At 40.9% G+C, this 55,077-nt stretch carries 47 protein-coding genes, 3 tRNA genes and 1 pseudogene; 28 read left to right on the top strand and 23 right to left on the bottom strand.

The window, feature by feature from the left end:
* The 6 genes and pseudogenes from I6E24_RS02185 to I6E24_RS02160 form a co-directional block, all read right to left on the bottom strand.
* A pseudogene (locus I6E24_RS02185) lies at positions 1-327 on the bottom strand (CPBP family intramembrane glutamic endopeptidase); the annotation flags it as partial.
* A 22-nt stretch (positions 328-349) separates the two neighbouring features.
* Positions 350-1,522 carry a PDZ domain-containing protein gene (locus tag I6E24_RS02180; protein ID WP_235325897.1) on the bottom strand — a complete coding sequence of 391 codons (1,173 nt, stop codon included), beginning with the start codon at positions 1,520-1,522 and terminating at the stop codon, positions 350-352.
* Between the two features lie 83 nt (positions 1,523-1,605).
* On the bottom strand, positions 1,606-2,565 hold the full coding sequence (locus I6E24_RS02175) for a hypothetical protein (RefSeq protein WP_235325895.1): 960 nt from the start codon (positions 2,563-2,565) through the stop codon (positions 1,606-1,608).
* Positions 2,566-2,786: 221 nt separating this feature from the next.
* Positions 2,787-3,443 (bottom strand): ABC transporter ATP-binding protein, encoded by a 657-nt coding sequence (locus I6E24_RS02170; protein ID WP_235325893.1) that lies wholly within the window; start codon positions 3,441-3,443, stop codon positions 2,787-2,789.
* Positions 3,434-4,375, bottom strand: coding sequence for a hypothetical protein (locus tag I6E24_RS02165; protein ID WP_235325891.1), 942 nt, complete (start codon positions 4,373-4,375; stop codon positions 3,434-3,436). The genes I6E24_RS02170 and I6E24_RS02165 overlap by 10 nt, the downstream gene beginning before the upstream one ends.
* A gap of 12 nt (positions 4,376-4,387) precedes the next feature.
* Positions 4,388-4,993 carry a hypothetical protein gene (locus I6E24_RS02160; RefSeq protein WP_235325889.1) on the bottom strand — a complete coding sequence of 202 codons (606 nt, stop codon included), beginning with the start codon at positions 4,991-4,993 and terminating at the stop codon, positions 4,388-4,390.
* Between the two features lie 177 nt (positions 4,994-5,170).
* Between I6E24_RS02160 and I6E24_RS02155 the strand changes: the two genes are divergently transcribed.
* From I6E24_RS02155 to cobC, 8 genes are all read left to right on the top strand, one after another.
* Positions 5,171-6,493: a sensor histidine kinase gene (locus tag I6E24_RS02155; RefSeq protein WP_235325887.1), complete on the top strand. Its 1,323-nt coding sequence runs from the start codon at positions 5,171-5,173 to the stop codon at positions 6,491-6,493.
* Positions 6,494-6,511: 18 nt separating this feature from the next.
* Positions 6,512-7,027 (top strand): PH domain-containing protein, encoded by a 516-nt coding sequence (locus I6E24_RS02150; protein ID WP_235325885.1) that lies wholly within the window; start codon positions 6,512-6,514, stop codon positions 7,025-7,027.
* On the top strand, positions 7,014-8,513 hold the full coding sequence (locus I6E24_RS02145; RefSeq protein ID WP_235325883.1) for a PH domain-containing protein: 1,500 nt from the start codon (positions 7,014-7,016) through the stop codon (positions 8,511-8,513). Before I6E24_RS02150 ends, I6E24_RS02145 begins: the two co-directional genes overlap by 14 nt.
* A 92-nt stretch (positions 8,514-8,605) precedes the next feature.
* Positions 8,606-9,307, top strand: a complete 702-nt coding sequence (locus I6E24_RS02140; protein ID WP_204392035.1) for a response regulator transcription factor — start codon at positions 8,606-8,608, stop codon at positions 9,305-9,307.
* Between the two features lie 19 nt (positions 9,308-9,326).
* Positions 9,327-9,833, top strand: coding sequence for a bifunctional adenosylcobinamide kinase/adenosylcobinamide-phosphate guanylyltransferase (gene cobU / locus I6E24_RS02135; protein WP_235325881.1), 507 nt, complete (start codon positions 9,327-9,329; stop codon positions 9,831-9,833).
* A gap of 14 nt (positions 9,834-9,847) precedes the next feature.
* Complete coding sequence (cobT, locus tag I6E24_RS02130) at positions 9,848-10,888, top strand: nicotinate-nucleotide--dimethylbenzimidazole phosphoribosyltransferase (RefSeq protein WP_235325879.1); 1,041 nt, start codon at positions 9,848-9,850, stop codon at positions 10,886-10,888.
* A 28-nt stretch (positions 10,889-10,916) separates the two neighbouring features.
* Positions 10,917-11,669, top strand: a complete 753-nt coding sequence (locus I6E24_RS02125; protein ID WP_235325877.1) for an adenosylcobinamide-GDP ribazoletransferase — start codon at positions 10,917-10,919, stop codon at positions 11,667-11,669.
* A gap of 13 nt (positions 11,670-11,682) precedes the next feature.
* Complete coding sequence (gene cobC / locus I6E24_RS02120; protein ID WP_235325875.1) at positions 11,683-12,228, top strand: alpha-ribazole phosphatase; 546 nt, start codon at positions 11,683-11,685, stop codon at positions 12,226-12,228.
* An 8-nt stretch (positions 12,229-12,236) separates the two neighbouring features.
* Here cobC and cbiB read toward each other — a convergent pair whose 3' ends face one another.
* Genes cbiB through I6E24_RS02105 form a run of 3 tightly spaced genes read right to left on the bottom strand, consistent with a single transcriptional unit; the run spans position 12,237 to position 15,686 of the window.
* A complete protein-coding gene (cbiB, locus tag I6E24_RS02115) occupies positions 12,237-13,193 on the bottom strand; it encodes an adenosylcobinamide-phosphate synthase CbiB (protein ID WP_235325873.1) in 957 nt (318 codons plus the stop codon).
* Entirely contained in the window at positions 13,175-14,194 is a 1,020-nt protein-coding gene (locus I6E24_RS02110; RefSeq protein WP_235325871.1) for a threonine-phosphate decarboxylase, read from the bottom strand. Before I6E24_RS02110 ends, cbiB begins: the two co-directional genes overlap by 19 nt.
* Positions 14,187-15,686 (bottom strand): cobyric acid synthase, encoded by a 1,500-nt coding sequence (locus tag I6E24_RS02105; protein WP_235325869.1) that lies wholly within the window; start codon positions 15,684-15,686, stop codon positions 14,187-14,189. Before I6E24_RS02105 ends, I6E24_RS02110 begins: the two co-directional genes overlap by 8 nt.
* A 153-nt stretch (positions 15,687-15,839) precedes the next feature.
* Here I6E24_RS02105 and zupT point away from each other — a divergent pair, with 153 nt between their 5' ends.
* From zupT to I6E24_RS02090, 3 genes are all read left to right on the top strand, one after another.
* The gene (zupT, locus tag I6E24_RS02100; RefSeq protein WP_154042915.1) at positions 15,840-16,628 is read left to right on the top strand and encodes a zinc transporter ZupT; all 789 of its coding nucleotides are present in this window, start codon (positions 15,840-15,842) and stop codon (positions 16,626-16,628) included.
* A 107-nt stretch (positions 16,629-16,735) separates the two neighbouring features.
* Entirely contained in the window at positions 16,736-17,419 is a 684-nt protein-coding gene (locus I6E24_RS02095; RefSeq protein WP_235325867.1) for an MIP family channel protein, read from the top strand.
* Between the two features lie 188 nt (positions 17,420-17,607).
* Positions 17,608-18,459 carry a helix-turn-helix domain-containing protein gene (locus tag I6E24_RS02090; protein ID WP_235325865.1) on the top strand — a complete coding sequence of 284 codons (852 nt, stop codon included), beginning with the start codon at positions 17,608-17,610 and terminating at the stop codon, positions 18,457-18,459.
* A 104-nt stretch (positions 18,460-18,563) separates the two neighbouring features.
* On the opposite strand, the gene I6E24_RS02085 is transcribed toward I6E24_RS02090, so the two are convergent.
* Complete coding sequence (locus tag I6E24_RS02085) at positions 18,564-19,145, bottom strand: HdeD family acid-resistance protein (protein ID WP_204507864.1); 582 nt, start codon at positions 19,143-19,145, stop codon at positions 18,564-18,566.
* Positions 19,146-19,345: 200 nt separating this feature from the next.
* On the opposite strand from I6E24_RS02085, the gene I6E24_RS02080 reads away from it, so the two are divergent.
* From I6E24_RS02080 to ccsA, 4 genes are all read left to right on the top strand, one after another.
* Entirely contained in the window at positions 19,346-20,638 is a 1,293-nt protein-coding gene (locus tag I6E24_RS02080) for a hypothetical protein (protein ID WP_204507865.1), read from the top strand.
* A gap of 43 nt (positions 20,639-20,681) precedes the next feature.
* Entirely contained in the window at positions 20,682-21,872 is a 1,191-nt protein-coding gene (locus I6E24_RS02075) for an imelysin family protein (protein WP_235325863.1), read from the top strand.
* Positions 21,873-21,988: 116 nt separating this feature from the next.
* Positions 21,989-23,665, top strand: coding sequence for a di-heme oxidoredictase family protein (locus I6E24_RS02070; protein ID WP_235325861.1), 1,677 nt, complete (start codon positions 21,989-21,991; stop codon positions 23,663-23,665).
* Positions 23,666-23,909: 244 nt separating this feature from the next.
* The gene (ccsA, locus tag I6E24_RS02065; RefSeq protein ID WP_235325859.1) at positions 23,910-26,120 is read left to right on the top strand and encodes a cytochrome c biogenesis protein CcsA; all 2,211 of its coding nucleotides are present in this window, start codon (positions 23,910-23,912) and stop codon (positions 26,118-26,120) included.
* Between the two features lie 168 nt (positions 26,121-26,288).
* On the opposite strand, the gene purT is transcribed toward ccsA, so the two are convergent.
* From purT to I6E24_RS02050, 3 genes are all read right to left on the bottom strand, one after another.
* On the bottom strand, positions 26,289-27,458 hold the full coding sequence (purT, locus tag I6E24_RS02060; protein ID WP_235325857.1) for a formate-dependent phosphoribosylglycinamide formyltransferase: 1,170 nt from the start codon (positions 27,456-27,458) through the stop codon (positions 26,289-26,291).
* An 87-nt stretch (positions 27,459-27,545) separates the two neighbouring features.
* Positions 27,546-28,619, bottom strand: a complete 1,074-nt coding sequence (locus tag I6E24_RS02055; protein WP_235325855.1) for a PspC domain-containing protein — start codon at positions 28,617-28,619, stop codon at positions 27,546-27,548.
* Positions 28,616-28,963 (bottom strand): PadR family transcriptional regulator, encoded by a 348-nt coding sequence (locus I6E24_RS02050; RefSeq protein WP_204392081.1) that lies wholly within the window; start codon positions 28,961-28,963, stop codon positions 28,616-28,618. Before I6E24_RS02050 ends, I6E24_RS02055 begins: the two co-directional genes overlap by 4 nt.
* A gap of 169 nt (positions 28,964-29,132) precedes the next feature.
* Here I6E24_RS02050 and I6E24_RS02045 point away from each other — a divergent pair, with 169 nt between their 5' ends.
* On the top strand, positions 29,133-29,633 hold the full coding sequence (locus I6E24_RS02045) for a GNAT family N-acetyltransferase (RefSeq protein WP_154042925.1): 501 nt from the start codon (positions 29,133-29,135) through the stop codon (positions 29,631-29,633).
* A 70-nt stretch (positions 29,634-29,703) separates the two neighbouring features.
* Here the strand turns inward: I6E24_RS02045 and I6E24_RS02040 are convergent, their stop codons facing one another.
* Positions 29,704-31,224 (bottom strand): DUF4301 family protein, encoded by a 1,521-nt coding sequence (locus tag I6E24_RS02040; protein WP_235325853.1) that lies wholly within the window; start codon positions 31,222-31,224, stop codon positions 29,704-29,706.
* A gap of 129 nt (positions 31,225-31,353) precedes the next feature.
* Here I6E24_RS02040 and I6E24_RS02035 point away from each other — a divergent pair, with 129 nt between their 5' ends.
* Both I6E24_RS02035 and I6E24_RS02030 read left to right on the top strand, forming a co-directional pair.
* Positions 31,354-33,570, top strand: a complete 2,217-nt coding sequence (locus I6E24_RS02035) for a RelA/SpoT family protein (RefSeq protein ID WP_235325899.1) — start codon at positions 31,354-31,356, stop codon at positions 33,568-33,570.
* 103 nt (positions 33,571-33,673) lie between these two features.
* Entirely contained in the window at positions 33,674-34,072 is a 399-nt protein-coding gene (locus tag I6E24_RS02030) for a DUF1573 domain-containing protein (protein ID WP_235325851.1), read from the top strand.
* A 60-nt stretch (positions 34,073-34,132) separates the two neighbouring features.
* Here I6E24_RS02030 and I6E24_RS02025 read toward each other — a convergent pair whose 3' ends face one another.
* The 6 genes from I6E24_RS02025 to tilS all read right to left on the bottom strand — a co-directional run bounded on the left by I6E24_RS02025 (position 34,133) and on the right by tilS (position 43,026).
* Entirely contained in the window at positions 34,133-35,233 is a 1,101-nt protein-coding gene (locus tag I6E24_RS02025) for a TlpA disulfide reductase family protein (protein ID WP_235325849.1), read from the bottom strand.
* A gap of 90 nt (positions 35,234-35,323) precedes the next feature.
* The gene (locus I6E24_RS02020) at positions 35,324-36,028 is read right to left on the bottom strand and encodes an AbgT family transporter (RefSeq protein ID WP_235325847.1); all 705 of its coding nucleotides are present in this window, start codon (positions 36,026-36,028) and stop codon (positions 35,324-35,326) included.
* A complete protein-coding gene (locus tag I6E24_RS02015; protein WP_235325845.1) occupies positions 36,018-36,740 on the bottom strand; it encodes a DUF5932 domain-containing protein in 723 nt (240 codons plus the stop codon). The genes I6E24_RS02020 and I6E24_RS02015 overlap by 11 nt, the downstream gene beginning before the upstream one ends.
* A gap of 29 nt (positions 36,741-36,769) precedes the next feature.
* Positions 36,770-41,206 carry a DUF5113 domain-containing protein gene (locus tag I6E24_RS02010; protein WP_235325843.1) on the bottom strand — a complete coding sequence of 1,479 codons (4,437 nt, stop codon included), beginning with the start codon at positions 41,204-41,206 and terminating at the stop codon, positions 36,770-36,772.
* Positions 41,207-41,356: 150 nt separating this feature from the next.
* Positions 41,357-41,533 carry a histone H1 gene (locus I6E24_RS02005; RefSeq protein ID WP_235325841.1) on the bottom strand — a complete coding sequence of 59 codons (177 nt, stop codon included), beginning with the start codon at positions 41,531-41,533 and terminating at the stop codon, positions 41,357-41,359.
* 209 nt (positions 41,534-41,742) lie between these two features.
* The gene (tilS, locus tag I6E24_RS02000) at positions 41,743-43,026 is read right to left on the bottom strand and encodes a tRNA lysidine(34) synthetase TilS (protein ID WP_235325839.1); all 1,284 of its coding nucleotides are present in this window, start codon (positions 43,024-43,026) and stop codon (positions 41,743-41,745) included.
* A 125-nt stretch (positions 43,027-43,151) separates the two neighbouring features.
* Here tilS and feoB point away from each other — a divergent pair, with 125 nt between their 5' ends.
* The 6 genes from feoB (at position 43,152) to I6E24_RS01975 (ending at position 47,184) form a co-directional block, all read left to right on the top strand.
* A complete protein-coding gene (feoB, locus tag I6E24_RS01995; RefSeq protein ID WP_235325837.1) occupies positions 43,152-45,632 on the top strand; it encodes a ferrous iron transport protein B in 2,481 nt (826 codons plus the stop codon).
* On the top strand, positions 45,633-45,785 hold the full coding sequence (locus I6E24_RS17465; RefSeq protein WP_366946832.1) for a FeoB-associated Cys-rich membrane protein: 153 nt from the start codon (positions 45,633-45,635) through the stop codon (positions 45,783-45,785). It abuts the gene before it with no gap.
* A gap of 91 nt (positions 45,786-45,876) precedes the next feature.
* Positions 45,877-45,951 (top strand) — tRNA-Cys (locus I6E24_RS01990).
* 25 nt (positions 45,952-45,976) lie between these two features.
* Positions 45,977-46,048, top strand: a tRNA-Cys gene (locus tag I6E24_RS01985).
* A 15-nt stretch (positions 46,049-46,063) separates the two neighbouring features.
* Positions 46,064-46,136 (top strand) — tRNA-Lys (locus I6E24_RS01980).
* A 94-nt stretch (positions 46,137-46,230) separates the two neighbouring features.
* Complete coding sequence (locus I6E24_RS01975; protein ID WP_235325835.1) at positions 46,231-47,184, top strand: tetratricopeptide repeat protein; 954 nt, start codon at positions 46,231-46,233, stop codon at positions 47,182-47,184.
* Between the two features lie 153 nt (positions 47,185-47,337).
* On the opposite strand, the gene I6E24_RS01970 is transcribed toward I6E24_RS01975, so the two are convergent.
* Positions 47,338-48,507 (bottom strand): MalY/PatB family protein, encoded by a 1,170-nt coding sequence (locus I6E24_RS01970; protein ID WP_235325833.1) that lies wholly within the window; start codon positions 48,505-48,507, stop codon positions 47,338-47,340.
* A 326-nt stretch (positions 48,508-48,833) separates the two neighbouring features.
* Between I6E24_RS01970 and I6E24_RS01965 the strand changes: the two genes are divergently transcribed.
* Genes I6E24_RS01965 through I6E24_RS01950 form a run of 4 tightly spaced genes read left to right on the top strand, consistent with a single transcriptional unit; the run spans position 48,834 to position 52,726 of the window.
* Positions 48,834-49,676 (top strand): prephenate dehydratase, encoded by an 843-nt coding sequence (locus I6E24_RS01965; RefSeq protein ID WP_154042939.1) that lies wholly within the window; start codon positions 48,834-48,836, stop codon positions 49,674-49,676.
* Entirely contained in the window at positions 49,651-50,835 is a 1,185-nt protein-coding gene (locus I6E24_RS01960) for a pyridoxal phosphate-dependent aminotransferase (protein ID WP_235325831.1), read from the top strand. The genes I6E24_RS01965 and I6E24_RS01960 overlap by 26 nt, the downstream gene beginning before the upstream one ends.
* Positions 50,836-50,872: 37 nt before the next feature.
* Positions 50,873-51,940 (top strand): bifunctional 3-deoxy-7-phosphoheptulonate synthase/chorismate mutase type II, encoded by a 1,068-nt coding sequence (locus tag I6E24_RS01955; protein ID WP_235325829.1) that lies wholly within the window; start codon positions 50,873-50,875, stop codon positions 51,938-51,940.
* Between the two features lie 12 nt (positions 51,941-51,952).
* A complete protein-coding gene (locus I6E24_RS01950; protein WP_235325827.1) occupies positions 51,953-52,726 on the top strand; it encodes a prephenate dehydrogenase in 774 nt (257 codons plus the stop codon).
* A gap of 73 nt (positions 52,727-52,799) precedes the next feature.
* Here I6E24_RS01950 and I6E24_RS01945 read toward each other — a convergent pair whose 3' ends face one another.
* Positions 52,800-53,990, bottom strand: a complete 1,191-nt coding sequence (locus I6E24_RS01945) for an FprA family A-type flavoprotein (protein ID WP_235325825.1) — start codon at positions 53,988-53,990, stop codon at positions 52,800-52,802.
* A gap of 20 nt (positions 53,991-54,010) precedes the next feature.
* Positions 54,011-54,940, bottom strand: coding sequence for a TIGR01212 family radical SAM protein (locus I6E24_RS01940; protein WP_235325824.1), 930 nt, complete (start codon positions 54,938-54,940; stop codon positions 54,011-54,013).
* Positions 54,941-55,077: the final 137 nt, after the last annotated feature.

The following is a 55,077-nucleotide window of genomic DNA, read 5'->3' as shown; positions in this document are numbered from 1 at the left end:
TACTATAACAGTCCACAATATAATAATCTTAGAAAATTTTCTTAACTTATTATAAGAACACAGGCCAAGTTCGCTTAAAGGACGTCTGTCTATGATACAATGCAAAAACAAGACAACCAAAGACACCATTGAACAGGACAGTATAGCAGACAACAAATAATATTGGTCGTTTTCATAACCAGTTGAGCCCAATAAAGACAAAGTGCATTCCTCTGCTATCAAGGCTCCAAAAAAGAAACCCAAAATTAAAAGCAGCAAATCACCCCAAAGAGGTATTCTATTTTTCTTTTCAATATAACACATAAACATAACCTTTTTATCCTCCATTATTTATTCAACCAAAGACAAGTTAGATACTTATCCTTTTCCGCATGATAACAAATATCTTCCTTTCCCCATTACGCTCTATCTCCAAAGTAAGGCTCTTTGCTTGTCGGATATATGATTCTAATCTGCCGCTTGAAACGGACATTATGTCGAATTCGATTGCTCCTTTATCAATAGCAATAACCTTATCACCTAACATTAACCCTGCTTTTTCTGCCGGTCCATTTATTTCCAATGCCGTAACACAAATAGTATTGTTGCGGACATTAAGGCGTAAACCGAGTGAAGGCAGCCCGTCTTTAATGGGCTGAAGTGCCCCATCAGTACGTTTTTTGATATATAGATCTCCATTAGCAAGTATGAAATTGATCTTTCCGGCAAAGATGTTGCCAGCAACATTTCTGTCAATTGATGGTATGTAACTTAACGTACAGTCTGGTATGGCTATCCCATTACAAAACACGGTAATATCATGAAACTCCGCAATGGTATCGGTTAGCCCCTCTCTACGATAGTTGATATACATTCTCGGTGTTTGGCGTTTTCGTAGTGTCTCATAAACGTTCTTGTCTATTATGATGTCATAATTCGAACCTAAATCAAACATCACGTTCAAAGTATCGGTCTGTTCACTATACAGCTGTAAATCATTTACAGATTCCTTTGTAAGAGTGAATCCTTTACTCTCATGTTGCAACAACTGCTCATTGTCAAGTGCGAACATAACCATCTCATTATTATCCATATCAAATTTCCAACCTATGTTTTCCATGATGGCTCGTCCCAATACAGGTCTGTAAAGCGCATTATACATACCATTATCTTTCGGGACTGACGTGAAAATAACTCCTTCCAATTTTCCATTTCCAAGAGTGATATCATTCACTTTATATAGTTTTGAGAAGTAGGCTTGTTTGTAGAAGTTAAACGTTGGCATAGGCTTTCGCTTCCAGTATTCCGCTTCATATCGGTCAAGAACTTCTTGCTTGGCAAGCGAAGTAGATGCTTGTGTATCAAATAAGAGTGTATCAGTATATTGATCGTTTACTGTAGCAACGACTCCAAAACAACCGTTCGGATCACGGATTATCGGGAAGGTCTGGTGTAAATCTACACTTATATTTTCAACAGCTTTGCTTTGTTCTACATTGAAATTTCTAATCCAAAAGATTATGTAAACAAGATATATAAGCACACAAATAAATAGGATTGACAGTATGCGGAATAAATAGCGAAAATATTTTTTTATCATATAATTAGAATTTGTTTTTTGTTCAGTTATTCTCTCACTTTCAGATAGAGATCTTTATTCGGCTTGCCATGTTCATTAAGGGAATGATGTAATACAAAATTGCAATGGTGCATAAATTCGGCTCCGATATAGTTGGCATTCACAATGCGGCTGTTCACAATCTCGCAAGAATCAATCCGTGTTCCGGCAATCGTAACAGGGATCTTGAAAATAGAAAGTGTATCAGTTAATTCTTCTCCGTGCTTCGTGATTTCTTCTTTATAGTGGAAATGCGTTTTAAGCCGATCTGCAAGAGCGTTATTTATTTCTAATACTCCAGCATAACCCATATCGAGTGTAAAGCATACTTTATCATTTATTCCTTCAATATAAATCGGAATGGAATCTTCACGAAGACCTTGAGGATAATAAATCATACCTATAGTTTCCTTTGCCAACAGGTCTTTATTATTGGAATGAAAAAGTGTCATCATTCCAGTTTCTGTATCAAATTTCCATGTGCCGATAGCCAACATTTCAGTTCCGAAAATGCCTTCATCTATTACGTTGTATATTATATTATCCTTACTGATGCTGTTAAACATTGGTTCTTGTATGCATGCATCACCAAAAGAAATAGAAGTAAATGTATACAACTCAGGCGAATCTTTTTTCTGATAAGCATTGGTACTTTTAATAGGCAGATTTCCCCAGTATTCGCCACTATACGCATGGATGGAATCTTCTCGCATGAGACTCGTTGCTTGCGTGTCGATGCGGAGAGGTACTTTATATTTGCCGTTAATGACACAATCAATCAAAAACCACCCCTCTTCACTGTATTGAATTGGATATTGATAGCAAGCATTTTCCGGTAGAGTTGAACGGTAAGCAAGTGTATGTGAACTATAACGGACGAACGGATAAGCAAGCCAAGCAATTATTGCACTGATTAATACTATTAATATCGCCGTGATAATCAAATTACGTTTTGTCTTTTTCTTCATTGCTTTATTTTTTTATATAAATTCATTGAAAAGAATTATCTTTAAGTTGAGTAAACAGGGTAATTTGTCAATATATATTTTACAACAAATTCGCTATATTCACTATAATATGTTGCTACATAAAATCTATATTACATATAAGTTTTGCAAGATTAATGACTTATACTGCAAAGGTATGCGCTAGGAACAACAGTTTATGTTATCAATACGTTATCTTTAGGTTAATGTTTCCTGTTAAGAATATCCTGCTCAATCTCATCAATTGATGCCTGAATATATCTTTTCCGGATGGTATGATTATCCAGGAAATCAATCTCATCACACAGTTCGTGTAAGGTATTGATAAGATGCGATGATATTATGACAGTCTTCCCTTTGTCCTTCAGTTCGCGTATGATTCTTTTAAGTTGGATACATCCGTAAAGATCTACCCCGTTGAAAGGTTCGTCAAGGATGTACAGGTCATTATCCTGAAGGAGCAGGGACATAAGTGCAAGTTTCTTCTTCATCCCGGTGGAATAGTCTGAAGCGAATCTTTCCAATGGCAGTTGAAAGACTTTATTCAAGGAATCTATGGCTTTAGCGTCCATCTTCTTCCCTTTTGCCTTAACACAGAACTCAAGATACTCCTTTCCTGTGATAAGGGAGTAGAAGAAGCTTTCAGCCGGCATATAGCCAACGGCCATATTGGATGACTTCCTTATTTCACCGTCGTAATCGATTACTCCCATAATGCAATTGAAGAGTGTAGTTTTCCCGGCTCCGTTTTCTCCCACCAGTCCGTAGATTTTCCCGGATTCGTAAGAGACGGAAAGGTTGTCAAGCACTCTCGTCTTACCGTATGCCTTGCTCAAATCTTTTATATATATCAGTTCCATATATGTTTATATTTTTTCTTTACAGAAAGTGTAAGGCCTATATTCAAAGCTAAATAAAGTATCAGTACGACTGGGGTTATAATCGAAACTAAAAACAACGGCAACGGGAATAGCAGCCAATATATTCCCATTACTGTTTGTGTCTCAAAGGAGAATCTTGCCATGCCCATATTCAACTGGTATAACAATGTCGAAGAAAACAATACAAGACAGAAAAGTATAGCTTCTGTATCGTGTATCAGCACAAGAATAAGTACAATGAACGGGAACATGGTTATAAAGATATTCCTCAGCCCTGATTTGACCAGTATCAGCTGATACATTCCGAAACTGTTATAGACAGAGAGTTCATGCTTCGGTGGCGTCACCATATAAGCAGTTCCCTGAATAGCTCCCCACAGTATCAGGCATACTTTACAGAGATTGATATTGTCATGCAGTACTCCCATGAAAGACAGAAAGAGCAATACCGCATACGGTAGTACTTGTTTCCGGAACATCCTTCTATACAACAAATCCCCACAGTATAATAAGGGCATAGGCAGAATTATAGAATGAAACCTTACAGGGTGAATCCACGGCATAACTACCGCAATCAGTATGATAAGCGGTAAAGAAATGTAATTTGCAGCAATTATCCCCGAAGTAATAAACGGTAAACCGAGCAATAAATATTCTGCCGTAAACAATCTTTTGATTCCATGCATCTGTAAAGACAGAAACTCCTTGTCTTTTCTATTGTTATGATACAGCCAGAGCATAAGCAGATAACATACTGGCAATACCCATACACTCGTTACTTTCGTAAAAGCATAAAACAGTATGGCAGCAATACCGATAAGAAACAGACACCGGAACGGTCCGATACCTGCAAATAGACGCACAATCTGTTTTGAGCGTAGATTCATATAGAGTAATAAACCTTCTGTCATAATCTCGGATAGTTATTCTCTATCTGACTTATACCTGCACAAAGCCTGTCCGCTGTAACGGCGCAGTCTCCATACAAGACTGGTTTCATCAAAGAAGAAGACGATTGACAAAAGACCAAAGTAACATATAGAAATATCACCTATTATAAAACCTAACAGCAAAGGGATATATCCGCATACACAATGTGCAAGGATATTAGCTATACGGAAATGAATTATCCTCACATCTCCTTTATAAAAGAAACGTATGGTATGGTTTCGCTTATTATGTATTACTGCAAATTTACTATATGACCGAGGATTGATTATAATATAAACGATGGCCTGAATTAACCAGTTCAATAAAATACCACAAAGCACACTGGAAAATACGACATACCTGCCTTTACTGAAATAATTCTCTGAAGTTACATTCAGACTTTCAGTTCCATAAATGGCAGAAAACAGCCACATCATAACCGGCAGGATAATAATGAATGCCACTATTGCTTTTAGATTTATTCTTTTAGGTTCTGTGATGTCTATCATCACTTCCTCCCCTTCAGAGCCTCTTCCGTACAAAATCAATGTTCCTTTTCCGGATGACTGTCCGCTAAAATATTTTTTAAGTGCTTTCATGTCTATTGCATTTTTTCATTTTATTCTTTATCACACTGCAAATATAATGTGATACAATCAAATCATTCGTTATCCTTATGTTATCTTTAGGTTAATACTTCAATTTATGGTTTATATTAGCAATCATAATATTATATTTGCACTGAAAAACCATTAAAAAGTCATATAATATCATATATGGAGACTTCAAAACGTAAGAAAAACATATTATTCATCACCATACTGTCTGTCGTAGGACTTGTCGGGGCTATGGCTTTGCAGATGATATGGATATACAATTCGTATGAACTGATAAAAAACGACATTCTGAATGAAGGTTATGCTACCATTGAAAAAGCCTTGGAGGAAGAAGGAAATATGAGATTCGGACAAACTCCCAAAGGAACAAAAATCATGAGCGGACCTACAAACGACACCATTCCTCCAATGACATATTTTTATGAACGGCTTTCAGACATGGGATATCCGATGTCGTTGCACAATCTTGATTCCATTACTGCCGAATTATTAACCCAAAACGGATTAGGGAACCAATATTATATTGACATTATAAATTTAAAGACGGGAGAAAAGATAAACGGTATCGGCACCCAAAAAGAACCGTCCTTTATGGCTGTCAAACCCAAATACTTTCCTATCCGATCGGATTATACACAGGTTGTCCAGCTCATCATCACCAATCCTAATAAGACTTTTTTAGAGCGTATGGGCCTGATGCTTGCCGGTACATTCATCATCATGCTACTCGTAATCGTCTGCATCAGCTATCAGGTAAGATTCATTTCACGCTTCGAAAAGATTTTCCAGATTCGCGAAGACTTCTCATACGCCATGATACACGACATGAAAACTCCGCTTACTTCCATCATCATGGCGCTGAATTTCCTCAGAAGCGGAAAGCTTGACAACAGGCAGGAAATGAAGGACAAATATTTCGACATTGCCGAAAACGAGGCAGACCATCTGCTTGCCCTTACAAATAAAGTGCTGACAATCTCCAAGCTGGAAAACCATAAACTGGAGATGAACAGAACAGAAGTTGAGCTTATTCCTATAATAGAGAAACTGACCGAGAAGTTCAAGGCGAAATCGCAAAAGACAGTGAATTTCATTACAGAAATAAAAGCCGAAACTGCCTATGCCGACGCTGAATATCTGGAAGAGGTACTGAGCAACCTGATAGACAATTCCATAAAATATTCGGATGAAAGCGTGGAGATAAGAATAAGCACTGCTCAGGACGACAGATACACTATGCTGAAGATACGCGACAACGGATTCGGTATCTCAGAAAAAGACATTCATCTGATATTCCAGAAGTTTGAACGCGCGTCCGCAATAAAGCGTAGCCGCAAAAACGGCGCATCGGGCTTCGGACTCGGACTGAGCTTTGTCGATCAGGTGGTAAAGGCACATCACGGGAAGATATTTGTTAACAGCATTGAGGGTGAGTTTACCGAATTTATAATATATTTGCCTCTGACAGACAGTGAGGAATAAACCAAAATCAATAATAATATGACAAACAGACAATTGAACTTTGATAACATAGACAAGGTGGAGAACCTCATTTATACTCCGCTGGAAAAGAAATACCTGAAAGTACAGATAGTAAAAACAGTATTGGTTTATATCATCTTTATGGGACTCACACTTCTGCTCCTTCTGGCAGAGGAGTTCACCTGTCGTGTGGCAATGACAATCGGCATAGAATGTGTTTTCCTGACAGCTATGATTGTAAATCTTTTTCTACTTCCCAAGGCCTATGCCTACAAAGGATTCGCCATCCGCGAGCATGACATCACATACCGTTCAGGAATCATATTCCCTTCCGTAATTACGATTCCTTTCTGTAAGATACAGCAGGTCAGCGTACGCCAGAACCCGATAACACGCATTTTCGGGCTTTATGCCATTGACATCGTAAACGGTGCGCAGATGCTTGAAGCTACCAGCATTCCGGGACTGACTGAAGAGAAAGCAAACGATATTAAGGCACTTATAACAGAAAGCATAAGAAATGAAAATAAATGATTTCTCAATACCGCGCAGGATGAGCAAAAGCGCTTTCGTGATTTTCTTCGTGAAGGCTCTGAGAAGCTATGCAAGTCTTATCCTGATACTTTTCACTGTCAGGATATTCGATTCGTCCGATGAAACTTCTGTCATGGAATACATAATAATGCTTCTGTCCTATCTGGCAGGATTCATTGCCTTATCGCTGATAACCGCATTCCTAAGCTTCTATTTCAAGAAATATTACGTCGAGGACGGTAATCTGATTTTTATCCATGGTGTAATACAGCATGAAAGGACAAGCATCCCTCTGAATAAGATTCAGTCTTTACGTACCAAGAGCGGTCTCATCTATCGTATGCTTGATATGAAAGGCATCTCGTTCGACACGCTTGCATCGCGGACTGAAGAGATAGAACTCATCCTTGACGATGACGACTGGGATGCTCTGTTAAGCCGTGTGGAGATTCAGGAGAATACACAGGAGGAAGTGAAAGAGACAGTAGCTACGGAACAAGTGGCTACAGCAAACAGCAAGACCGTGAAACTGGAGGTAAGCAACCTGAATCTGATTAAAGGTGCTCTCTGCCAGAATCACCTGAAAGGCATGGCTGTGCTGTTCGGTGTGCTTGCCACGCTGTACAATCAGATAACTTCCGTCAACGATAAGGCTGCAAATTATTTCATTGACTATGTAGAGACACATGCCGATTCTTCAGCATTCTCTGTTACAGCTGTATTAACGGTCATCGTGATATTGTACTTAGTAATACTGATCTTGTGGATGGGAAAGGTTTTCCTGCAATACTTCAATATGGATATACGTATGGGCGAAAAACAGCTTTTCTTCGAAAGCGGACTGATTACGCGCAACAGCAGCCGGTTCTCATTCGACAAGGTATGTACACTTTACGTGAAAAGGAATATCATTGAAAACTGGTTGGGATGCTGCACTATAATGGTCAGGCAGGCACTGAATGCCACAGACGAAAAGAAAGGTGCCGACGTAAAGATTTACGGTTCGTCGCATGACGGAAACTTCCTGAGCTGGTGGCTTGGGAAAGACTATACATCCTCGCCCATTGTCATTTCTGCCCGCTCCGGTTATGGGTTGCTTGGCTACACCATAAGATTCGACATTCTGATTTCGCTGGCAGTAGCCATAGTCTTGTGCTATTACGGACAGTACATCTGGCTTTTTGCTCCCATAGCTTATATGCTGGTTTCGCTTGCCAAGGGATTTCTTGCTGTACGCAGAAGCCATATCACCCTCAAAGAGGACTATATGGAAATAAGCAACGGAAAGTTTGCCGAGATTTATAATTATGTGAAGTATGACAATATAGAGGTAGTACGTATGGGTTCCACTCCTTTCACACCATATTATCACAGGGTGAAACTGGTGATTTCCACCAATGGAACATCGTTCATCATAATGAATCTGAAAGAGCAGGAGGCAAAGGAGATATATGAGCTGTTGTTACTCAAGAGTCATAATGATTAAATCATATTTTCAGCTCTATTCAATTTTTATTTTACAAATAAACAGACAATACGATATTTTAAATATCTTTGTGTAGAAAAATCAGAAGAACAATGATAAAACTGTTATTAGTAGAAGACGACAAGAATCTTTCATACATAGTCCAAAGCGGACTACAGGATATAATTGGCGGATATGAGGTAATCACCGCTTTCAATGGCAAGGAAGGCTTGCAGGCATGGGAGGAGCATCATCCTGACATCATCATATCGGATATAGACATGCCGGTAATGGATGGTTTCGAAATGGTACGCCATATCAGGGAGACTGACGGCGACACCCCTATTCTTTTTGCCTCTGCACTTACATCGCCAAAGGACGTCAGAAAAGGTTATGACATTGGTGTGAACAACTACGTGAAGAAACCGTTCATCCCTGACGAGCTGGATGCCCATCTGCACGCTATACTGAAAATGAAGGAAGGCTCGAAAACACGCGATGAAAGCGGAATGTGCAAGTTCGGGAAATATACTCTTGATGCAGGACACGCTACGCTGCACAACAATGAATCTGGCAATAACACTACACTGACTGCAAGAGAGGCACAGGTTCTGCAACTGCTTGCCGAAAACAAAGACGAAGTGGTAAGAAGAGAGGTTATCCTGAACCGTTGCTGGGACAAGAATGATGATTATTTCGCTTCGAGAAGTCTTGATGTGTTCATCACAAAATTGCGAAAGCTGTTCGAAAACGACCCTCAGGTAGAGATCAAGACAGTAAGAGGTGTTGGACTTATGCTTACTGTAGGGCAGTAAGTATTATTTACAGAAAGCTATGAAAAAAATTATTCTAATAACCGGAGGACAACGCTCCGGCAAGAGTACATACGCTGAAAAGCTTGCACATCAGCTAACGGACAGGCCTGTCTATCTTGCCACAGCAAAGATATGGGATGAGGAGTTCCGCCAGCGCGTATTGCGCCATCAGCAAAATCGTGGTCCGGAATGGACTAATATAGAGGAAGAAATGGAACTAAGCAAGTACAATCTGGAAGGAAGGGTTATCGTGATAGACTGTATCACACTTTGGTGCACTAATTTCTTCTTCAAGCATCATGATGTCCAGAAAACACTGGACTCAATAAAAGCAGAGTTCGACAAATTTACCGTTCAGGACGCGACATTCATTTTCGTGACAAACGAGATAGGTCTTGGAGGAGTATCAGAGAATGAGATACAGCGCAAATTCACAGATGTCCAAGGATTTGCAAACCAGTATGTAGCTTCGAAAGCCGATGAAGTGATTTTCATGGTTTGTGGTATTCCAATGAAGATAAAATAAAAAATAATCAGAAAATGAAAGAGTTTAATATCAAACCAATACACGATCCGCAGTTTGAACTGGAAGTAATCGACAAAATAGACAATCTTACAAAACCAAAAGGTTCTTTGGGCCGACTAGAAGAGCTTGCCAAACAGATTTGCATGATCCAGCATACACTTTCTCCACGTTTAAGCAATCCATACAACATTCTGTTTGCCAGCGACCACGGTATAGTGGAAGAAGGAGTTAGCGTCTCTCCAAAAGAAATAACATGGCAGCAACTATATAATTTCCTGGATGGTGGTGCTGGAATAAACTTCCTGTGCCGACAGCATGGATTTGAACTGATGCTGGTAGATGCCGGAGTAGATTATGACCTGCCTTATGACCGTGGAATAATCAACATGAAGGTAAGAAAGAGTACCCGCAATTATCTTCATGAGGCGGCAATGACCAAAGAAGAAATGGAACTGTGCATAGAGAGAGGAGCTGAATGCGTGGAAATGGCCCATAACAAAGGATGCAACATAGTAAGCTTCGGCGAGATGGGTATAGCAAACACGTCAGCCTCATCGCTCTGGATGTCATCTTTCGCGAATATACCATTGAGGCAATGTATCGGTGCCGGAGCAGGACTGCATGCCAAAGGCATTGAGCACAAATATCAGGTCCTGAAACAGGCACAGGACAATTTCAAGGGAGAGCATACTGCCGAAGAAATCATTTGCCGGTTTGGAGGATACGAAATGGTAATGGCTGTAGGAGGAATGCTTAAAGCCGCCGAACTCAGGATGATTATTCTTGTTGACGGATTCATTATGAGTAACTGCATACTGGCAGCATCAAAACTTTATCCTGAAGTTTTGCAATACGCCATTTTCTGTCATCAGGGTGATGAAGCCGGTCACCGTATTCTGCTGGAACATCTCAAAGCATCACCGCTGCTTCATCTCAATCTTCGTCTGGGCGAAGGAAGCGGAGCCGTCTGCGCCTACCCTATAGTAGATTCTGCAGTCAGAATGCTGAATGAGATGGACTCATTCAAAAAAGCGTCTATAACAAAATACTTTTAAACTCTAAAGACTAAAAAAGACTATCGGAATGAATCAGATTCTTGCTGCTTTTATATTCTTCACCCGTCTGCCGTTCTGGAAAATCAAAAGCGTACCGGACGAATGTTTCAAACATGTAGTCAGCTATTGGAGTTTCAGCGGATGGCTCACGGGCGGTATCATGGCGATATGTTTCTGGGGTGTCAGCCAGATACTTCCGGTCTCAATAGCGGTAATAGCGGCGCTTACAGTCCGTCTTCTCATAACCGGAGCATTGCATGAAGACGGACTTGCCGATTTCTTCGACGGCTTTGGAGGCGGAAGAGACAGGGAGAGCACTCTCAGAATTATGAAAGACTCCCATATCGGTACATACGGTGTCCTGGGATTAATCATATACTATCTTCTGGGGTACCAGCTCCTGAGTTCCATAAATCCGTCATACACTCCGTTTATACTGCTATGCTGCGATTCTTACTGTAAATTCGTATGCAGTCATATACTATGGCTGCTGCCTTACGCCCGTAAAGAAGAAGAAGAAAGCAAAGCAAAGGTTATATACTCAAGACAAAACTATAAGGAAGAAACAGCATCAGCCATCGGAGGACTGCTTCCGCTTGTATTCATGCCTCACAGTTTCTTCATAACACTGCCGGTTCCGATACTGGTATTTATCTATATACAACACCTGTTGCGAAAACGATTGGGTGGATATACAGGCGATTGTTGCGGAGCGTCATTTCTGATATGTGAACTGTCAATGTGGTTCTCCATTGCAATAGTTTCAGGATTGATCCGATAAAAACCTAAATACGATGAGTACAGGAAAAAAGAAGAAAATAGTATGGGTGAGACATACCGCCCCGGATGTAATCCCGGGAACATGTTACGGCCAGACTGATGTACCGTTAAAAGCTTCATTTGAAGAAGAGGCATTAAGATGCGCCGGACAGCTAAAGAAATACTCATTCCAGAAAGCATATACCAGTCCACTCTCACGCTGCACACGGCTTGCCGGGTTCTGCGGCTTCAAGGAAGCTGTCCATGACCCGCGGCTTATGGAGATGAATTTCGGCAACTGGGAGATGAAGCGTTATGACGAGATAGACGATCCATATCTGTCCCGGTGGTTAGACGACTACCTCCATCTTCCCGCACCTAACGGCGAATCTCTGGAGATGCAATATTCCAGGATATCATCCTTTATTGATGACATTCTTAAAAAGGAAGAAAACGAAATCGTAGTTTTCTCCCACGGCGGAAGCATAGTATGTGCTATGATTTATGCCGGTATGGCAACATTCGAGAACGGATTCAGCAAACAGCCCTCTTACGGTGAAATCGTAGAAACGGAGTTCTGATACCCAGACTACGATACAGGAAGAACCCCTGACGACATATAAATCACGGCGGCAACTATGATAATCATAAAAACTTCCGAAATCCTGTTTATACGGATAGCCACATCGACATCCTCACGTACAAACTGACGATTGTTACTGCCGATAAATGGTTTATACACCAATTCCCCGAAATAATTGTGAGGACCTCCAAAACGGCAATTCAAGATACCGGCAAGCGCTGCCTCCGGATAACCTGAATTAGGACTTGCGTGTTCATGCCCGTAACGAAGCACAAATCTCAACAGCGACGGACGTCCGGAAGCCATTACCATCAGAAAAGCAGTGATACGTGCCGGTATAAAATTGGCGATATCATCAATCTTTGCCGCACAATATCCGAACAGACGATAACGTTCGTTCTTGTACCCTATCATCGAATCAAGAGTATTTATCATCTTGTACGTCAGCATGCCCGGTACCCCCAGCAGCATGAACCAGAATAACGGAGCAATCACCCCATCACTCAGATTTTCGGCCAGAGTTTCCAATGCAGCGGCACGTACTTCCTGACCGTCAAGTTCGTTTGTATCCCTACCCACAATACGTGCAACCTGATTCCTGCCTTTTTCAAGCGACACTTCCATGGCATCGAACACCATCCTGACCTCGTCTATCAATGTTTTTCCTGCCAGACAATAGAACACCGCGACTGACGAAAGAAGCACACTAGCCCAGTTACTACATGAAGAAACATATTTCAGGAGAAAATAGGACGCTGTAAAAACAACTGCAATAAGCAGCAACGCCGTAAACGCTCCATTGATACGGCGGAAACGTCCACTATTCAGTCTATGTTCGAAAAAGCGAATCATATTTCCAAAACCTACCACAGGATGAGGCAGCCAAAGAGGGTCACCCAACAACTTGTCCAACACTACTCCCACAAGCAACGGCAACAATACATTCAACGTATGCAAATCCATTCTTTAATACAATTAATCAGTTCATCATTTTCTTCAGGCATCTGTACGGCAATCCTGAAGAAGCGTTCATCAAGTCCATCAAAATTCGAAGCGTCACGAATCAATATTCCTTTTTCCTCTGCCAGGAAAGTTTTCAGTTCCGAAGCCTTACCTTTTTTCAGGCACACAAGCATATAGTGAGTGTCAGATTTCATGACATCCATCTCCCCTGTCATTTCCAGAGCAGAAGCCACACGGTCTTTCTCACGGAGCAACGCAGGCAAATCAATTTCAAACTCATCATGATGAGTCAGCAGATAATGGCCCGCCGATATAGCCAGAGAATTGACAGACCACGGCATCTTGCACTTCTTCAAGCGGTTTATCAGTTCCGGATTTCCGGTAACTCCACCCAATCTGAGCCCCGGAATGGCAAAATGCTTCGTCATGGAATGTAGCAACAGCACATTCGGTAACATAACAGTTTCCTTGGCCGATAATAATGAAACAGCTGTAAACGCCTCGTACGACTGGTCTATTACAAACAGACATCCCGAATTATTGACTATCATCTTACGGAGCTCATCCACATCCACAGCTCTCCCCGTAGGATTGTTAGGATTACATATCCAGCAGATATCGCAACCGGAAATATCCATCCGCTCAAAAGAATAAGCCTTTATGATATCATGCGAATGCAACCTGCACGCATCGGCATATTCGCTGAATGTAGGCATCAGAATTACCGAACGGCTTTCCCTGAAAGACTGGGCTATAAGATAAATAGCCTCGGTAGCTCCGTTTGTGACACAAATCGAAGCATCCACAATATCCAGTTGCTCCGCCCACAATCTTTCCAGGGAATATGGTTCCGGTTCAGGATAAGAACGTATGCATGATATCACACTGCACAAATAGGCATTAAGCCCGTCATGAGAAACATTTCCATAAACATTCGAGCTGAAATTCATACGGATTCCATTCCTGTACTGAAAAATATCATCACCGTGTCCTTTAATCATTATCTGAAAGTATTTTATACAACAATGGCATATTTATGTGCGAACGAACATGAGCGGCAAGCCTGTCATACTGCTCTTCCTTAAATGATAGATAATCGGATATATTCCCTTTTTCTAAGTTTGTATAAGGCGCCAACAGATAATTGACAACAGCTTCATTATCCAATATACCATGCATATACGTACCAAAACATTTCTCTCCCACTCTCCATCCTTCGGCTGTTCCATCCTGCAGATAATTCAAAGGAACTGCATCACTGTCAGCCGATAAAATGCTTTGTCCCATGTGAATCTCATACCCTTTGCAGATATCTCCGTCCGGGGCCTGAAATCTGAATTCAGTCTGACGGGTAACCTTTTCCGAATGCATGACAGTAGAAACAGGCAACAATCCAAGTCCCGGCAAACGGTTTATTCCTCCTTCCACACCGTCCGGATCTTCTACATACAGTCCCATCATCTGATAACCTCCACAGATACCGAAAACGGTTGCTCCGTTTCGTGCCGCCCTGACTACAGCCTCGGCCACCCCGTTCCGGCGCAGCTCCAGCAAATCATCCAGAGTACTTTTTGTTCCGGGCAATATCACTATGTCAGCTTTGCTTATCTCCTCGGTATTATTGGTATAATACAGATTGACACGCTCGTCCCGCTCCAAACGGTTGAAATCAGTAAAGTTTGACAAATGACGCAACAGGACGACCGCAATGTTAACCTTTCCGCTTACTGCCGCACGCTGTTTCTGCTGCAATTCCAGAGAATCCTCCTCTTCTATATAGATATCCTTATAATAAGGAATCACGCCAAGCACCGGCACACCGCAAGTCTCCTCCATCATTTTCACACCTGATTCAAACAGGCGCAAATCGCCACGGAACTTGTTTACTATTATTCCCTTTATGCGCTTGCGGTCTTCCGGCAACTGTAGTGCAATAGAGCCGTAAGCACTGGCAAACACACCGCCACGGTCGATATCCGCCACCAGAATTACATCCGCACCGGCATACCTTGCCATCGGCATATTGACAAGATCCGTATCCCTAAGATTAATTTCAGAGATACTTCCCGCGCCTTCCATCACTATAGGATTATAACGTGCCGCCAGCCTGTCGAAAGCGGCACATACCTCACGGCGCAGCTCGTCCCTTCCCTCCTTGCGAAAATATTCGTATGCACTGCGGTTACCTATAGGTTTTCCGTTCAATACCACTTGCGACGTATGGTCCGAACTCGGTTTCAGCAGCAGAGGATTCATATCCGTATGACACGGCACTCCAGCAGCTTCAGCCTGTACAGCCTGCGCCCTGCCTATTTCCAGCCCTTCGGGAGTGGCATACGAATTGAGAGCCATATTCTGTGCCTTGAAAGGAGCCGGACGATAACCGTCCTGCAAGAAAATCCTGCACAATGCCGTTGCCAGAACACTCTTACCAACATCACTGCCTGTGCCCGCCAGCATCAAAGGGTGTAATCGTTTGATATGTATAGTCATTATTTTTTATTCATTTATTAAACGGTCGCAAAAGTACGAATAAACCAATTAAGTAAATATATAGTCTGACGTAAAAAAATATTATTTCACCAAACTTTTTTCTGATATTTATGGTTATTATATTTGCAGGATATAATTAAACACCAAATAAAGATGATAACCAACAACGACATGCTGTTGGCCTTCGGGCTTACACTTATAGCAGGACTGTCAACCGGCATAGGCAGCCTTATAGCATTGCTGTCGAAAAAGACAGACACACGGTTTCTGTCGGCGTCACTGGGACTGTCGGCAGGAGTAATGATTTATGTATCATTCATGGAACTTATGCCGGAATCCGTACATCTGCTCAGCGGAATATACAGCGAACGCGAAGCTTCGGTATATATGCTCCTGGCCTTTTTCATAGGTATAGGGCTTATAGCACTTATAGACTTTCTGGTTCCTGAAGATGAGAATCCGCATGAGATACATTCGTCGCAAGGCAATGACAAGAAGCTGAAGCGGACGGGAGTAATGATGGCACTTGCCATAGGAATACATAATTTCCCGGAAGGACTTGCAACATTTACATCGGCACTTACCGACCTTGAAATAGCCATACCTATTGTGTTTGCAATAGCCATACATAACATACCTGAGGGCGTGGCTGTGTCTGTTCCTATCTATCACTCCACAGGAAGCCGCAGGAAGGCATTCTGGTATTCATTCCTGTCGGGAATGGCTGAACCTATCGGCGCACTGATAGGAATACTTTTCCTCATCCCCTTTTGGACTCCTTCAATCAATGCGCTGCTTCTGGCTCTGGTTTCAGGAATCATGGTATATATATCATTCGATGAGCTGCTGCCAAGCACAGAAAAGTACGGACATCACCATTGGGGAATTACCGGTGTAATCTCCGGTATGGCAATAATGGCGGTAAGCTTGTTGCTGATATAACATAAAGAAAGCAAATACCTGATTTTGTGTTAAAACAGGCTTTTAATTTCTATTTTCAAAGAAAAATATGTACATTTATAGACATAAACCTATAAAACCTTATGTTTATGAGAAAGTACATTGCAGAACTATTAGGCACTATGGTCCTTGTATTGCTGGGATGTGGTAGTGCAGTATTTGCCGGCGGTACAGCCGACATAGTAGGTGCAGGAACAGGAACTATCGGAGTTGCGTTAGCTTTCGGTTTATCAGTAGTAGCCATGGCGTATTGTATTGGAAACATTTCCGGATGCCACATAAACCCTGCCATCACTTTCGGAGCATGGATAAGTGGCAGGATTGATACCAAAGACGCCTTTATGTACATAGTGTTCCAGATTGTAGGAGCTATCATAGGGGCTATGATATTGTCGATACTGGTTGGAACCGGCGGACACGCAGGACCTACAATGACAGGAGCCAACACTTTCGACAACGGAGAAACAGCACAGGCATTCATCGCCGAAGCGGTATTTACTTTCATATTCGTACTAGTGGTATTGGGTGCGACTGACGAGAAGAAAGGCGCAGGAAACATGGCAGGACTGGCAATCGGACTGACACTGGCACTGATACACATTGTATGTATCCCTATTACAGGAACATCTGTAAATCCGGCAAGAAGTATAGGTCCGGCCATCATGGAAGGCGGACAGACACTCAGCCAGCTCTGGCTGTTCATCGTAGCGCCGCTGGTTGGTGCGGCATTCAGCTCACTAGTATGGAAATTCATAGGCGGAGGCAAACGTTAAAAGTCCGGCAAGTTATTATCACATAAACCTTGTATTTGAACAAAAACATAGTTCCAGTACAAGGTTTTTTGTTTTGTCAAATACATTTATGATAAAATAAAAGGGCAAAAACAAAGAAAAATGGGTCTTTTTTTGGGATTTAATATATAATCAAGTAATTTTGCTTGACATAGAAACAAGCATAAAATATGACACATTTAGAAAAACTGGATTATATACCTCAAAACATAGGCCTGATGGCAGGAATGGATATTACAGGAAATATCAAACATCTGTTCAAGACTCCGTCAAAGGTTCCGGGATATATGTTTCTGTTATGTTTCAAGGGAACATGTTCAATAACAGTACATCTCACACAATACACAATGAAAAAAGGGACATTGCTTATATTGCTGCCGGACCTTTATTTTCAGGTATTGGAACAAAGTGATGACTGTAAATTCATTTTTGCCGGATTTGCCACAGAGCTTGTGAGGAGCTCGTCACTATTCTCAAAATCAATAGAATACACCCCTTTTATTTTCGAAAAGCCTGTTTTGCAACTTGACAAAAAAGCATTTGACCTCATGTACAGCTATATGAGGATAATTATCAAAGCAAAAAACATATCAGTCAATATTATCACACAGGAGCAGGCAGCACTGACTTTCACACAGCTGATTTTGGGACTTGGAAATCTGATTAAGAACGGAAAGAGTGTAAACCAGCAATATAACAGAAACCAGGAAATAGTGAAAGAACTTGTCAGAACTGTGGTAATGAACTATCATACGGAAAGAAACGTAAGTTTTTATGCTGACAAGATGCATCTGTCGCCACAGCACCTTAGCACTACAATAAAGAAGATTACGGGAAAGACCCTGACAGACATCATATCTTCATTCATTATAAATGATGCGAAAGCAAAACTGAAATCTACGGAAATGACGATTCAGGAGATAGCCTACTCGCTGAACTTCCCTGACATCTCTTTCTTCGGAAAATATTTCAAAAGATATACAGGCATGTCGCCTAAACAATACAGAAACACTGAATTATAAAAAAAGATTCGTAATAACTTAAACAGCGTTTAAACGGTAATTAAGTACTGTTTAAACGCTGTTTAATGTTATAAGAGATTGAAAAAATTACCTGATTCCAGATTTTAATCCTTGATTTCTTCAATCGGAGTTATATCTACTATGTTTTCCTCTTCTTTCATTACTTTTTTCTTAAAACGTATCAGCCTTATCAGGTCAGTAAGAGAATAGACTATAGCGGAAACACCAAGTATGGTAAAAGGAAGTGTTGCAGCCTGGAACGGATTTGCCAAAACCACTATACCAGCCAATAATACCAATACAGGAACTACATACATCAGAAACGGCACTTTGGTGATACTGCGTACCGATATGAAATTAAACAATTGAGAAAGTCCTGCCAGCACCAATAATACACCAAGTACATACATCAAAGTGGTAATGAAAAAGTCAGGCATAATCATAAGCCAGAATCCCAACAAAGCACTACCTACCGCAGCAACCGGAAATACAGATTTTATGCCGGCCTCTTGCCTACGCTTTGCAGTTGCCAGATATCCAAACACACCTATAAGCCCGGGTAGCATGAACAGTACTCCAATTGTTATAACAAGATAGCGTACTGCTTCGCCTGGCCATACCACTAACAGAATGCCTATTATAAGAGCACATATACTGCTCAACGCATAGTAATTAAAGTTTCTCATAACCAAAATTTTGTTTTTATTGTCAACACGAATTTAAGTATATATTGCATAAATAACAAAAAAATCTCCAATTTGATTACGTCATATACCTACTTATAGGTATTTTTAAGTATAATTTTACCAATTTATAGGTATTGACGTAACGTATAAAAGCCGATATCTTTGCCATGACTTAAAAAACTATAAAAGGACATAAAATCATGGCAACAGGAAGAATCTTATTTACGGCCGTGTTCTCGGCCCTTACACTCAATGCCGCATTTGCCGACAACAGTGCAGAAAACAAGAAAGAGGAAAAGAAAGAAAGCAGACTTACATTCGGAGGATATGGCGAGGCTGCATACAGCAGAAACTTCTTCAGCGACAACTATCTCAGATATACAGACGCGAAGAACTATAAGGGTGAAAGCCACGGCAGATTTGACCTTCCGCATGTGGTATTCTACGTAGGTTACGACTTCGGCAAAGGATGGTCGCTGGGAAGTGAAATCGAGTTCGAGCACGGAGGAACTGAAAGTGCCGTTGAAATAGAAGAGGAAGAAGCCGGCGAATACGAGAGCGAAATAGAACGCGGAGGCGAAGTGGCACTCGAACAGTTCTGGATTCAGAAATCTTTCTGTAAGGAATTCAATATCAAGATGGGACATATCATAGTACCTGTGGGAGGGACAAACCAGCATCATATGCCAACCGAATTCTTCGGAGTCTACCGTCCGGAGGGTGAAAACACTATTATGCCTTGTACATGGCACGAAACAGGAATCAGTCTTTGGGGACAGGCAGGAAAATGGAGATACGAGGCCATGTTACTGCCGGGACTTGATTCCGATCGTTTCAACCGTATGAACTGGATTCAAGGCGGAGCAGGAAGCCCATATGAATTCAAGATTGCAAACGCCATGGCTGGAGCTTTCAGAGTGGATAATTATTCTATTAAAGGACTTCGACTTTCAGTGAGCGGATATGTAGGCAACTCGTTCAGCAACACTCTGAGCAGAAGCAAAAAGGAGAAGTTCAAGAATGTAAAAGGTACAGTAGCTATCGGAGCATTCGACTTCGGATATAACGGTCATAACTGGATAGTGAGAGGTAACTTCGACTATGGCCATCTGTCCGACGCTCAGCTGATAAGCGAATACAATATGGGAATGAGCAGCAACTCCCCTTCTCCCAAACAGGCAGTAGCATCTGACGCCATTGCCGCCGGAATAGAGGCCGGATATGACCTTTTCTCACAGTTTGAAAAAACAAGAGCCAAAGACCAGAAATTCTACATCTTCGGGAGATATGATTATTATGACTCAATGCACAAAACCAGCGGACTGAAATACGAATACTGCGGAAGAAACCGCATAGCTGCAGGTATCAACTATTTCCCAATGAAACAGATTGTCATCAAGGGGGAATATTCCATAGGACTTCTGAAAGATATTTACAATAACGAGCCTGCCGTATCGCTTGGCATAGCCTACGCAGGATTCTTCACAAGATAATCCACAAAAAACAAACATGTATAACTTTAATTCAACAACTAAAATGAAAAGTATTTTAAAGACTTCTGCCTTTATAGCAATGAGTGCTATCATGGCAACATCAATGACATCGTGCGATGAAAACAATGGTGAAAACCCAAGCGAATTGTCTGCAAAGGAGCAGACACTGAAAGATGCTGTTACTCCCTACGTGAACAACACCGTAATCACAACCTACAAGAGTATGGCTGATGCGGCCATCAAACTGATGAATGCCTGCAATGAAGCGAAAGACAAATTTGACGGCGACAAGAGCGGTGCCCAGGAAAAGATTACAGAAGCAGGCAACTACTGGAAGGAATCAAGAAAATACTGGGAACTGAGCGAAGCATTTCTTTTCGGCGCAGCAGCCGATTATAACATCGACCCGCATATCGACTCATGGCCTCTTGACAAGGTGGCTTTGGAACAGCTGCTCAACAACCAGGGCATGATGAACGCTATCGGTGAAGGAGGTGGAGCATACGTAAGCGCAAACCTGGGATACGGTCTGCTTGGTTTCCATGCCATTGAGTATATGCTCTTCCAGCTCAACGCATCAGGCGACAAGTCATCGGCAAGAGACGTAAATTCACTAAACAAAAACCAGATGATTTACATGGCAGCTGTGGCTGAAGACCTGTGCTTCCAGTGTGTACGCCTCGAAGCTTCATGGGCAGGCATGGACAATGTATCATCCGAAAAACAGACAATACTTACCGACAACGAACTTGAACCGACATTCAATTACGGAGAAAGCATGCTAAATGCAGGTCAAGGCGGTAGCAAATACGTCAATTACACTGATGCCGCTCAGGAAATCCTTCAAGGCTGCATCGACATTGCCGACGAAGTGGCTGAACAGAAAATGGGACGTCCTGCCAACGGAAGTAGCGAAGAGGATAAGAACTATATCGAATCGCCATACAGTCTCAACTCTATTGTTGACTTTGCAGATAATATCCGAAGCATCAAAAATGCATACGAAGGCAGCAACGACGGAGACAAGTCCGTGAGCGACTTCATCGCATCGGTAAATGCCGAAAAAGATAAAGCTGTAAAAGACGCTATAGCAGCCGCAATAACATCTATAGAGAAAATTCCTGAACCATTCGCAAAGAATGCTACAAGCCAGACTACCAAAGATGCCATAGCAGCAGTGGCTAAAGTATCAAATACACTTAGTGAAGCAGCAAACGTATTGAATGAAAATTAATAATAAATATTTACAGTTACAGTGTAAAGTGTGTAACCATAGTGTTATACACCTTTCACTGTTTAACAAAACATAGACATGTATTAAACATCCTTTAAATGTAAAATAACTAACTTATGAAGAAATTTTATTTACTTGCAAGTACAGCGTTATTTGCCGGACTGACTGCATGCCAGGACAATACCGGCGACACACCGGATAACGGCAACCAGCCAGGTGAGCTTCCTGAATGGTACTACACAGGCGGTGAATTAGGCACAGCTTTTCTGGCAACCTCTAATGCCTTAGAACAACCAACTCCGGCAGTAGAACAGGCCGGCATGGACAGCCAGTTCAAGAACGGAGAAGCACTATTTGAAAAACCTTTCATGAGTAATCATGACGGAGTGAGAAACGGACTAGGTCCTGTGTACATACGAACATCGTGTATACACTGCCACCCAGGATACGGACACGGGAAGAGACTTCCTGCCGGAACATTCGAAACAAACAGCATAGGAAACGGATGTCTGCTGGTAGTTTATAATCCACAGACAGACGCATACGTAAGCTGGCTTGCAGGTATGCCACAGACACATGCGGTGGAACCATTCAAGGCTCCTCTGGACGAAAGCAAGATAACTGTGGAATGGAAAAACCATACAGACCAGTGGAACAACACATTCCCCGACGGAGAGAAATACGAACTGCAATATCCCGAGGTTAAAATACCTAAAGAAGCAATTTATGTAGTCAATCAGGGATATACCCTGCCCGAAGACTATGATGTGAGGATAGAATCAACTATTGGTATCTATGGAACAGGACTTCTTGATGCCATCTCCGGTGAGGACCTGAAAGCCGAATATGCCAAACAAGAAGCCGACGGACTTTTGCCAAACGGAATAAACCCGGCATTCTTCAAGAACGGAGAGTGGGTGAAACAGTACAGCAACTCAAAGCCGACAGATGTTCTTCCAGGAACAGTGAAAGAAGAGCATCCATTCAAGTTCACATACGCCCTTAGCCGCGGACCTTTGCAGGACGCCGCAGGATCAAACGCTTTGTGGAATATCACAAACGTGACAAGAACAAACAGAAGATACCACTACCTTGACGCAGCAGGAACATACGCCAAATATTCTGCAAAAGACCCTGAAGTACAGGCCGGATATAAGGATTATATAGAGCAGGCAGACCCGGAAAAGAACCATCCTACATGGCACCCCGCTAGTGATAATCCGGCAGACATTGAAGCTGCCATTTATGCTTATCTCACCTCGAAAGAACTTGACGTGGAAATGAGTGATGATGACTATGTGGACTTCATGGTATGGCACAGAGGCCTTGCAGTGCCGGCAGCAAGAAATGTTGACGACCCGGATGTACTGAAGGGTAAAGAACTCTTCGAACAGATAGGCTGCACATACTGCCACAAACCGTCATGGACTACTGGCGACGACAATTTCTACGACCCTAACGGCGTTTTCAGCAAAGGCGACAACCGCCTTCCTAAATATCCTAACCAGAAGATATGGCCTTACTCGGACATGATTCAGCACAAGCTATACATGGTGAACGACATACGCACAGGATGGTGCAGGACAACTCCGCTTTGGGGAAGAGGATTGCACCAGAGATGTACAGGCTCGCCTACGGCCGACAGACTTCATGACAACCGTGCGCGCAACGTAATAGAAGCAATCATGTGGCATGGCAACGAAAAGAGTGATGCATACTATACCGTGCAGAAATTCAGGGAGTTATCAAAAGAAGACAGAGACGCAATAGTAAAGTTTATCGATTCAATTTAATTTCCTGTGAATGATAATCAATATTAAGGAAGGGTTATTCAAATCTCCGGTTATATTTACTACTGAAATCACTATCGTTTGACACGTGTCAAACAATCGTCTGACAGCTGTCAGTCAATCGTCCGACACGTGTCAGACGATTGACCGACACGTGTCGGACAAGACAAACTCTTAATTTTAAAATTATGACTGTCCCCCTATCAACACATCGGAGGACAGTCTTTCAAACAGACATTCGCTATATATGATTAACAAGCTGCTGAAAATCTCCAAAAGCACTACCATCATCACAATGTCACTGCTGATAATAATAATGGTGTCAGCTACAATAACAGAAAAGACATACGGCACATCATTTGTCAACCAATATTTCTATTCCAATCCACTTTTCATAGCATTATGGTTCGTAGCCGCTGCATCAGGCATAATCTATATTCTACAGCGGAAACTTCACAGACGGATAATCACTCTCTGTATGCATGCCTCCTTCATCATTATACTGGCTGGTGCATTAATAACCCATACTTCAGGACTGCAAGGTAGCATACATCTCAGAATGGACGAAAATCCGAGACAGAGTTTCAAGACGACAGACGAAACCGAACATGAACTACCTTTTTGTATTTCGCTTAAGGAATTCCGAACAGAATACTATTCAGGCACGACAACACCAATGGATTATGTAAGCACAATCTCAATACACGACGGTTCGGATACGGAAGGAACAGTTTCGATGAACCGTATATTCAAGCATAAAGGCTACCGTTTCTACCAGTCGGGATATGATGCCGACGGGAAGGGAAGCACACTTTACGTAAGCCACGACCCGATTGGCATTGCCGTCACTTACACGGGATATTTACTCCTCTTTCTTTCAATGATACTGTTCTTCTTTGAAAAGAAATCCGCTTTTAAGAAAAGGATTTCTGCAGTGTTCATATTACTCATCATACCATTTGCGTCATTGTTTGCCGAAAACAAACTGCCACCTACTCTCCCTGCCGGTACAGCTGAAATCTTCGGAAACATACGCGTAAATTATAACGGCCGGATAGCCCCACTGCAAACCCTTGCCATTGATTTCACAAAGAAGATATACGGAGAGAAAAGCTACGAAGATCTGTCGGCAGAACAAGTACTGACGGGATGTTTCTTCTATTACGACTACTGGAAAGAAGAGCCATTTATCCGCATAAAAAGTAAATATGTTCAGAAAGTACTGGGCGTAGAAAGCAAGTATGCCAAACTGACGGACTTTATAGGGACAGACGGATTTAAAATAGACAATAAGCTGAAAACCGAGAAAGACAGAAAGCGCATCCGCGAACTGGAAGAGGCAGCGGAGAAATTCAGTCTGATAAGCTCATTATGTACCGGAAATCTTCTGAAGATATATCCGGTATTCGACAATGAGAAAGGTGCATATACATGGTACTCAATTCCCGACAATCTGCCATCGGACATTGAGCGCGACAAATGGCTGTTCATAAGATACAGCATGAACTATATCGCAGAGAAAGTGGCAATGAAAGATTTTGACGGAACGGAAAAACTGACAGACAAAATCATAAAGTTTCAGGAAAAGGAAGCCGGGAACTCGCTGCCATCGGACACAGAATTTAAGGCAGAGAGGATATACAATTCATTTGCCAATCTGAAACTGCTCGCCATGTTCTGTCTCACAATAGGCATATTCGGCTACATATTCCAGATTTATAATGTGGTAAAGGGAAAGAGAAAGAGAAAGAGCGGAACAAACCGCTGCCTGTTTATACTGCTGTTCCCTACCCTAGGATACGTGTTTGGAATTATTGCGTTGAGATGGATAATAAGCGGACACATACCTGTTTCAAACGGTTTTGAAACGATGCTGATAATGTCAGTAGTTTCAATTCTGTTCAGCATTATTTTCTACAGACGCATGAACAATTCCGTATCGGTAGGCTATATGATTTCCGGACTCGCACTGCTGGTCGCAATGATGGGCGACAGCAATCCTGCCATAACACCGCTTATGCCGGTTCTGTCATCGCCTCTCCTGAGCATACACGTTATGTCCATCATGATTTCTTACTCCCTGTTTGCCATCATGATGCTGAACGGAATCTCTGCCGAAATTCTTCACAGAAGCGGAAACAGGAGCAATGAGGTCTGCAATCTGGAAAACAACAGCCGCATAATCCTTTATCCGGCAGTATTCCTGCTAGTGTTCGGGATTTTTATCGGAGCAATATGGGCAAACGTGTCGTGGGGAAGATATTGGGGCTGGGATCCTAAAGAGGTATGGGCACTCATAACGATGCTGATTTACTCTTCGGCACTGCATACCGAATCAATCCGTTTTTTCAAAAGCCCGATGTTCTTCCACCGTTTCTGCATACTGGCTTTCATATCGGTGCTGATTACTTATTTCGGAGTAAACTTTATACTTGGAGGTATGCACAGTTATGCATGAGTGAACATGTAGTCTATGGTATTCTAACAGAAACTAAACGGTTTCTAAATGCTACCTAAAACAATAACGCCCGCCGTACACCGGGTTCATCTAGTGTTCAGCGGGCGTTTGTCTAACATTCTGCGTTTAGCACGCATTTAATTTCCGTTTATTTTCTATTTAGACGTATCAATATACTTCTACCTTATCAGCCAGTGACTTACATTTGTCACGCAGTACATCAAGATTACCTCCTACCTTGTCATAGCAAACTACTACTCCCATACGACGGTTAAGTTTTGTATATGGCTTGCCGAATATACGCAAGTATGTGTCAGGCTGGGAACATACATTCTCTATACCCTTATAGCGAGGAGCGTCCTTGCTTGCTATCGGTGAAAGAATTACCGCACTTGCACCTATATGTTCCTGAGTAATTCCCGGTATAGGCAATCCAAGAATAGCATACAGATGAAGTTCGAATTCGTTGAGGTTCTGTGTATTTGCCAATGTCACCATACCTGTGTCATGAGGACGTGGTGAAAGTTCTGAGAAATAAACACCATTGTCATGGCTCAAGAAGAATTCCACTCCCCAAAGTCCGTAACCGGTAAGGGCTTCAGTTACTTTTGCAGCCATCTGCTGTGCCTCAGCCAAATGTTCAGGAGCGATACGTGCTGGCTGGAAGCTTTCGCGATAGTCGCCTCCCTTCTGTACGTGTCCTATAGGAGGACAGAACAATGTAGGACCGTTTTTCTGAGTTACTGTAAGAAGTGTTATCTCGCTGTCGAACTTGATGAACTCTTCTACAATTAGCTCTTTGATGTCGCCACGGCTTCCGCTGCATCCATAATCCCATGAATACTGCAAGTCCTCAGGGCCTTTGGCTACAGACTGTCCCTTACCGGAAGAAGACATCAATGGTTTGATAACACAAGGATAACCTATCTTCTCGGCAGCCTCTTTAAGTTCTTCGTATGATTTGGCATAGAAATATTTGGCAGTCTTAAGTCCAAGTTCTTTTGCAGCAAGGTCACGTATCTCCTTACGGTTCATAGTAAAGTTCACGGCTCTTGCACTTGGAACAACCTGAATACCTTCTTTCTCCAGATGGAAAAGACGTTCTGTACGAATAGCCTCAATTTCAGGTACAATAATGTCAGGGCGATATTTTGCTACAACCTTGTCAAGCGCATCGCCATCAAGCATACTGAACACCTCACACGCGTCGGCAACCTGCATTGCGGGTGCACCGGCATAAGAATCACATGCAATCACATACTGTCCCAATCTCTTGGCGGCAATTACAAACTCCTTTCCCAATTCTCCGGAGCCAAGCAAAAGTATTTTTTTAGTCATAATTATAAAATTTTTTGTCTATATATCTGCAAAGATAACATTATGTCTGCAAAGATAACATTTTTCCGAAAATATTATACTTATGAATTACAATATTCTGTGGAACAGAAGATGAGTCGGGTGAATAATGAACGGTGCCTGCGAAACCAACACTATACTTACAGAAGCCGCGACTATCCACAACAAGATCAAAACAACTTTCATGGAAATGGACATAGGCTCTTTCTTCCCGGTAATGTGAAGTATAAGATGGATAATTCCAACTACAGGTATTCCTATCAGCAACAATCCGCAAACAACCATAGTGACAGCAAGTCCCGCAGATGTTCCAACCATATCCCAGTTGATGTAAGGCAAAGCCTCATAGAAGAATGCTGGAACACTGACCAAAACTCCGGTAGCGGCCATCAGCAAAGCAAAAAGCACAATCAAGCCTACTATCACCACAGGAGCACAACATATAGCCAATATGACAAATGCCAGCTTTACGATGAAACCAAGTACCGAGAAAAATATATTTCCCAATTTCTCAACAAACGAACGCGGTTTGTCTGAATGGACATAGTCGTTCATCTTTTCAAAACCGTCGGTCACAGTCTTCCCTATATTTTCCATATTAACAGGTTCACCTTTCATCTGAAGTTTCTCGGTTGCAGTACGTGCCATAGGAATTATAATCCAAGCTATGATATATGCCAATATAAACCCATGCAGGAATATGCCGCAAACCAGTACAGCGATACGTGTCCATGCCACGTCCCATCCGAAATATGCGGCAAGCCCAGATACCACACCGCCAAGAATCTTGTCGTCAGGATTTCTGAACAGACGACGTTTAGACGACCCGCCGTTATCCGACGCTCTGTACGATTCATCGGCATTATCGTTTGAGTCGCTTTCCGAATTGATTTCCTCAGGCTTACCCATGCGCGCTATAACTTCTTCCACATTTTCTATAGTGATGACCTGCTGGCCATGAGAGATATATTCCGAAAACAGTTCCGCTATACGGTTCTCCATATCCCTGACTATTTCATCGGCATCGGGCTCTGTGCGGAAATGATATTTCAGATTGTTCAGATAGTTATCCAACAATACATATGCATCTTCATCTATGTGATAAACAGTGCCGCCTAAATTAACTGTCAATGTCTTTTTCATTTTGATTCAATTGTTAAAAGTTCGTTCCTTAAATGATTTACCGTATTGGAGAGCTCGTCCCACGCTGTTTCCAGTTCGGACAATACCCCTTCTCCATCAGAGGTCAGTTTGTAGTATTTACGTGGTGGTCCTTGAGTTGACTCAACCCACTCATACGAAAGGAGACCATCATTCTTCAGTCTGGTAAGTAAGGGATAAAGCGTACCCTCCACTACTATAAGCTTTGCATCTTTCAGTTTTTGGATTATATCCGATGCATAAGACGGTTCTCTGTGCAACAACAGGAGAATGCAGTACTCAAGCATACCCTTTCGCATCTGAGATTTTACATTATCTACATTCATGATTTTATTATTACTTTGTTTGTATGGCACAAATATATGTATAATTAGATTACCTTGTATTACAAAGTACTTGATATTTTACTATTTTTAATACAATTAACTAAAGTCCGGCTACAATCAGCCCGATAAAAACGTATTTTTGCGAGAGTACAACTAAAAACAAGAATATATGACTGACATTAGAAAAGCTACTACAGAGGATATCAAGCTGATAAACGAGTTGGCATGGATAGCATTTCCCGCAACTTACAAGGATATCCTGACAAAAGAACAGATTGACTACATGATGGACTGGATGTATTCGCCTGAAAATCTTTTAAAACAGATGACGGAAGAAGGACATATCTACTATCTGGCATACTCGGACAACAGGCCTGCCGGATATGTGTCAATACAGAAGGAAGGCGAAGACCTGTTTCATCTGCAGAAAATCTACGTCTTGCCTGAATTTCAAAAAGAGCATATAGGAAAACAACTGTTCTGCAAAGCCAAGGAAGCAGTAAAAGAAATAAACAGGAAACCATGCAGAATGGAGCTGAACGTGAACCGCCACAATCCGGCTTTGGGGTTTTATCTTCACATGGGAATGAAAAAAGTTTCGGAGGGTGATTTCGACATTGGAGGAGGTTACTATATGAATGATTATATAATGGCGATTGATGTGGAATAAAAAAATATGCATGCAGACAGTGGGAAATGCCACTCTGCATGCATATTTTATTTATTATAATTCCTCAAAATTACTGGTGCTGTTCTCTCAGCAAGTCATTTACAGTCTTAACCGGATTGAATGTGCTCAAAGGAACTTCAACGAAGATAGTGTTCCAGTCACTCATTGAGCCATTCCACAATCCCGGAAGTTCAAGTGCCTTAAGTTCCTTGCCGCCTTTTGATTTATATGAAATAAATCCTGTAGCCTTGTCAACATAATTCACAAGATTGAACTTGTTGCCCTTATAGTCGCGAACGGCACAAACCAGGTCAACCGGATTGAAGTGTGTACCTTTTTCGAACATTGCTTTCTTTTCAGGATCGTTCATGTCAATCTGTGAACTTTCCAAAATCTGCAATGAAACTGTTCCGTCAGGATTATAAGCAAGGAACGGACCACCACCAGGTTCGCCCACATTCTTAACCATACCGCAGACACGCATAGGACGGTTAAGTTTCTTACGCAGGTAAATTACCAGGTCGGCATCTTCCATATCCTTTATATCATCCTTGCGGCAGTGGAGCTGCTGCTGTACGAAACGGATGATATTTTCCAATTCATCATGACGATAATGACCGCTGTCAAGCAGCTGAAGATATTCGAAAGCCTGTTTCTGAAGTGTTACAAGAACTCCGGCAAGCAACTTCTTATAAGTTACTGTATCACCCTTCAGTCTGTCAGGAACTACATTATCTATATTCTTGATAAATACTATATCTGCATCAAGGTCATTCAGGTTTTCTATCAATGCGCCGTGACCGCCCGGACGGAACAAAAGTTTGCCGTTATCACGGAATGGTTTGTTCTCCATATCTGCAGCAACTGTATCTGTGCTTGGTTTCTGTTCAGAGAAGCTGATGTTGTATTTTACACCATATTTAGCAGCGTACTGAGCAACCTTTTCATCTACAAGTTTTGCAAACAGTTCACGATGTTCTGTAGATACAGTGAAATGTACATTCACTTCCCCACTCTTTCCGGCAGCATACAAAGCTCCTTCTACAAGATGCTCTTCGAGCGGAGTACGAACGCCGTCTTCATATTTATGGAATTTAAGCAAACCTTTTGGCAATGCTCCGTAGTTCAAGCCGGCAGATTCCAGAAGATTAGCAACAACAGCTTTATAGTTGCCTTCTGAAATCAAAGCCTCAATACCTTTACCGTTGTTCTTTACGCAAGCAGCATCAAGGTCGGCATAAAAAGCAAAATTCTTGATATTGTTAAAGAATTTCTTTTCGAAATCGGTTGTAGGAACATCATAATCTGCGCCAAGGAATTCGAACATATTCTTGAACATACGGCTGGCAGCACCAGACGCAGGTACAAATTTGACTATTTTCTTATCGTCTTGCTTATATGCATCCCAAGCTGCAAGATATGTTTTCTGTGCTTCTTCACCCGCAAGCATTATACCACGGTTCTCTACTGATGCAGCTGCAAATAATTTTAGAAAAGGGAAACCTTTTTCGAAACAAGCTAACTGTTCGGCAATCTGTTGTTCGGAAATGCCTTTCTTAGCCAATAAATCTTTGTCTTCTTGTGTTAACATATTGTATAAATTAAGTAATGAATTCGTTCAATAGTATAGAAATCTGCTCAAAATTATAAAAAAGGACGAAATATAACTAATATAATGAAGAAAAAAACTACCTTTACACACAAGAAAAAGGATAAAGTCATGGAAGAAACAGCTTTTTTTAACAGCGATGAAAAAGAATTACTCTTTACATTATATAAAAAACTACTAAGGCTATCAAAAGATACTCTACAAAAGGACGATTGCAGAAAGATAAAATCGCATCTTATAAAGGTGATGAAAAACGGGGGTATTCCGAGAAATGCATTTGGAATGAATCCTATAATAAAAGACATGCAGACAGCCGTCATTGTGGCCGAAGAGATAGGTATGCGCCGTGCCTCCATACTGGGTATAATGCTTCACGAATCTGTGAAATACAATCTTTGCACTCTTGATGAAGTAAAAAACGAATATGGGGAAGATGTAGCCGGAATAATCAAAGGTCTTGTAAAAATCAATGAACTTTATGCAAAAAGTCCGACTATAGAATCGGAAAACTTCAGAAACCTTCTGCTATCGTTTGCAGAAGACATGAGAGTCATTCTCATCATAATTGCCGACAGGGTGAACCTGATGCGACAGATAAAGGACTCAGAGAATGATGAAGCCAGAATCATGGTTTCTAATGAAGCTGCATATCTGTATGCCCCACTGGCGCACAAGCTGGGTTTATATAAATTAAAGTCAGAACTTGAGGATCTCTCTCTGAAATATACACAGCATGACATTTATTATCATATCAAGGATAAACTGAACGCTACAAAACAGGCGCGCGACAGATATATAGACGCTTTTATCGAGCCTATAAAGAAGAAACTGGAGGAAGCCGGACTGAAATTCCATATGAAGGGAAGAACCAAGTCCATCCACTCCATATATCAAAAAATGAAAAAACAAGGCTGTCCGTTCGAAGGTGTTTACGACCTGTTTGCCATAAGAATAATCCTGGACTCTGAACTGGAAAAGGAGAAACAGGAATGCTGGCAGGCGTATTCGATTGTGACAGACATGTATCTGCCTAACCCTAAACGTCTGCGCGACTGGCTGTCCGTGCCTAAAAGCAACGGGTACGAATCGCTACACATCACCGTTATGGGTCCTGAAGGAAAATGGGTGGAGGTACAGATACGTACGGAAAGAATGGACGAAATAGCCGAGAAAGGTCTTGCCGCACACTGGAGATATAAAGGTATAAAAGGCGAGACAGGACTTGACGAATGGCTAAACTCCATACGCGAGACTCTGGAAAATGCAGACAGCGACATAGAGGCCATGGATCAGTTCAAACTCGACCTGTACAAGGATGAGGTATTCGTATTTACTCCAAAAGGCGACCTCTACAAACTTCCTCAGGGAGCCACGGTACTCGACTTTGCTTTTACAATTCATACAAACCTGGGAAGCAAGTGTATAGGTGCAAGGGTAAACGGAAAGAATGTCCAGCTGAAACAAGTCCTTAACAGCGGAGACCAGGTGGAGATTATGACCTCTAACACTCAGGCTCCAAAACAAGACTGGCTGAATTTTGTCACCACATCGAAAGCCAGAACAAAAATACGACAGGCGCTGAAAGAAATTGCAGCACGACAGACACAGTTTGCCAAAGAAACTCTGGAGCGTAAGTTCAAGAACAAAAAGATTGAATACGACGAATCCATACTGATGAGACTAATCAAGAAAATGGGATTCAAGAGCGTTACCGATTTTTATAAGAGTATATCCGATGAAAGCAGTGATATAAACAGTATAATAGACAAATATCTGGAGATGCAGAAACGCGAGACTGAACAGCGTGAGGAAGTAATCTACAGAAGTGCTGAAGGATACAACCTGCAGCAGACAGCCGACACTAAGGACTATTTCAAAGATGATGTGCTGGTAATAGACCAGAATCTGAAAGGAATAGACTTCAATCTTGCAAAATGCTGCAATCCTATTTATGGTGATGATGTATTCGGTTTCGTGACCATATCAGGAGGAATCAAGATTCACCGCTGCGACTGTCCTAACGCTCCGGAAATGAAGGCGCGCTTCCCATACCGTATAGTACGGGCAAGATGGGCAGGAAAGAGTCAGGGCAAACAATACCCTATCACGCTTCGCATCGTAGGTCATGATGATATCGGAATTGTGACAAACATCACTTCTATCATCAACAAAGAAAACAACATTCTGCTGAGATCAATAAGTGTGGATTCTCACGACGGACTGTTCTCCGGTATGCTTACGGTAATGGTGGACGATATTTCCAAACTGGAGGCTCTTATAAAGAAACTCAGAACAGTGAAAGGCGTAAAACAAGTAAACCGAGGTTAAATTGAACAATATAGGGACTTGTTCTGTTAATTTAAGTGATTAAAAACATTTACAGATTGAATTATAAACTAAATTCGCAACGATTAATATAAAATAGAAGTATATGAGGAAGTTTATTCTTACCACTTTAATGCTCTTTATGGGTATAATAATGGTAATGGCTGCCGGAACGGCAGAAATAAAATTTGAGAAAACGACACATGATTTCGGCAGTTTTTCCGAGAGCAGTCCGAAAGTGACATGTACATTCAAATTCACCAATGTAGGCGACGGTCCTCTAGTTATTCACCAGGCTATAGCGACTTGTGGATGTACAGTTCCGCAGTATCCTAAAGAACCTATCAAACCAGGCGAAAGCGGTGAGATAATTGTTACTTATAACGGTGCAGGCAAGTTTCCAGGAAGATTCCAGAAAACCATTACACTGCGCACTAACGGTAAGTCCGAGATTACACGCCTTATTGTCAAAGGCGATATGATGCCGGCGGCTGACGTAAAATAATAAAAAAACGAAGAGACTGAAAAAGTCTCTTCGTTTTTTTATTGCTCATGGTATCCGAAATTATTTCAACAGTTCTTCCAATTTAGCAGCAATATCTTCGCCACGCAAATCTCTGGCAACAATGTTTCCTTCCTGATCAACAAGAACTGTAGCAGGGATAGCACGTACACCATACAACTTAGCACCTTCACACTGCCATGCCTTAAGGTCAGACATCTGTGGCCATGTAATGTTCAAATCCTTGATAGCCTGTTTCCATTTGTCAGCATCTTTATCCAAAGACACACCTACTATACCGAAACCTTTAGACTTGAACTGTTTGTATGCATCTACCACGTTAGGCATTTCCTGACGGCAAGGTCCGCACCAGCTAGCCCAGAAATCAATAAGAGTATATTTGTTCTTACCTACAAAGTCAGAAAGTTTTACAGTTTCACCTTCAGGAGTATTCATTGTAAAATCAATATATTTCTTTCCAACAACTGTATTCATTGCATTGTCAACATGTTCTTTCAAACGTGTCATTGCCGAAGATGCAAGGAACTTCTGAGGCAACTTTTCAAGCAAGGCATTTGCCTGTTCCACTTCGAATGAAAGTCCATTAGACTGTAACATATAGGCACCTACAGCATTGTTGATGTTTGCTTCTGTCTGTGCATAAACATAATCCATGCATTCTTCAGATACTTTATCGTAAGCTTCAACCAATGAATCTTTCTGTACATCTGTAAGAGTAGTATCTGTACGGAAAGTAGTAGCAATAGCAGTCATCTGATTTTCAAAACCTGAATATTTCTCTATAAATGCAGCAAAAGCATCGTTTGATGGAGTTCCTGAAACTTTAGAATTTCCTTCAGCCATATCAACATTGATTGTACCATCTTCAACAAAAACTGTTGCATTGATATTCTGATCTTCATTACCGTATATTATGAACTTTGGGGCAAAGACCGAATCAGGCATTCCCTTGAACTCAAACTTACCGTTCTTTACTATGGCAGAATCCAATGTGAAAGCTTCTCTTCCATCGTAATAACGCATATAAACATATTCGCCATCCTTAGCTCCGGCGATAGTACCGTTGATGGTATAACCACCTTTTTCCTGACATGCAGCCAATGCCATCACACCAACTGCAGCAAATAGTAATCCTTTTTTCATTTCTGTTTTAAATATAAAATTATTGTTTGCAAATTTATATCATTAGAATTTAATATCGGAAATATTAATGTCATTTTAATTATATTTAATTCAAGTCTGTTTATAATAAGCCCATAATAAAGGGACAATACAACATATCCAATAAACTAAATCAAGCGCTACATCTGTTATTCCCATACATACAGGCAAACCACTGTAACTGAATACAACCATAAACTGTATAACGAAAAACAATGAAACAAGATATGACGGAAGACGGGAAAACAAATATGACATACCATTTACAATATCCGTATCATTCCTATATCGGTCTGAAGAATATCCGTAAACCATTGAAGTAATACCTATACCTATTGACAATATGCAGAATGCCCCATCGTGCAGAGGAGAATCAACATATCTTCCTGTTACACCACGCACGATATTCCATGGTCCCCATGCCAAGATTGCATATAAAATAAAATAGGCAATAGCAACAATAGCAGATGCCACCAACGATTTTTTTTCTTTACCGGACAGCTTACGATCATGCTTAAAAATACGCAAAAACACATCACTCATGCCGGAATGTACAAACAGTCCGAATGACATAAAAAAAATTATAACGAGATAAAGCGCAGGCGAGGACATCAGATTTTCTTCCGTATACCTGAGGAACCACCTCAATGCTTCAGTACTGATTATATTTCTTACACCTTCCCATGCATAGACGCTGCCTATCCATGACAATAATGCCACTAGCCACCAAAGCAGAAAAAAGACAGTGGCAGGATGTATAATATTTTTATTCCTCATCAGGTTCAAGATTGTCTATATCAAGAATTCTAAGCTCGAAAGCACGTGTCACAAGCCTACAAGCATTTACTCCTATCCTTTCATCAGAACGGAACAATCTGTTTATCAATTCATTCTGCCGTTTTTCTATAGATTTCACCCCGAAAGGCATAGCCTTGAGATTAGTAATCATTTCCTTGGTATAACCTAATGCCAGATGACGAAGCAAACGCTCATCGTACTCATCAATATCGTAATTAATAATTGCCTCCTGACGTCTTTGCTCGGCAGCCACACTCTGTTTGAAACGTGCAACAATCTTCTCCAATATAGGATAATTGAAGACAAGTTTCTTGCCTTCCATAACAGCCTGTACGTCAACAGCCGTAAGCAGTTCTCCTGTCTTTAGGATTATACCATCGGCTCCCGCATTAAGAGCATCAACCCATAACTTCTCATTCAGCACCTCGCCCGTAAATATCAGAACCTTTATTTCAGGTCTTTCCTTATGGAGTCTGGCACATATTTCCACACCTATAGTGGTGGACCCTCCCAATCCCAAATCAAGCAACACCATATCCGGAGTCTTTGTCTCCATCAATGTCCAAAATTCAGCTTCTGTCATGGCAGTGCCTATAACTTCCGCATTTGGTATCTCATGACGGAATATCTCTTCTGTTCCTTTTAATTCCAGTTTTACGTCTTCTACTATTATTACTTTAAATTTTTCCATAAATATATCTTTTATCCAATATAAACTTTTTATCTACTACTCAATGGAATGGTAAACCACACACAGAATCCTATACCATCATCAGCTACTTTGGCATTGATACGGCATCCTCTTCTTCCTGCAAACTCATCATGATCTCTTATAATCTGCTTGCATATCAGATACTCTGCTCCGGAAAGAGTATCACCATATTCAGACACTTTAACTTTTGCACTGTCAGGATAAAACAACAGATTCAGTTCCTCCTGTTTAAAGTTACGTCGCCTGTCAGTAAATTCAAATCTGGCAAAACATCCATCCTTACTTACAGAAAGAATTATTTCACCATCAGAATTATACCGCAATGCCTCATCCAAAAGATTCTCCAATATAAAACGAAGCAAAATTTCATCACCTGATATTACGCATTCACATTCCATATCAATCTTCAAAGAAGGATAAACAGTCATACGCCTTACCAACTTCCTATAATACTTATCCGCATAAGCTATAAGGTCTGAAACATTTATCAATGAACGTCTAAATGTAACTCCGTCCAACATACGTGATGCATTCGACGACAAAAGTGTAAATATTTCTTTATAATAAGACACGAGTTCTTCCATATCCTGAAGACTTTTATCCATTTCTTTACCATCAGAGTTTGAAGAATATTCAGCTCTCACCTGCTCTACAATCTTCCTCAGACGTCCCGGATAATATATTGTTTCGTGTTTGATAGTTGAAAGACAATTATCAAGAACAAGATTTTGGACATGAAGCGTGTTTTCTTCATGTTCAGCTCTGGCTGCTTCATCTTTAGCCAGTTCTATATCCTGGAATCTCCTCTCCACCTGAACTATCGTATGATATAATGCCACACCAAGATATTCGCTCACAAGTTCAAGTAAAATACGGTCTTCCTCACGAACGGATTTATCAATACATTTCAGTCCTATCACTCCTATGTAATTTGCTCCTGAAGCAGAATCCACACGCAAAGGTAAAACCATCCATTGTTTTTCCTCGTCATAAATTACACTTTTGCTAATATACGACTTATTAAGTTTTTCAAAAAGGATTTCATCATCACAATCAGAATACCATGAAAAAAACAGTTTATTCTCAGATTCATCAAATATCCCAATCACTAGATTATCAATAGTTATAAGTTCATTTACATCACGAAACAAAGAACTGACGGTCCGAGTACATATCTCAGACGTGTTCTCTAGTGTATCACCCGAAGCAGAAACCGAAAAAACAGTCTGATTTATGGTAAGAACCTGTTCCATATTATATCGGTAATGGAGCATGCGCCTCAAATAGATAACATAATATGCCACAAGACCAACAACTATCAATACAGCAAAAAGCATTATAGCTACAATTTTGTTATTGGCAGATTTCTGCATTTTCTGACAATACTGTTCCAAAGATTTATCCTCGCTTATCTGCTTATAAAGTGTAGTATAAGCCTTGTTGTTATAATAATATTTTGAGAAATTTTTCACTGCAAGGCTCGCTACGGCTACCTCATTCCTTACATCAAGGATAATATAATAGTCTGTGTCAAACTTTTCATTTAGCCATACCAGCTCAGGGGCCTCTTCCTGACTGTTCGTATCAAGCAAAGGGCCTTTCTTGCCGGAATACTTTTGATAGTGCATATTCATATAATAGAAGGCACTATCGGCCAGGACAAGAGCCTTATCATAATCAGCCCTTACATTGCTTTCGTAAACCATATTGGCAAAAGCATTCGCTATGGAAAGAAGACTGTCGTAGCCTGTCACGATATATGCTTCATCTGTAATAGGTGCTTTATCCTTAAAGACAAAAGTATCTGTCGATTCAGCAAATACATGTGTGAATGAAATAAGAAAAATGATGACTGATAATATCTTCTTTACTCCCTTAGGAAGACGGAAATAGAAACGGCTTCCTTTGCCTGGTTCACTTTCAATCCCGAACTTACATACCCCAAATACAGGACTTGTCTTTTTATATTTTTCTATTATGCCCTTGCAATTCATAAGACCAAATCCATGTCCTTTCTGTTTTGCAAGTTCCTCCATATCACATGCAGTATCTATACCAATTTTACCGGAATCATATACTTTTTCATTCAATATATGCTCCACATCAGATTTCGACAACCCCGGACCATTATCTTTTACAGAAACTTCCACATAATCATCGCCTTCACTAGCCGACACTATTACTTCCCCACCATACGGAGTATATTTACGTGCATTTTCAGTAAGAGTATTTATCATAAACAAAGTCAGAGACTTATCAGCTTTCACCACAAGATCAGACTTTTCAATATCAAGACGCTGTTTCTTAACCTCAAACGAATGTTTTCCTTTTTCAATAACATCAAACAAACTGTCAAGCGAAAAATTCTCTATATTCAGACTTATATCGCCTTGCTTCATTTTTATCCATACAGCCAATATGTCATTATAATCATTGATTTTTGACAACAGTTCTTCTATATATTGCAACTTACCGTTTCTTATATCATTATCTCTTGCGAATGATGCATTCCTAAGTTTTGCGACTTCGTTTATCACTCTGTCTATATATGGGACTATACCATTAACAATGGCTACACATGCTTTTTTAGTTTCATTCTGCCTTTTGTTATCTTCTATATGTAAACGGTGTATATATTCCTCCTGTTCCAAGCGTATTCTGGTATCGGCTAACATCATAAGATTAAGTCCGTTTTCTATAGTCCATGCCATATAAGGCGTTATAAGCCTCATCATCGACATTTCATCACGTCTTAATTTACCATTTTTCTTGAGCCACATTTTTCCTACCGGTATATCCTTACCAGGAGCTATCAATTCAAAAACTGGAAGTTTTCCTGAAACAATCCATTCCGGTCTATCGTCTGTATCTGCAGAAGAAACAAGTTCAATCCACAAATCATCTGATGCAGTAATACTCAAGACATCAGGTCTTACAGCGTTTTCGACCATCTTTACGACTTCTTCCGAATCCGAAGCCTCTTCCGGAATGGCAGCTGTAGTATTGCGACAGACAAGCAGAACCTTATTCAGTTTATCAATATACAGATTGTTGCGAATACGCCAAAACCTGTTCAACATTATCAGTACTATAGCCAAAATAAAGAAACCAAGTATAACCATTATCAAAAGGACATTAAGCAGATACGATTCCCTGTCCAATGCAGTATACCTGCTTTCCAGTTCCTTATCCTGACGTGTGTAGTCAAGAATATCAAGGTATATGTTTCTGTTATAATCAGATTCAGGTTTCATCCCCATAGCCGAATAAGTACGGCTAAGCTGTTCTCTCAATCTGGCAATCCACTCAGGAACAGTCATTATCCCATCATTGTTAATCCATTTCAGCTCCAATGAGTATGGAAAATACCTGTCATATGTTTTAAGCCTGTCAGTCGTATCTGTACATGCATAATACTTCTCATGATGTTTGTTTACATATTGCAATGCGGTGTCAAGTAATGGCAATGCCCTTTCTGGGCTTCCTATATAATTATAATAAGTAGCCATAGTCCTGTAAGCACCTGAAATCTGATACCAATCACCATAGTCCTTAAACAATTCCAAAGCACGTTCAGACATATTCAACGGCAAGCTGTCTATAGGACAATCATCTTCATTTACAACTTCAAGCCATCCTTTACGTCTCTCTGAGATTAAAGTTCTGTTAGATCTGAAATTCAGAATTTCAGCCATAGCCTGCAAAGCATTGGCTTCAAAATACTTATATCCTTGTTCATGAGATATTCTCAGACAATCCATTAGATAGCCGAACTCGCCTATGACAACATCTTCAGGTGTGGAAGCTGAATACATACCTCCTGAACCTCGCATGTACATATAATTAAGAAACTGTGCTGTGTCAGACTCTATCTTATCAATATCTATTGCATCAATTTCGGCTAATGACTCTTTTTCCTGCTGCAAATAATAAAAATAAACACCGGAAGTAATATGAAACTCGGACAAAGCATAATTAAACCGTGCAGAAAGAGTAGAATCCGTCTCAATCACTCTATCCTGCATAATTCGCTTTATACGCCTTTGAGCACGGTTTCTATAATCATAAAATTCTTTATTGGAAGATGTCCTCTGACATATCTTCATCAATCCGACATCAGCCACCAAACATTCTATCTCATTATCAGAAACACTGATAACATTTGAAAACAATTCCATGGATTTCACAAAATCCATATTCATATATGCACAAAATGCCAGATTGTTCAACACCTCCGGATAGTTTGAACAGTCTGAAGAAACCATATTATAGGCTTTCTCTGCTAGATATGCTGATTCGGTAAGATTCTTATAGCGCATACGATACGAAAGATTATTCAAAGAATCAACTTTAGAGACTAAATCATATTTCACTACATATCTATGACATGAAGCGAAAAAAACAATAATAAACAAAGTTATAAACCCACCGAAAAATCTTTTCATTCCGACCTCCTATATAAAACCTGAAATTGCAGAGTCAATATCTCAACCTATATTACAGATTCAAACATCTATAATACATTAAACAAAAAGGTTGTATCACTCCCACTAGACCGAAGTAATACAACCCCTAAATAAAGCGTTGCCCAAACATTATTTTTTAGATTCTTCCAAAGAAGCTTTTCTAAATTCTTTCAACACTTTTTCCAAATCCAAAGAAGCCTTACGTGCACGTGTTCCGGCTGCTTTGTTACCTTTTTCAGCTTGCTGAGTAGCATCAGCAATTAGAGCTTCGCTCAATTCCTGAATCTTTACAATTAATTCGTTCATAAATTATAATTTATTAAATTTTTAATTACCAAAACCGTTTATAATAAACCGCTTAGTATCTTCAAAGTAAATATAAAAACTTGGAATTACATCATCGTCATCGTCCTAATTTACATCATTTAACTAAAAAGTATATAGTCTTATATCTTATTATCTATTGCCTGGTTTCTTTTTTACATTAAGATAAAAAAATACGACAATCAATATCATTATTTGACCGGCAACACTTGAATCTCCAACACGTTATCTGTCTTACTGTCAACACGAAAACGGTTATCAGTCCTTTCATTCACTACCCATACTATCTCTTCGCCGGAAGTAACAACCATAATATTCTCTTTCTCAAACAATGATATCTTTCTGTCCCGCAAATAATCACGTACTTTCTTAAAGCCCTTCATTCCAAACGGAACAAACTTGTCTCCCGAGTGCCATTTTCTAAGCCTCAAATCACCACACAATTTCCCTGCATCCAAATATGCTACATCATTACGCCTGGGAACCTTAAACCCAGAATCAACACTAATAAGTCTGGTTCTAAGTTCATATACATCCTCGACCATATTTTTGGATTTTAGCAGAAGAAAGTCCCTGTCCCTTAACAAAATCCAGTCTGGAGAATTAAAAATTTTACCCGAAGTTGACTTCAAACTTCTCTCTATATCTTTAATTTGTGCAGAATTAAAACCCAACGGTGAAAGCCATTCAAACAAAATTGCCTGCGGAGCGATCTCCCTCATTAGTTTTTCAATAGAGACTGAATACTGTGATTCCATGACACGTTCCAAAGCATCTGTTATCGCTCCTTTATATATCGCTGCAACATCCGCCAGACGAGACGCAGTTTCCACAAGTGAATCACAAAATGAAGGATTTATCTGTTGGAATAATGGTATTATGTCGAGCCTTATCTTGTTACGTGTATATATATTTTCCAGATTCGTGCTATCAGTAACATAGTCCTGCCTTAAATATTGCAGATAGTCTAAAATATCTCCCCTACCCACATCAAGCAAAGGACGGACTACAAAACCATTCTTAGGCATTATACCTTTCAGTCCGTTTATACCTGTACCACGCGAGAGATTTAGAAGGAATGTTTCCACACTATCATCCCTGTGATGTGCCACAGCAATATAAGATGCTCCATACTTCTTTCTAATATCTTCAAACCATCCATATCTCAACTCGCGAGCAGCCATCTCAATAGACAATCCATTTTCTGTAGCATAAACGACCGTCTGAAAATGTACAACTTCGAGAGGGACTGAAAGCTCTGCGCACAGTTTTCTTACAAAAGCTTCATCTCTGTCCGACTCTTGTCCACGCAAATGGAAGTTACAATGTGCTGCTACACAATTGTATCCCAGCGACAAAAGTATTCTAAGCAATGCTACAGAATCTGCACCGCCACTTAGAGCCACAATCAACTTGTCATTAAAACCGAATAGCTCCTTTTCGTTTATATATTTTTCTACTTTACGTTTTAACATAGTGCAAATGTAGCATTTTTACATCTACAATACAAATCAAACCAGAGAGTTTATTATTTAAAAACAATCTAAATAGCTTGCATATACAATTACTATCCTGTATCTTTGCCGAAAAATGTAAAAGCATGAAATTATCGGAACTCAAAACAGGAGAAAAAGGAGTCATAGTAAAGGTATTGGGACACGGAGGTTTCCGCAGAAGAATAATAGAAATGGGATTCATAAAAGGAAAAACCGTAGAAGTTATACTAAATGCTCCTCTCAAAGACCCTATTAAATATAAGATAATGGGATATGAAATATCATTACGCCGACAGGAAGCGGAAATGATTGAGATTATCAGTGAAGAAGAAGCACGTAAAACAAACTCTGACATATCGCTGTATGACCCAATATCGGAAAACATTCCTGTAACTGAAGAACAGATGAAAGCCCTTGCACAGGGGAAAAGACGAACAATAAACGTAGCATTGGTGGGAAATCCAAACTGCGGAAAGACATCGCTTTTCAACATAGCATCAGGCTCACACGAACATGTAGGTAATTATAGTGGAGTTACTGTAGACGCCAAAGAAGGTTTTTTCGATTTCCAGGGATACCATTTCAAACTAATAGATTTACCAGGGACATATTCCCTGTCTGCATATAGCCCTGAAGAACTTTACGTCCGAAAACATATTATAGAAGAAACTCCGGACGTGATAATTAACGTTATAGACTCAGGCAATATAGAACGTAATCTATACCTCACAACGCAGCTGATTGACATGAACGTAAGAATGGTAATAGCACTAAACATGTATGACGCGTTGCAGAGTAGCGGCAACACACTTGATATAAAGAAATTAAGCCAGCTGCTTGGTGTTCCTGCTGTGCCAACAATAAGTCGTACAGGTGAAGGTATTGATGAATTGTTCCATGTAATCATCGGACTATACGAAGGTGCCGACTTTATGGGCCAGAAGGAAGAAATACAGAATGAAGCTCTTCAAGAATACCGCAAATGGCACGACGCATACGTACCCGACCATAAATACGGAAGTCACAAGGAAGAGGAAAATGACTTTACACCAAAAAACTTCATACGCCATATACACATCAACCACGGTCCTGAACTAGAAAGGAGTATTGAAGCCGTAAAAAAGGAAATAGGCAAAATAGAGAATATCAGACATAAATACTCTACGCGTTTCCTGGCTATAAAAATGCTGGAGAACGACAAGGATATAGAGCGCCGTATAATATCCGACATGCCTAATGCTGACACAATAATCGACATTAGAAACAAAGAAGCAGAAAGGATTAAAACTGTACTTAATGAAGACAGCGAACAAGCCATCACGGATGCCAAATATGGATTCATCTCTGGTGCCCTGAAAGAAACATACACAGACAACAACCAAAACACTGAAATGTTCACCCGAATAGTGGACAGCATAGTAACCCACAGGATATGGGGGTTCCCTATATTCTTCGTATTCCTGTACATAATGTTTGAAGGTACATTTGTAATAGGTGATTACCCCATGCAAGCCATAGAATGGCTGGTAGGCATGATAGCTCAGACCGCCGAATCGTTCATACCTGCCGGACCACTGAAAGACTTGGTAATAGACGGCATCATAGGAGGTGTAGGAGGAGTAATAGTGTTCCTGCCTAACATACTCATATTATATACTTTCATATCAATTATGGAAGATTCAGGATATATGGCACGCGCAGCATTTATCATGGACAAGATAATGCATAAAATGGGGCTGCACGGAAAATCATTTATCCCTCTTATTATGGGATTCGGATGTAACGTACCTGCCATAATGGGTTCCCGCATCATTGAAAGCCGCAAGTCAAGACTGGTAACAATGCTCATCACTCCACTTATGTCATGCAGTGCACGTTTGCCGATATACCTTATTTTGATTGGAGCATTCTTTCCAAGCCATGCCAGCCTTGTCCTGCTAGGCATTTACAGTATAGGTATCTTGTTAGCTATTATCATGGCAAGAGTACTTAGCAAATTTATCGTAAAAGGTGACGACACTCCATTCGTAATGGAACTTCCTCCTTACAGAATGCCTACAGCCAAATCAGTATTAAGACACACATGGGAGAAAGGTGTTCAGTATCTCAAAAAGATGGGAGGAATAATAATGGTGGCATCCATCATTATATGGTTTTTGGGATATTATCCCAACCATGAACAATACTCTACCCAAGCAGAGCAACAGGAAAACTCATACATCGGACAAATAGGTAAAGCCATAGAACCGGTGATTGAACCTCTTGGTTTCGACTGGAAGATGGGTATCGGAATCTTATCTGGAGTGGGTGCAAAGGAACTTGTGGTAAGTACACTTGGAGTGCTATATGCAGACGATGAGGAAGTGGACAGTGCCAATCTTGCCGAGCGTCTCAACATCACTCCTCTAGTGGCCTTCTGTTATATGCTTTTCACTCTGATATACTTCCCTTGTGTTGCTACGATAGTAGCTATAAAACAAGAATCCGGTAGTTGGAAATGGGCACTATTTGCCGCCACTTATACCACTGTATTGGCATGGATTGTTTCATTCCTGGTATTTCAAATTGGAAAAATCTTCTTATAAATGGACATACAGACTATAATCATATATATAATAATAACTATATGCGTAGCATTCATTGGGCTACGCATATATAAATTATTATCAGGCAAAGGTAAGCCAGAATGCGGTTCATGTACAGGATGTACATTAAAAGACACATGCAAGAAGAAATAAAAATGAATATTTTTTAGGCAAAGTATTGCATATTTAAAAAAAAGCAGTACCTTTGCATCGCATTTGAGAAAAACAACATCAAATGTCTTCCGGTTCCTTGGATGAGTGGCTTAGTCAGCGGTCTGCAAAACCGTGTACGGCGGTTCGAATCCGCCAGGAACCTCCACTTTACTGAAAAAATTGATTGCTACGGTTCCTTGGATGAGTGGCTTAGTCAGCGGTCTGCAAAACCGTGTACGGCGGTTCGAATCCGCCAGGAACCTCAAACAACAGGCAATGCACTCTTAGCTCAGTTGGTAGAGCAACTGACTCTTAATCAGTGGGTCCAGGGTTCGAATCCCTGAGGGTGTACAAAAAGAGAATGTCTAACATGGCATTCTCTTTTTTTTGTATTCATAATTGAATTTTGTACTTTTGCAGACACTAACAAATAAATGTATTAATTATGAGTCTATTATCATCCCTGTTCGGAGGAAACAAGAAAAATGAAAGCAACGAACAGGAGAAACAGGAAAAGAAAAATTTCGAAATTCTAAAATACGACGGTATCAGAGCACGCAATATCAGACAATTGCCGTATGCCATCAAATGCTTTGAAGAAGCTACAGCATTAAAAGAAGACGAGGAAACTATGGAACTTCTTGCTGCATCCTACCTTCAGACAGGTAAAACTGATGAAGCAAGAAAAGTGTATAACAGACTGACAGAAATTGCACCTGACAATACCAAAAATCTTCTTTCGCTGGCAAGTGTATGCTTCATTCAGGAAGATTATCCGGCAATGAAGGAAGCCTGTGAAAAAGCAATCGCACTTGACGACAAGAACAAAACAGCATTCTACATGGCTGCCAGAGCTGAAAAGGGAACAAAGGATTATATTCAAGCCATAGTAATGCTTACAAAAGCTATTACCATAGATGAAGACTTCAAAGAAGCATATCAGCTGAGAGCTGAAATTTTATGGGATATGCGCCAGGCCAAAGAAGCGTCAGAGGATCTCGATACTATTCTATCAAAAGACAGTGACGACGAAGACGCATTGGTCCTGAAAGGTGAAATCTGTGCAGCAACAGGAAATACGGAAGAAGGAATATCATACCTTGATAAAGTTCTTTCTCTAAATCCTTTCAATGAAAAGGCTTATATAATAAAAGGTACAGCTCTATTGGAAAACAAAGAATTCGATCAGGCTATTGCCGTATACGACGAAGCTCTGGAACTATCACCAGAGAATGCAAGACTGTATCAGGAAAGAGGTCGTGTCAAATTATTGAAAGGAGACAAGAATGGTTCGGTTGAGGATTTAAAGAAGGCTATCGAACTCAACCCAGAAAGCGAAAATATGATAAATGGAAATTTCAATAATTTCTCTCAGGAAAACAAAGTAGGTATTTACTAATAACACCATTTAAATGGTATTTAAACACCTCTTAAATACTGTTTAAACACTATTCCGAATACTCAGAGTAGCACAGATATAAACAATCAAAAGCCGGAAATGCATGAAAACAAATTCTGCATTTCCGGCTTTTGTATATCTTTACAAGTCAGATCATAAAGTTTTATAAGCCTCAGCCAATTGATTCATCGCAAGCTCTACTACCGAACGCTGCGTACCAACATTCATTCTCATAAATCCGGCACCCTCACGACCAAACATTTCTCCATCATTCAGAGCAAGTCCCGCCTTATCAACAAAGAATGAATTCAATTCTTCATGGTTCAACCCAAGTTCACGACAGTCAAGCCATATCAGATACGAAGCCATAGGGCGTATAGCCTTTATTTTAGGAGCATTTTCTTTCAGGAAAGAGTCAACATAATCTATATTTCCCTGAATATAATCCAGGCACTGGTCGAGCCACTCAGTCCCGTTGGAATACGCAGCCTCAACAGCTGGAAAGGCAAACACATGTCCCGCATTCAACTCACCTGCTTCAAGGTAAGTCTCAAATTTTCCACGCAAGGCATCATTATATATTATGGTATGCGATGCTGCAACACCGGGCATATTGAATGTCTTACTTGGAGCCATAAATGTTACCGAATTCTTTTTCGCTTTCTCTGATACCATTGCAAAAGGAAGATGCTTATGTGGAGGAAGCGTCAAGTCGGCATGTATCTCATCAGAAAACACCAAAATATTATCCTCAGCACAAATCTCAGCCAGTTCTTCAAGTTCCTCCCTTTTCCATACTACCCCACCCGGATTGTGAGGATTACAGAGAATAAGTACCCTCACTCCTTTCTTTATGCTTCTAAGAAGTTCGAGATTCATTCGGTACTCACCATTCTCAAATATCATAGGACACTCCACCAACTGCCTGTTATTTCTCTTAGTGAGCCATGCAAAAGGATGATAAACGGGCGGCATTATAATAACCTTATCGCCAGGAGAGGTGAAACAATTCAATGCCATTCCCAAACCGGCAACTATACCGGGAACGTAATTGATGTGTTTTTTCTCAATCTCCATACCATAACGAGCCTTAACCCAGTTTATGATAGAGTTATAATAACCGTCCGACTTTGCCGTGTATCCGAATACAGGATGTTCGCAACGTTTCTTTACAGCATCAACCACAAAATCGGGTGTAGCAAAATCCATATCGGCTACCCACATCGGGATAAGATCATTCCTATCCCATATATCTTTCATTTCGTCAATCTTGACAGCGTTTGTATTTCTTCTGTCAATCAATTCATCAAAATTATACTTCATAATGATTATTCAATGTGTTATAAATATTAAACCAGCATTACAAAATAAGGTAATAATGCTCTAAAATTAAAAATTTTGAAGAAAATTTTCATGATATTCTTGTTTTTTCAAGAAAAGTATTACATTTGCACTGGAAACGATAACAAAAAGTATTATATGACAACATTCGCTACATATTTCTTCTTTTTCTTTTATTACTTTTACTTTAGCAATGAAGTGAAGCGGGAAGTCGTATGTGCCAGATACGTAAGATAATCAATACAAAATAAAATAACGAAATCCCGCTTCTGTATGAGGCGGGATTTTTTTTAATGGTATAAATAAAGATGAGAAAGATAGCAATTCAAGGAGTAAAGGGCTCGTATCACGACATAGCTGCCCACAAATATTTTAAAGATGAAGAGATAGAACTTATTTGTTGCAACACATTTGAGGAAGTGTTTGCACAGATGAAGAAGGACAGCGACGTGATAGGCGTGATTGCAATAGAAAACACAATAGCGGGAAGCTTGTTGCACAACTATGAGCTGCTTCGTGAAAGTGGTGCTACTATCATAGGAGAACACAAACTCAGAATAAGCCACAGCATCATGTGTTTGCCGGAGGATAACTGGGAAGACCTCACAGAAGTAAACTCACACCCGGTTGCTTTGGCTCAGTGCCGCGACTTCCTGCACAACCATCCGGAACTGAAAGTAGTAGAAACGGAAGATACAGCAGGTAGTGCAGAAAATATCAGAAAAAACAATCTGAGAGGACATGCAGCCATCTGTTCCAAATACGCTGCCGGACTTTATGACATGAAAATCCTGGAAGAAGGAATAGAAACAAACAAGCACAACTTCACACGTTTCCTCGTCATCAGCAACCCATGGCTGGCCGACGAACTGAAAGACCGCTCTAAAGTGAACAAGGCAAACATAGTATTCTCGCTCCCACACAGCGAAGGAAGCCTCTCACAGGTATTGTCAATCTTCTCATTCTATAAGATAAACCTCACAAAGATACAGTCACTGCCGATCATCGGACGAGAATGGGAATATATGTTCTACGTTGACGTAATGTTCAATGATTATTTAAGATACAAACAGTCTATAGACGCTGTTACACCACTTACAAAAGCACTTAAAATTTTAGGAGAATATGCAGAAGGAGAATCAACAATATAAGATACAGCCGGCCGACAGACTGGCAAATGTCAGCGAATACTATTTCAGCAGAAAACTGAAGGAAGTGGCACAGATGAATGCCGAAGGTAAAAACGTGATAAGCCTCGGAATAGGCAGCCCTGACATGCCGCCATCAGAAGAAACGATCAATGTCCTTTGCGAAAATGCCAAGAAACCTGATGCTCACGGCTACCAGCCTACAGTGGGAATACCTGAACTGAGAAAAGCCATGGCAGACTGGTATAAAAGATGGTATAATGTAGATCTCGACCCAGCCACAGAGATACAGCCTCTTATCGGTTCAAAGGAAGGTATTCTGCACGTGACACTGGCCTTGGTTAATCCGGGCGACAAGGTTCTGGTTCCAAATCCAGGCTACCCTACCTATACATCGCTGAACAAAATACTTGGAAGCGAAATAATCAACTACAACCTTCGCGAGGACAACAACTGGCAGCCTGATTTCGACGAACTGGAGAAGATGGATCTTACAGGAGTGAAAATCATGTGGACCAACTATCCTAATATGCCTACAGGGGCAAATGCCACAATGGAACTTTACGAAAAGATTGTTGATTTCGCACGCCGACACAACATCGTAGTAGTGAACGACAACCCATACAGCTTCATACTCAATAAAAAACCGATAAGCATACTCAATGTTCCGGGAGCAAAAGAATGCTGTATAGAATTCAACTCCATGAGTAAGAGCCACAACATGCCAGGCTGGCGTGTGGGAATGCTGGCTACTAACGCCACTTTCGTACAGTGGATTCTGAAAATCAAGAGTAATATTGACTCCGGAACTTTCCGTCCATTGCAGCTCGCAGCGGCACAAGCATATAACAACAGTGCCGAATGGCATGAAGAAGCCAACTTCAATGTTTACAGCCGTCGCAGAAAGCTTGCCGAAGAAATAATGAACGAACTGGGATGTACATTCGACCATAATCAGGTGGGAATGTTCCTCTGGGGCAAGATACCTGAATCATACAACGATGTAGAGGAACTGACAGAAAAAGTTCTGCACCAGGCAAGAGTATTCATCACACCGGGATTCATCTTCGGAAGCAACGGAAAGAGATATATCCGCATTTCGCTTTGCGCCAAAGAAGAAAAGCTGGCAGAAGCACTTGAGAGAATAAAGAATATGAAATAAAAAAACAAATACAAATAACTACTAAAAGATTACAACTATGGCACTCGAATTAGAACCTATCAGACTGGAAGGCGTATCAGAAGAACGTCCTTTGATAATTGCAGGACCTTGCAGCGCAGAAACAGAAGAACAGGTAATGAGCACAGCAAAGCAGCTGGCTAACAACGGCACAAAAATTTTCCGCGCCGGAATATGGAAACCACGTACCAAACCGGGAGGCTTCGAAGGTGTTGGAGTTGACGGTCTGGCATGGCTTAAAGAAGTGAAGAAAGAGACCGGCATGTATGTTTCTACAGAGGTTGCAACAGCAAAGCATGTTTACGAATGCCTTAAAGCCGGTATAGATATATTGTGGATAGGTGCGCGTACCACAGCCAATCCGTTTGCTGTACAGGAGATTGCAGACGCCCTGAAGGGAGTTGACATTCCTGTATATGTAAAAAATCCGGTAAACCCTGATCTGGAACTATGGATCGGAGCGATGGAGAGAATCAACAATGCAGGTATCAAACGCCTCGGAGCAATCCACCGCGGCTTCTCATCATACGACAAGAAAATTTACCGCAATCTTCCACAATGGCATATCCCTATCGAACTGAGAAGACGCATTCCTAACCTCCCTATCCTGTGCGACCCAAGCCATATCGGCGGAAAGCGTGAACTCATCGCATCACTCTGCCAGCAGGCTATGGACCTAGGTTTCGACGGACTGATAGTAGAATCACACTGCAACCCTGATTGTGCATGGAGCGACGCGTCACAGCAGGTAACTCCTGACGTTCTCGACTATATCCTGAATCTGCTGGTTATCCGTAAAGAACACCAGACTACAGAAAGCCTTAGCGAGTTGAGACGTCAGATTGATGAATGCGACAACGAACTGATGGAGATTATGGCAAAACGTATGCGCGTATGCCGCGAAATCGGAACATTCAAGAAAGAACACAATATGACAATCCTCCAGACAGGACGTTACAATGAAATTCTCGACAAGCGCGGAGCACAAGGCTCATTATGCGGAATGGATTCTGAATTTGTAAAACATGTATTCGAAGCCATACACGAAGAAAGTGTACGTCAGCAGATGGAAATAATAAACAAATAAAAATATCAGACGATGCGTATATTAATATTGGGAGCCGGAAAAATGGGCTCCTTCTTTACCGATGTATTAAGTTTCGACCACGAAGTAGCAGTTTACGATGTAAAACCCCAGAACCTGCGCTTCATGTACAACTGCCAGCGCTTTACATCTCTTGATGAGATTAAAGAGTTCAGACCAGAGCTCGTAATAAATGCAGCTACAGTGAAATACACACTCGACGCGTTCCATCAGGTACTGCCGGTAATTCCGCAGGACTGTATCATAAGCGACATTGCATCAGTAAAGACCGGTCTTCAGGAATTCTACGACAACAGCGGTTTCAGATATGTATCAACCCACCCTATGTTCGGTCCTACATTTGCCAACCTCGACCAGCTGAGTACAGAGAATGCCATAATAATAAAGGAAGGCGACTGTCTGGGCAAAGTGTTCTTCAAGGACCTTTACCAAAGACTTGGACTCAACATTTTCGAATATACATTCGATGAGCATGACGATACTGTAGCATATTCACTGTCAATACCGTTCGTTTCTACATTCGTGTTTGCTGCAGTAATGAAACATCAGGACGCCCCCGGTACAACATTCAAACGCCACATGGCAATAGCGAAGGGAGTACTCAACGAAGACGATTATCTGCTTCAGGAAATCCTGTTCAACCCACGTACCCCGAAACAGGTGGAAGGAATACGTACCGAACTGAATGAGCTTCTTGACATAATAAGCCGTAAGGATGCCGAGGGCATGCATGCCTATCTTAGCAAGATTCGAAACAATATAAAATAATAAATTAACAGGCTGTTACATGTACCAAAACTCACGTAACAGCCTGCTTACTTATTATATCAATAAAGCCCGATTACTTTCTGTCAGCTTTCAGACGGTCAGCCATAGCCTTTGCAAGTTCTTTTGCCTGAGCATAGTTGTCCTGCTTCATAGCCTGCTTCATTTCTACAGGGTTGCCTACAACCTCGAACTTCAGCTTTTCAGTGTATTCGCCAATCTTCTTCACTGCTGCACTTGCCCAAGTATATGAACCGAAGTAGCCCATCACACGGTTCTTCACTTCGCGGGCAGCTATCTTGCTCAACAGCGATTCCATTTCAGGATAAAGGTTCATGTTGTATGTAGTACATCCCACAATAAGACCTTTGTACTTGAACACGTCAGCCAGGATGTATGAATGATGAGTGTGAGATACGTTGTGCATGATGATATTCTTGATACCCTGACGGCTCAGTTCTTCAGCAATTGCCTCAGCCAGTTCCTCTGTATTGCCGTACATAGTTCCGTATGCTATCACAACACCTTCTTCAGCTTCGTAACGGCTCATCTTGTCGTACATATCGATAACCTGAGGAATCTTTTCTTCCCAAACAGGTCCATGAGTAGAACAGATAGTGTTGATAGTCAATCCGCCAAGTTTCTGCAAAGCCTTCTGTACAGGATTTCCGAACTTACCAACGATGTTAGCATAGTAACGGCGCATTTCGTTCCAATAGATATCTGTATTGATATTCCTGTCGATGCATCCACCGTTCAAAGCTCCGAAACATCCGAAAGCATCTCCAGCAAACAGGATTCCGTCAGTCTCATCGTATGTAACCATTGTTTCAGGCCAGTGAACCATAGGAACCAGATAGAAACGGAGGTTATGATAACCAAGTTTCAGGAAGTCACCGTCATTTACCACATAGCGGTCGCCAGTCACACCATAATATCCTTCCACCATTTCGAAAGTCTTCTTGTTTCCTACAAGAACGATTTCAGGATAATACTGTTTGATAAGAGCGATAGAGCCTGAGTGGTCAGGTTCCATGTGGTTTATAATAAGATAATTGATTTTACGGTCGCCGATAATGCTGCGGATTTTCTTCAGATATACTTCGAAGAATGCAACATCAACTGTATCCACCAATGCCACCATCTCATCATCTGCTATCAGATAAGAGTTGTATGACACGCCGTATGGCAACGGCCAAAGATTTTCGAACAATGCTTTGGTGCGGTCGTTCACACCTACGTAATGTACTTTACCTTTAATTTCCATTTTTATTATGAATTTGTTATTTATATGTTGACTAATTTTTTCCCTTGATACGAATCACTCTCAATCATCCTCTTCTTCAGCTTCGCAGTGAATTCATGGTTCTTCAGTCCCCAATCAGGAGCAATAAGCAAATTGCGCGGCGACTGCGATATAAACCTTTCCAATACCAGGTCGGGACGCAAATGCTCAATATAATCCAATACAAGATCGATATACTCGTCGGCAGTATATAGATGAAAGTCTTCAGGACATTCATCATACTCGTGCGCCATTCTTGTTCCCTTTATCAGCTGCAGCTGATGCATCTTCAGCGTAGTGAGCGGCAGTGACGATATATCTTCAGCCTGACGTATAATCATGTCTTTGTCCTCGCCGGGTAGTCCCAATATAACGTGTCCTCCTGTCATTATACCTCTTGAAACAGTACGTCTCACAGCATCGGCAGTACATGCAAAATCATGTCCGCGGTTTATGCGTTTCAGCGTGACATCATTAGTGCTTTCTATGCCATACTCAACCAAAAGGAAAGTCCTGCCGTTTATCTCTTCCAGATAATCCAATAGAGAATCCGGCATACAGTCCGGACGTGTACCAATAACCAGCCCCACTACTCCATCTACAGAAAGTGCTTCCTCATACATCGCCTTGAGTTTTTCCAACTCAGCATACGTATTGGTATAAGCCTGGAAATAAGCAAGATATTTCATTTCGGGATACTTTCTTGAGAAAAACTCCTTTCCCTCTTCAAGTTGCTGTCTCACAGACTTCTCAGTCCGGCAATATTCCGGATTGAATGTCTGGTTGTTACAATAAGTACATCCCCCATATCCCTTACTACCATCACGGTTAGGACATGTAAAGCCTGCGTTGACTGAAATTTTCTGAACTTTAAACGGAAAGTGTTTCGCCAGAAAACATCCGAAATCATTATATCTTATTTTATTATCCATCTGACTAAAAATACTCAGCAAAGATAATATTTTTCCGCCGAAACAACAATAAATGAAAAAACAGATTTTTACATGTTATTTAATGAGATATGTTGTTTATTCCTGCTCAAAAAGAAAACTTTGGCACATAATATATG

The sequence above is a fragment of the Bacteroides caecigallinarum genome (assembly GCF_021530995.1).
GTDB classification, from domain to species: Bacteria; Bacteroidota; Bacteroidia; order Bacteroidales; family Bacteroidaceae; genus Phocaeicola; species Phocaeicola faecigallinarum.
Note: the sequence above shows the minus strand (reverse complement) of the source record. Positions and strands in the feature narration are given on the sequence as shown.

Coding starts and splice junctions, on each gene's coding strand:
- I6E24_RS02175 (WP_235325895.1), bottom strand. CDS start 2,565: ATGAAGAAAAAGACAAAACGTAATTTGATTATCACGGCGATATTAATA.
- I6E24_RS02170 (WP_235325893.1), bottom strand. CDS start 3,443: ATGGAACTGATATATATAAAAGATTTGAGCAAGGCATACGGTAAGACG.
- I6E24_RS02165 (WP_235325891.1), bottom strand. CDS start 4,375: ATGACAGAAGGTTTATTACTCTATATGAATCTACGCTCAAAACAGATT.
- I6E24_RS02160 (WP_235325889.1), bottom strand. CDS start 4,993: ATGAAAGCACTTAAAAAATATTTTAGCGGACAGTCATCCGGAAAAGGA.
- I6E24_RS02155 (WP_235325887.1), top strand. CDS start 5,171: ATGGAGACTTCAAAACGTAAGAAAAACATATTATTCATCACCATACTG.
- I6E24_RS02150 (WP_235325885.1), top strand. CDS start 6,512: ATGACAAACAGACAATTGAACTTTGATAACATAGACAAGGTGGAGAAC.
- I6E24_RS02145 (WP_235325883.1), top strand. CDS start 7,014: ATGAAAATAAATGATTTCTCAATACCGCGCAGGATGAGCAAAAGCGCT.
- I6E24_RS02140 (WP_204392035.1), top strand. CDS start 8,606: ATGATAAAACTGTTATTAGTAGAAGACGACAAGAATCTTTCATACATA.
- cobU (WP_235325881.1), top strand. CDS start 9,327: ATGAAAAAAATTATTCTAATAACCGGAGGACAACGCTCCGGCAAGAGT.
- cobT (WP_235325879.1), top strand. CDS start 9,848: ATGAAAGAGTTTAATATCAAACCAATACACGATCCGCAGTTTGAACTG.
- I6E24_RS02125 (WP_235325877.1), top strand. CDS start 10,917: ATGAATCAGATTCTTGCTGCTTTTATATTCTTCACCCGTCTGCCGTTC.
- cobC (WP_235325875.1), top strand. CDS start 11,683: ATGAGTACAGGAAAAAAGAAGAAAATAGTATGGGTGAGACATACCGCC.
- cbiB (WP_235325873.1), bottom strand. CDS start 13,193: ATGGATTTGCATACGTTGAATGTATTGTTGCCGTTGCTTGTGGGAGTA.
- I6E24_RS02110 (WP_235325871.1), bottom strand. CDS start 14,194: ATGATTAAAGGACACGGTGATGATATTTTTCAGTACAGGAATGGAATC.
- I6E24_RS02105 (WP_235325869.1), bottom strand. CDS start 15,686: ATGACTATACATATCAAACGATTACACCCTTTGATGCTGGCGGGCACA.
- zupT (WP_154042915.1), top strand. CDS start 15,840: ATGATAACCAACAACGACATGCTGTTGGCCTTCGGGCTTACACTTATA.
- I6E24_RS02095 (WP_235325867.1), top strand. CDS start 16,736: ATGAGAAAGTACATTGCAGAACTATTAGGCACTATGGTCCTTGTATTG.
- I6E24_RS02090 (WP_235325865.1), top strand. CDS start 17,608: ATGACACATTTAGAAAAACTGGATTATATACCTCAAAACATAGGCCTG.
- I6E24_RS02085 (WP_204507864.1), bottom strand. CDS start 19,145: ATGAGAAACTTTAATTACTATGCGTTGAGCAGTATATGTGCTCTTATA.
- I6E24_RS02080 (WP_204507865.1), top strand. CDS start 19,346: ATGGCAACAGGAAGAATCTTATTTACGGCCGTGTTCTCGGCCCTTACA.
- I6E24_RS02075 (WP_235325863.1), top strand. CDS start 20,682: ATGAAAAGTATTTTAAAGACTTCTGCCTTTATAGCAATGAGTGCTATC.
- I6E24_RS02070 (WP_235325861.1), top strand. CDS start 21,989: ATGAAGAAATTTTATTTACTTGCAAGTACAGCGTTATTTGCCGGACTG.
- ccsA (WP_235325859.1), top strand. CDS start 23,910: ATGATTAACAAGCTGCTGAAAATCTCCAAAAGCACTACCATCATCACA.
- purT (WP_235325857.1), bottom strand. CDS start 27,458: ATGACTAAAAAAATACTTTTGCTTGGCTCCGGAGAATTGGGAAAGGAG.
- I6E24_RS02055 (WP_235325855.1), bottom strand. CDS start 28,619: ATGAAAAAGACATTGACAGTTAATTTAGGCGGCACTGTTTATCACATA.
- I6E24_RS02050 (WP_204392081.1), bottom strand. CDS start 28,963: ATGAATGTAGATAATGTAAAATCTCAGATGCGAAAGGGTATGCTTGAG.
- I6E24_RS02045 (WP_154042925.1), top strand. CDS start 29,133: ATGACTGACATTAGAAAAGCTACTACAGAGGATATCAAGCTGATAAAC.
- I6E24_RS02040 (WP_235325853.1), bottom strand. CDS start 31,224: ATGTTAACACAAGAAGACAAAGATTTATTGGCTAAGAAAGGCATTTCC.
- I6E24_RS02035 (WP_235325899.1), top strand. CDS start 31,354: ATGGAAGAAACAGCTTTTTTTAACAGCGATGAAAAAGAATTACTCTTT.
- I6E24_RS02030 (WP_235325851.1), top strand. CDS start 33,674: ATGAGGAAGTTTATTCTTACCACTTTAATGCTCTTTATGGGTATAATA.
- I6E24_RS02025 (WP_235325849.1), bottom strand. CDS start 35,233: ATGAAAAAAGGATTACTATTTGCTGCAGTTGGTGTGATGGCATTGGCT.
- I6E24_RS02020 (WP_235325847.1), bottom strand. CDS start 36,028: ATGAGGAATAAAAATATTATACATCCTGCCACTGTCTTTTTTCTGCTT.
- I6E24_RS02015 (WP_235325845.1), bottom strand. CDS start 36,740: ATGGAAAAATTTAAAGTAATAATAGTAGAAGACGTAAAACTGGAATTA.
- I6E24_RS02010 (WP_235325843.1), bottom strand. CDS start 41,206: ATGAAAAGATTTTTCGGTGGGTTTATAACTTTGTTTATTATTGTTTTT.
- I6E24_RS02005 (WP_235325841.1), bottom strand. CDS start 41,533: ATGAACGAATTAATTGTAAAGATTCAGGAATTGAGCGAAGCTCTAATT.
- tilS (WP_235325839.1), bottom strand. CDS start 43,026: ATGTTAAAACGTAAAGTAGAAAAATATATAAACGAAAAGGAGCTATTC.
- feoB (WP_235325837.1), top strand. CDS start 43,152: ATGAAATTATCGGAACTCAAAACAGGAGAAAAAGGAGTCATAGTAAAG.
- I6E24_RS17465 (WP_366946832.1), top strand. CDS start 45,633: ATGGACATACAGACTATAATCATATATATAATAATAACTATATGCGTA.
- I6E24_RS01975 (WP_235325835.1), top strand. CDS start 46,231: ATGAGTCTATTATCATCCCTGTTCGGAGGAAACAAGAAAAATGAAAGC.
- I6E24_RS01970 (WP_235325833.1), bottom strand. CDS start 48,507: ATGAAGTATAATTTTGATGAATTGATTGACAGAAGAAATACAAACGCT.
- I6E24_RS01965 (WP_154042939.1), top strand. CDS start 48,834: ATGAGAAAGATAGCAATTCAAGGAGTAAAGGGCTCGTATCACGACATA.
- I6E24_RS01960 (WP_235325831.1), top strand. CDS start 49,651: ATGCAGAAGGAGAATCAACAATATAAGATACAGCCGGCCGACAGACTG.
- I6E24_RS01955 (WP_235325829.1), top strand. CDS start 50,873: ATGGCACTCGAATTAGAACCTATCAGACTGGAAGGCGTATCAGAAGAA.
- I6E24_RS01950 (WP_235325827.1), top strand. CDS start 51,953: ATGCGTATATTAATATTGGGAGCCGGAAAAATGGGCTCCTTCTTTACC.
- I6E24_RS01945 (WP_235325825.1), bottom strand. CDS start 53,990: ATGGAAATTAAAGGTAAAGTACATTACGTAGGTGTGAACGACCGCACC.
- I6E24_RS01940 (WP_235325824.1), bottom strand. CDS start 54,940: ATGGATAATAAAATAAGATATAATGATTTCGGATGTTTTCTGGCGAAA.